This is a genomic window from Subsaximicrobium wynnwilliamsii (genome assembly GCF_007997225.1).
Lineage (GTDB): Bacteria > Bacteroidota > Bacteroidia > Flavobacteriales > Flavobacteriaceae > Psychroserpens > Psychroserpens wynnwilliamsii.
Window position 1 is genome coordinate 57672 of sequence record NZ_VORM01000011.1, and the last position, 57671, is coordinate 115342.

General features: G+C 39.6%; 54 protein-coding genes and 2 pseudogenes (2 of these 56 cut by a window edge). 19 read left to right on the forward strand and 37 right to left on the reverse strand.

The window, feature by feature from the left end:
- Positions 1-2361, reverse strand: the 5' portion of a protein-coding gene (locus tag ESY88_RS10830; RefSeq protein ID WP_147086783.1) for an FAD-binding and (Fe-S)-binding domain-containing protein. The gene continues 567 nt to the left of window position 1, outside the view; the window shows 2361 of its 2928 coding nt (coding positions 1-2361); the start codon lies at positions 2359-2361; the stop codon falls past the left edge of the window.
- Between the two features lie 138 nt (positions 2362-2499).
- Here ESY88_RS10830 and ESY88_RS10835 point away from each other — a divergent pair, with 138 nt between their 5' ends.
- Positions 2500-2985, forward strand: coding sequence for a hypothetical protein (locus ESY88_RS10835; protein ID WP_147086784.1), 486 nt, complete (start codon positions 2500-2502; stop codon positions 2983-2985).
- Positions 2986-3061: 76 nt separating this feature from the next.
- On the opposite strand, the gene ESY88_RS10840 is transcribed toward ESY88_RS10835, so the two are convergent.
- The 3 genes from ESY88_RS10840 to ESY88_RS10850 form a co-directional block, all read right to left on the reverse strand.
- Positions 3062-3577 (reverse strand): DinB family protein, encoded by a 516-nt coding sequence (locus ESY88_RS10840; RefSeq protein ID WP_189702584.1) that lies wholly within the window; start codon positions 3575-3577, stop codon positions 3062-3064.
- A gap of 84 nt (positions 3578-3661) precedes the next feature.
- Positions 3662-4141, reverse strand: a complete 480-nt coding sequence (locus tag ESY88_RS10845) for an Lrp/AsnC family transcriptional regulator (RefSeq protein ID WP_147086786.1) — start codon at positions 4139-4141, stop codon at positions 3662-3664.
- A gap of 64 nt (positions 4142-4205) precedes the next feature.
- Positions 4206-5342: a M14 family zinc carboxypeptidase gene (locus tag ESY88_RS10850; protein WP_147086787.1), complete on the reverse strand. Its 1137-nt coding sequence runs from the start codon at positions 5340-5342 to the stop codon at positions 4206-4208.
- Between the two features lie 313 nt (positions 5343-5655).
- Here ESY88_RS10850 and ESY88_RS10855 point away from each other — a divergent pair, with 313 nt between their 5' ends.
- From ESY88_RS10855 to ESY88_RS10865, 3 genes and pseudogenes are all read left to right on the forward strand, one after another.
- Positions 5656-6051, forward strand: coding sequence for a helix-turn-helix domain-containing protein (locus ESY88_RS10855; RefSeq protein WP_147086788.1), 396 nt, complete (start codon positions 5656-5658; stop codon positions 6049-6051).
- A 128-nt stretch (positions 6052-6179) separates the two neighbouring features.
- Positions 6180-6515 (forward strand): hypothetical protein, encoded by a 336-nt coding sequence (locus tag ESY88_RS10860; RefSeq protein ID WP_317128681.1) that lies wholly within the window; start codon positions 6180-6182, stop codon positions 6513-6515.
- A gap of 60 nt (positions 6516-6575) precedes the next feature.
- Positions 6576-6914, forward strand: a pseudogene (locus tag ESY88_RS10865) (TerC family protein); the annotation flags it as partial.
- A 120-nt stretch (positions 6915-7034) separates the two neighbouring features.
- Here the strand turns inward: ESY88_RS10865 and ESY88_RS10870 are convergent.
- The 4 genes and pseudogenes from ESY88_RS10870 to ESY88_RS10885 all read right to left on the reverse strand — a co-directional run bounded on the left by ESY88_RS10870 (position 7035) and on the right by ESY88_RS10885 (position 9481).
- Complete coding sequence (locus ESY88_RS10870; protein ID WP_147086791.1) at positions 7035-7358, reverse strand: type II toxin-antitoxin system PemK/MazF family toxin; 324 nt, start codon at positions 7356-7358, stop codon at positions 7035-7037.
- Complete coding sequence (locus tag ESY88_RS10875; protein WP_147086792.1) at positions 7349-7594, reverse strand: AbrB/MazE/SpoVT family DNA-binding domain-containing protein; 246 nt, start codon at positions 7592-7594, stop codon at positions 7349-7351. Before ESY88_RS10875 ends, ESY88_RS10870 begins: the two co-directional genes overlap by 10 nt.
- 312 nt (positions 7595-7906) lie before the next feature.
- A pseudogene (locus ESY88_RS10880) lies at positions 7907-8554 on the reverse strand (MvaI/BcnI family restriction endonuclease); the annotation flags it as partial.
- A gap of 120 nt (positions 8555-8674) precedes the next feature.
- A complete protein-coding gene (locus ESY88_RS10885; RefSeq protein ID WP_147086793.1) occupies positions 8675-9481 on the reverse strand; it encodes a restriction endonuclease in 807 nt (268 codons plus the stop codon).
- Positions 9482-9508: 27 nt separating this feature from the next.
- On the opposite strand from ESY88_RS10885, the gene ESY88_RS10890 reads away from it, so the two are divergent.
- Positions 9509-9763, forward strand: a complete 255-nt coding sequence (locus tag ESY88_RS10890) for a hypothetical protein (protein ID WP_147086794.1) — start codon at positions 9509-9511, stop codon at positions 9761-9763.
- Here the strand turns inward: ESY88_RS10890 and ESY88_RS10895 are convergent.
- The 10 genes from ESY88_RS10895 to ESY88_RS10935 all read right to left on the reverse strand — a co-directional run bounded on the left by ESY88_RS10895 (position 9758) and on the right by ESY88_RS10935 (position 21748).
- On the reverse strand, positions 9758-10270 hold the full coding sequence (locus tag ESY88_RS10895; RefSeq protein WP_223270801.1) for a DNA cytosine methyltransferase: 513 nt from the start codon (positions 10268-10270) through the stop codon (positions 9758-9760). The two genes, ESY88_RS10890 and ESY88_RS10895, sit on opposite strands and share 6 nt — an antisense overlap.
- A 159-nt stretch (positions 10271-10429) precedes the next feature.
- Entirely contained in the window at positions 10430-10951 is a 522-nt protein-coding gene (locus tag ESY88_RS10900; RefSeq protein WP_147086795.1) for a hypothetical protein, read from the reverse strand.
- A gap of 6 nt (positions 10952-10957) precedes the next feature.
- Positions 10958-11392, reverse strand: coding sequence for a hypothetical protein (locus ESY88_RS10905; RefSeq protein WP_147086796.1), 435 nt, complete (start codon positions 11390-11392; stop codon positions 10958-10960).
- A gap of 212 nt (positions 11393-11604) precedes the next feature.
- A complete protein-coding gene (locus ESY88_RS10910; protein ID WP_147086797.1) occupies positions 11605-14292 on the reverse strand; it encodes a DNA gyrase/topoisomerase IV subunit A in 2688 nt (895 codons plus the stop codon).
- A gap of 3 nt (positions 14293-14295) precedes the next feature.
- The gene (locus tag ESY88_RS10915) at positions 14296-14775 is read right to left on the reverse strand and encodes a hypothetical protein (RefSeq protein WP_147086798.1); all 480 of its coding nucleotides are present in this window, start codon (positions 14773-14775) and stop codon (positions 14296-14298) included.
- A 2-nt stretch (positions 14776-14777) separates the two neighbouring features.
- Entirely contained in the window at positions 14778-16631 is a 1854-nt protein-coding gene (locus tag ESY88_RS10920; protein ID WP_147086799.1) for a DNA topoisomerase IV subunit B, read from the reverse strand.
- A 125-nt stretch (positions 16632-16756) separates the two neighbouring features.
- Positions 16757-16921, reverse strand: a complete 165-nt coding sequence (locus ESY88_RS21020) for a hypothetical protein (protein ID WP_189702585.1) — start codon at positions 16919-16921, stop codon at positions 16757-16759.
- 538 nt (positions 16922-17459) lie between these two features.
- Positions 17460-18554 (reverse strand): redox-regulated ATPase YchF, encoded by a 1095-nt coding sequence (gene ychF / locus ESY88_RS10925; RefSeq protein ID WP_147086800.1) that lies wholly within the window; start codon positions 18552-18554, stop codon positions 17460-17462.
- A 328-nt stretch (positions 18555-18882) separates the two neighbouring features.
- Positions 18883-21333: a YfhO family protein gene (locus ESY88_RS10930; protein WP_147086801.1), complete on the reverse strand. Its 2451-nt coding sequence runs from the start codon at positions 21331-21333 to the stop codon at positions 18883-18885.
- Positions 21334-21463: 130 nt separating this feature from the next.
- Complete coding sequence (locus tag ESY88_RS10935) at positions 21464-21748, reverse strand: DUF4834 family protein (protein WP_147086802.1); 285 nt, start codon at positions 21746-21748, stop codon at positions 21464-21466.
- Between the two features lie 106 nt (positions 21749-21854).
- Between ESY88_RS10935 and ESY88_RS10940 the strand changes: the two genes are divergently transcribed.
- Positions 21855-22772, forward strand: coding sequence for a transporter (locus ESY88_RS10940; RefSeq protein ID WP_147086803.1), 918 nt, complete (start codon positions 21855-21857; stop codon positions 22770-22772).
- 60 nt (positions 22773-22832) lie between these two features.
- Complete coding sequence (locus tag ESY88_RS10945) at positions 22833-23957, forward strand: GTP cyclohydrolase (protein ID WP_147086804.1); 1125 nt, start codon at positions 22833-22835, stop codon at positions 23955-23957.
- Positions 23958-24206: 249 nt separating this feature from the next.
- Here ESY88_RS10945 and ESY88_RS10950 read toward each other — a convergent pair whose 3' ends face one another.
- The 3 genes from ESY88_RS10950 to ESY88_RS10960 all read right to left on the reverse strand — a co-directional run bounded on the left by ESY88_RS10950 (position 24207) and on the right by ESY88_RS10960 (position 28801).
- Positions 24207-25466 (reverse strand): aminotransferase class I/II-fold pyridoxal phosphate-dependent enzyme, encoded by a 1260-nt coding sequence (locus ESY88_RS10950; protein ID WP_147086805.1) that lies wholly within the window; start codon positions 25464-25466, stop codon positions 24207-24209.
- A 160-nt stretch (positions 25467-25626) separates the two neighbouring features.
- Positions 25627-26664, reverse strand: coding sequence for a PLP-dependent cysteine synthase family protein (locus ESY88_RS10955; protein WP_147086806.1), 1038 nt, complete (start codon positions 26662-26664; stop codon positions 25627-25629).
- Positions 26665-26740: 76 nt separating this feature from the next.
- Complete coding sequence (locus ESY88_RS10960) at positions 26741-28801, reverse strand: S9 family peptidase (RefSeq protein ID WP_147086807.1); 2061 nt, start codon at positions 28799-28801, stop codon at positions 26741-26743.
- A gap of 107 nt (positions 28802-28908) precedes the next feature.
- On the opposite strand from ESY88_RS10960, the gene ESY88_RS10965 reads away from it, so the two are divergent.
- On the forward strand, positions 28909-29232 hold the full coding sequence (locus ESY88_RS10965; RefSeq protein ID WP_147086808.1) for a YbaB/EbfC family nucleoid-associated protein: 324 nt from the start codon (positions 28909-28911) through the stop codon (positions 29230-29232).
- A gap of 371 nt (positions 29233-29603) precedes the next feature.
- On the opposite strand, the gene ESY88_RS10970 is transcribed toward ESY88_RS10965, so the two are convergent.
- Positions 29604-30629: a threonine aldolase family protein gene (locus ESY88_RS10970; RefSeq protein WP_147086809.1), complete on the reverse strand. Its 1026-nt coding sequence runs from the start codon at positions 30627-30629 to the stop codon at positions 29604-29606.
- A gap of 100 nt (positions 30630-30729) precedes the next feature.
- Here ESY88_RS10970 and prfB point away from each other — a divergent pair.
- The 5 genes from prfB to ESY88_RS11000 all read left to right on the forward strand — a co-directional run bounded on the left by prfB (position 30730) and on the right by ESY88_RS11000 (position 36266).
- Positions 30730-31840 (forward strand): peptide chain release factor 2 gene (prfB, locus tag ESY88_RS10975; protein ID WP_147086810.1). Its coding sequence is split into 2 segments (ribosomal slippage): positions 30730-30792 and positions 30794-31840, totalling 1110 coding nucleotides; the frame shifts between segments, so codons are not numbered across the junction.
- 453 nt (positions 31841-32293) lie between these two features.
- Positions 32294-32914, forward strand: a complete 621-nt coding sequence (locus ESY88_RS10985) for an HAD family hydrolase (RefSeq protein WP_147086811.1) — start codon at positions 32294-32296, stop codon at positions 32912-32914.
- Complete coding sequence (gene arsC, locus ESY88_RS10990) at positions 32911-33252, forward strand: arsenate reductase (glutaredoxin) (RefSeq protein ID WP_147086812.1); 342 nt, start codon at positions 32911-32913, stop codon at positions 33250-33252. Before ESY88_RS10985 ends, arsC begins: the two co-directional genes overlap by 4 nt.
- A gap of 73 nt (positions 33253-33325) precedes the next feature.
- Positions 33326-33736, forward strand: a complete 411-nt coding sequence (locus ESY88_RS10995) for a hypothetical protein (protein ID WP_147086813.1) — start codon at positions 33326-33328, stop codon at positions 33734-33736.
- A gap of 13 nt (positions 33737-33749) precedes the next feature.
- Positions 33750-36266, forward strand: a complete 2517-nt coding sequence (locus tag ESY88_RS11000) for an outer membrane beta-barrel family protein (RefSeq protein ID WP_147086814.1) — start codon at positions 33750-33752, stop codon at positions 36264-36266.
- Between the two features lie 173 nt (positions 36267-36439).
- Here ESY88_RS11000 and ESY88_RS11005 read toward each other — a convergent pair whose 3' ends face one another.
- Complete coding sequence (locus ESY88_RS11005) at positions 36440-36631, reverse strand: hypothetical protein (RefSeq protein ID WP_147086815.1); 192 nt, start codon at positions 36629-36631, stop codon at positions 36440-36442.
- 687 nt (positions 36632-37318) lie between these two features.
- On the opposite strand from ESY88_RS11005, the gene fumC reads away from it, so the two are divergent.
- Together fumC and hutI are read left to right on the forward strand one after the other, a co-directional pair.
- The gene (fumC, locus tag ESY88_RS11010; protein ID WP_147086816.1) at positions 37319-38716 is read left to right on the forward strand and encodes a class II fumarate hydratase; all 1398 of its coding nucleotides are present in this window, start codon (positions 37319-37321) and stop codon (positions 38714-38716) included.
- Positions 38717-38948: 232 nt separating this feature from the next.
- Positions 38949-40184: an imidazolonepropionase gene (hutI, locus tag ESY88_RS11015; RefSeq protein ID WP_147086817.1), complete on the forward strand. Its 1236-nt coding sequence runs from the start codon at positions 38949-38951 to the stop codon at positions 40182-40184.
- 126 nt (positions 40185-40310) lie between these two features.
- Here hutI and ESY88_RS11020 read toward each other — a convergent pair whose 3' ends face one another.
- Positions 40311-41204, reverse strand: coding sequence for a chromosome partitioning protein ParA (locus ESY88_RS11020; protein ID WP_147086818.1), 894 nt, complete (start codon positions 41202-41204; stop codon positions 40311-40313).
- Between the two features lie 109 nt (positions 41205-41313).
- On the opposite strand from ESY88_RS11020, the gene ESY88_RS11025 reads away from it, so the two are divergent.
- Entirely contained in the window at positions 41314-42336 is a 1023-nt protein-coding gene (locus tag ESY88_RS11025) for a formimidoylglutamase (protein ID WP_147086819.1), read from the forward strand.
- Positions 42323-42790 carry a GNAT family N-acetyltransferase gene (locus ESY88_RS11030; RefSeq protein WP_147086820.1) on the forward strand — a complete coding sequence of 156 codons (468 nt, stop codon included), beginning with the start codon at positions 42323-42325 and terminating at the stop codon, positions 42788-42790. The genes ESY88_RS11025 and ESY88_RS11030 overlap by 14 nt, the downstream gene beginning before the upstream one ends.
- Here the strand turns inward: ESY88_RS11030 and ESY88_RS11035 are convergent.
- The 9 genes from ESY88_RS11035 to ESY88_RS11075 form a co-directional block, all read right to left on the reverse strand.
- Positions 42785-43276: a hypothetical protein gene (locus ESY88_RS11035; RefSeq protein ID WP_147086821.1), complete on the reverse strand. Its 492-nt coding sequence runs from the start codon at positions 43274-43276 to the stop codon at positions 42785-42787. The genes ESY88_RS11030 and ESY88_RS11035 overlap by 6 nt on opposite strands.
- A gap of 455 nt (positions 43277-43731) precedes the next feature.
- A complete protein-coding gene (locus ESY88_RS11040) occupies positions 43732-45435 on the reverse strand; it encodes an exosortase/archaeosortase family protein (protein WP_147086822.1) in 1704 nt (567 codons plus the stop codon).
- An 87-nt stretch (positions 45436-45522) separates the two neighbouring features.
- A complete protein-coding gene (locus ESY88_RS11045) occupies positions 45523-45816 on the reverse strand; it encodes a hypothetical protein (protein WP_147086823.1) in 294 nt (97 codons plus the stop codon).
- A gap of 10 nt (positions 45817-45826) precedes the next feature.
- The gene (locus ESY88_RS11050; RefSeq protein ID WP_147086824.1) at positions 45827-46363 is read right to left on the reverse strand and encodes a hypothetical protein; all 537 of its coding nucleotides are present in this window, start codon (positions 46361-46363) and stop codon (positions 45827-45829) included.
- A 260-nt stretch (positions 46364-46623) separates the two neighbouring features.
- A complete protein-coding gene (locus ESY88_RS11055; RefSeq protein WP_147086825.1) occupies positions 46624-47859 on the reverse strand; it encodes a DUF6638 family protein in 1236 nt (411 codons plus the stop codon).
- Between the two features lie 118 nt (positions 47860-47977).
- Positions 47978-48562 carry an NUDIX domain-containing protein gene (locus ESY88_RS11060; RefSeq protein WP_147086826.1) on the reverse strand — a complete coding sequence of 195 codons (585 nt, stop codon included), beginning with the start codon at positions 48560-48562 and terminating at the stop codon, positions 47978-47980.
- Between the two features lie 36 nt (positions 48563-48598).
- Entirely contained in the window at positions 48599-50551 is a 1953-nt protein-coding gene (locus ESY88_RS11065; RefSeq protein WP_147086827.1) for an AAA family ATPase, read from the reverse strand.
- 148 nt (positions 50552-50699) lie between these two features.
- The gene (locus ESY88_RS11070; protein WP_147086828.1) at positions 50700-51737 is read right to left on the reverse strand and encodes a hypothetical protein; all 1038 of its coding nucleotides are present in this window, start codon (positions 51735-51737) and stop codon (positions 50700-50702) included.
- Between the two features lie 203 nt (positions 51738-51940).
- Positions 51941-53284, reverse strand: coding sequence for a coiled-coil domain-containing protein (locus tag ESY88_RS11075; RefSeq protein WP_147086829.1), 1344 nt, complete (start codon positions 53282-53284; stop codon positions 51941-51943).
- Between the two features lie 171 nt (positions 53285-53455).
- On the opposite strand from ESY88_RS11075, the gene ESY88_RS11080 reads away from it, so the two are divergent.
- Positions 53456-54253, forward strand: a complete 798-nt coding sequence (locus tag ESY88_RS11080) for an MBL fold metallo-hydrolase (protein ID WP_147086830.1) — start codon at positions 53456-53458, stop codon at positions 54251-54253.
- Between the two features lie 106 nt (positions 54254-54359).
- Complete coding sequence (locus tag ESY88_RS11085) at positions 54360-54593, forward strand: hypothetical protein (RefSeq protein ID WP_147086831.1); 234 nt, start codon at positions 54360-54362, stop codon at positions 54591-54593.
- A gap of 70 nt (positions 54594-54663) precedes the next feature.
- Here ESY88_RS11085 and ettA read toward each other — a convergent pair whose 3' ends face one another.
- The 4 genes from ettA to ESY88_RS11105 all read right to left on the reverse strand — a co-directional run.
- Entirely contained in the window at positions 54664-56355 is a 1692-nt protein-coding gene (gene ettA, locus ESY88_RS11090) for an energy-dependent translational throttle protein EttA (RefSeq protein WP_147086832.1), read from the reverse strand.
- A 92-nt stretch (positions 56356-56447) separates the two neighbouring features.
- Entirely contained in the window at positions 56448-56630 is a 183-nt protein-coding gene (locus tag ESY88_RS11095; protein ID WP_147086833.1) for a CAL67264 family membrane protein, read from the reverse strand.
- 96 nt (positions 56631-56726) lie between these two features.
- Positions 56727-57446, reverse strand: coding sequence for a pirin family protein (locus ESY88_RS11100; protein WP_147086834.1), 720 nt, complete (start codon positions 57444-57446; stop codon positions 56727-56729).
- A 110-nt stretch (positions 57447-57556) separates the two neighbouring features.
- Positions 57557-57671: the 3' portion of a MarR family winged helix-turn-helix transcriptional regulator gene (locus ESY88_RS11105; protein ID WP_147086835.1), read on the reverse strand. It continues 323 nt past the right edge of the window; only the last 115 of its 438 coding nucleotides appear in the window; the start codon falls outside the window, past its right edge — the gene reads right to left on this strand; the stop codon is at positions 57557-57559.

Below are 57671 nucleotides of genomic sequence, written 5' to 3' on the forward strand. Positions count from 1 at the left end.
CTCCAATAAACCTTTGGATATAAAGGCGCGGCCGGATTCTTCATTATCAATAACTTTAACCTCATAATCCAAAGCAGTCAATAATTCAATGGCATCCTTACCTATGTTTGCATCCAAATGATTTGTAAACTCATCCACAAAAAAGTAAATCGTTTTTTTGTAATTTTCTCTATAATTTTGGTTTTCAATACAATGAAACCATTTATATAAACTTTGAGTTGAAAGTAATGGCAAACTCCGTTCTGAAGCTATCCCAAAGGATTTTTTAAGGATAGCACTGGTCAAAACGTTTGAAAATAAAAAGTTGGTCAGTCTTGGAACATAACTTCCGAAGCCATTTAAGCTATTGTTATAGGCAAATAATTTGGTGCGCAAACTTATGCCATTCGCTTTTTGATACTGGTATTGGAATTCTGCTTTCAAGCTAGCCACATCAACACTGCTGGGGCACTCAGTAGCACAGGCCTTACAGCTCAAGCACAAATCAAACACGTCTTTGAGCTCTTCATGGTCAAATTTATTCTTCTTATCAGACTGTGTCAAGATTTCCCGAAGCGCGTTGGCTCTGGCCCTGGTGCTATCTTTCTCATCCCTGGTTGCCCTAAAACTCGGGCACATGGTGCCGCCAAATTGAGGCAGCTTCCTGCAATCTCCTGAGCCGTTGCACTTTTCGGCTTCACGTAAAATACCCAAAGACGATGAAAAATCCATGAGCGTTTCCACTTCTGGCTCTATACGATCTGGGACGTAACGCAGGTTCTCGTCCATGGGTAGCGCATCGGTAATTTTGCCAGGATTGAAAATATTATGTGGGTCAAAGGCAGATTTGATTTGTTTTAATAGTTGATAATTCGCCTGACCTATCATGAGCGGTATAAACTCTGCCCTAACGATGCCATCACCATGCTCACCGCTCATGGAGCCTTTGTAGCTTTTGACCAAATGCGCCACTTCGGTTGTGATTTTTCTAAAAAAGACCACATCGCTCTTTTTCTTAAGATTCAAAATAGGCCGCAAATGCAACTCGCCAGCTCCGGCATGCGCATAATAGACCGGTTTTTGCTTATAGCTTTCCATGAGTTTTGAAAAATCTGCAACATAGTTGGCTAAATCGGGAAGGGCGACGGCCGTATCTTCAATGCAGGCAGCGGTTTTTTGATCCCCTATGAGATTGCCCAACAAGCCTAAGCCTGCTTTTCTCAGCTCAATGGCCTTATCTATGTCATCGCCAGACAGCACGGGATTGGCGTAGCTCAATTGGGATTGTTGCAAAGAGGCTAATAAGGCACCCGCTTTTTTTGCCGCTTCAGTCTTAGAACTAGCTCTAATCTCGCACATCAAAATAGCCTCAGGATCACCCTCCACAAATTGCCTGTTTTCTTCTTGTTTTTTATTGTGTTTGGTAAGGTCCAGTATGGTTTTATCCATCATCTCACAGGTGTAGAGATCATGTTCCATTACCAACGAGACGGCGTTTAGGCAATCGGCAATGCTCCTAAAATGGGCAGCAACCAAAAGCGGTTCCTTTGGTGGTAATTGGTCAAGTTTTAAGGTAATTTGTGTGGTAAATGCCAAGGTGCCTTCGCTGCCAGTCAATAGTTTGCACATGTTAAACGGTAGGCCTTCTTGGGAAAATATTTCGGTTTTAATAAGCTCATCAATGGCGTAACCTGTATTTCTTCGGTGTATTTCTGGTTTTGGAAATTCTGCAATGATTTCGTTCTGGACTGCTTCCGGCGATAATTCCGCATAAAGCGTTCTGTAGATATGGCCTTCCAAAGTGTTCAGCTTTGTTTTGTTTTCAAAGCCTTCCGAAGCCATTTCAGAAAAGACCACTTCGCTGCCATCACTCAAAAAGGTCTTCAACTCCAAAACTTTGTCCCTGGTGACTCCATATTGAATGGACGTGGTGCCAGACGAATTATTGCCTACCATCCCACCTATCATGCATCGGTTGGAAGTGCTTGTGTTGGGCCCAAAAAACAGGCCAAATGGCGCTAAAGCCTGATTCAGTTCATCCCTAACCACACCAGGTTGCACGGTAGCCGTTTTTTCCCTTTCGTTGATATCTATGATTTTATTGAAATGTTTTGACACATCCACCACGATACCCTTCCCTACACATTGCCCTGCCAAGGAAGTGCCAGCAGTTCTAGGAATCAAGGAGGTTTGATGGGTTTTGGCAAAATCGATAAGCAATTTGAGATCGGCCTTATTCTTGGGGAACGCAACTGCCAAAGGTAACATGCGGTATACCGAAGCATCGGTGGCATACAAGGCCTTCATCAAATGGTCACTATGCAACTCGCCTGATAATTGCAATCTCAAATCATCCAAAGCCTGTTTTGGCAATTTTGTCATTTCGGTTACTATTTTAATCAATCTTGTTATAATATTCTCTTAAAACAGAAGTAAGAGATTAAATTTCAATTAAGTTTGCTACTGCAAAAACACGACCCTTAGGCAGGGTCAATTTAAGTTAAATTAAAACTCTAAAATATGAAAAAAGTATTTTTATTAGCAGTAACATGCATTGGATTTACATTGGCAGCTACTGCACAAGACATCTCAGACAACGCCATAGGACTACGGTTGGGCGATAGCGGTGGTTTTGGAGCAGAAGTGTCTTACCAAAGAGCTTTGGGCGGCAACAATCGTCTTGAGATTGATTTGGGTTTGAGATCTGGCAACGATTATGATGGCTTCAAGCTCGCCGGTATCTACCAATGGGTATGGAATATTGAGGGCGGATTCAACTGGTATGCTGGTGCTGGTGGTGGTTTAGGCTCTTACAGTTATGACGACAGGGGTCCCGGTAATGATGATAATGAAACTTTTGTCTTTGTGGCCGGAGATATTGGTATTGAGTATAATTTTGATTTCCCTTTACAATTATCGCTTGACGCAAGACCAGAGTTAGGTTTTGGCGATTATCGTGATGATTTGGACTTCGATATTGCATTGGGCGTAAGATATAGATTCTAAGCAAACCGACACTTACATATAAGCAAAAGCCACCCAAAATTGGGTGGCTTTTTTTATACTTAATTTGATCTTGAATTTATAAATAGCGTTGCTTTATGATGTCGCAATGATGTGTTTCATGGCCAACAATGATAAATCCCACTGCCCTAGCCGAGAGATTTTTATCGCTTACCGTGCCGATTTCCATGAGCATGCCGGGATCAAAACTCTTAAACAACAAGATGGTTGTTTGCCGTAGCGCCTGGTATTCCATAATGAGATCTTCAAAAGTACGCCTGTTGGCCAACGAGTGCACTGCAAAACTTTCGTGATCATAACCAGGCAGTGCCGTTTGATCCTTCCGCGCTACCCTAAGCGCTCTGTTCGCAAATATGCGCTCAGTGTCAATAAGATGCTGAATGATTTCTTTTATGGTCCATTTACCCGCTTCATATCGATATTCCAATAGATCCCTTGGGATGGCTTCTAAGAACTGTGTTGTGATTTTACCGCTATTTACAAGACCATCAATCAAGTCAAGCGAACCTGACTTTTGGATATAGGCTTGAAAAAAGGTATTGTATTCGGTACTGTTTAAATCGTCTTTTGTCATGATTTGCTGCTTTAAGTATGTTCATAAAAAAACCCTTGCGCCAATGACAGCAAAAGGGTTTTTGAAATTTATGCAAAGTATAAATTACATTTCGTTAAAAATGGTGTGCATCAATCGTTTTTTGTCATTGAGGCTTTCTTCCATGGAAATCATGGTTTCTGTTCTGTAAATACCTTCAATATCATCCAACTTGAAAATAATGTCTTTGGCGTGCGAGGTGTCTTTCGCCCTAACCTTACAGAATACATTAAACTTACCAGTGGTAATGTGAGCTACGGTCACATTGGGAATCTCAGCAATGCGTTCTAACACAAATTTAGTCTGGGAGGTATTATTAAGGAAAATACCCACATAAGCAATAAAGGAATAGCCAAGTTTCTTATAATCCAAAGTTAGCGTTGAACCCTGAATGATTCCCGCTTCCTCCATTTTTTTCACTCTTACATGAACCGTACCTGCAGAAATGACTAATTTTTTAGCGATATCTGTAAACGGAATACGCGTATTATCAATCAACATATCTAAAATTTGATGATCTACTTCATCTAATTTGAACTTTGCCATTTTGAATTATTTTTAAATTATTTACAAAATTAAGCGATTTAAAGTAATAAATATGCATTATTAATCAGATAAATTTCGGTTTTAATGCTATTTTCTCATTATTCATCATTACGCAAACGATTTCGGAACCCACTTTGAGTACTTCCTTTTTTTCTGAAAGCACTTGTTGATTATTGGCCTGCAATTCAAGGTGTGCAAATTCTGAATTCAATGGTCCGATTTTTACGACTTTAGGCACAAAATCCACGCTTTGACCCACCAAGCGCTCCTCATATTGAATGGCAATATCCTGTTGCTTGGTATTTCGAATAATGACATCATAAAAACACTTCTCATTTCTAGGGATATCCAAATACGACGAAAAGTCGTTCGTTGAAACCTCGGGAGTTGCTATGTGCTCCATGGCCACGAGCAAGGACTGGAAGATGAATTGCCTAGTGATTTCGCGCTGGTAATCTTGCTTAAACTGCCCAGCCTCAAACAAAATGGTTGGCGCTAAAGCTTGAAAGGTGTCTCCAACACAATTGGCGTTATAGGCATCATCATACACACCCACTTGCCCTGGGATTTGCTGTTGAAGATTCGCATTCATTTGCGCAATGAGCGTCATGGCCTTTTTCCGGTTTGGAGTTAGGGAAATTTCGGCATCTTCCGCGGGAGACAAAAAAGACACTGTTGCCGATGCATTGCAAGCTCCTGCCCCAAAAATGCTGCGTTGATCATGCAGGTTAAAGCAATAATCGGGCTTAAACCGATCAAAAACATCTCTTAGAATCCTGCTTTCTGGCTGTGATAAGGCTTGCGCATCCCTATTTAAATCGATAGTGTTCGCATTGACTCTTGCATAGGCTTCGGCGCCATCGGGGTTTAAAATGGGAATGACCTTTATGGTGCAGCGACTTAAAATCTTGGCTGCAAATTCGTTCTCAGCACTCAAAACATTCAGCAAATCAATTACGGACTTTGTAGTCGTGCTTTCATTACCGTGCATTTGGGACCACAAAAAAATCTTTGTGGAGCCAGAACCAATAGTGAGTGATATAATAACCCTGTGCTCAACCGAGACCCCTAAATGGTTCAATCTAATTTTTGGCGACAGTTTATCGCGCCAAGTTTTTAAGGAGCTATTGTTAAGGTATCGCCCGAAAATCGAGGGCTCTTTATAACGCTCGAATAGGCTTTTTTGTTCGCTGATGTTCATCTATTATAATTAGTGTTGACAAAGGTAAACAAACAGATTGTTACATTTGTAAACAATGAAAATCGCGATATTTTGCTGAATGGTTTACATTATTCAACAGTGTGGCATTTGAAATAGGCGCTATTATAACAAATAAGTTTCTCAGAATAAATATAAGCACTATAAAATTAATAATCAATTTATTAAGTCAAAGCACATAAAGCTTAGGTTTTATCTTAATTTGATATTTTAAAGCTTTATGTTGGGCTTAATATTTAATTGTTTACATTTGTAAATGAATAAAAGCGCTTAGTCTTGTTTACAATGTTATACAATGATAAATACCGAAGAATTTGTAATTAGACTTCAAAAAGTGATCGATCACTACGGTGAATCGGCCTCTTCCTTTGCAGAAAAAATCGGAGTGCAGCGCTCTAGCATTTCCCATATTCTTTCCGGAAGAAACAAGCCCAGTTTGGATTTTGTGCTGAAGGTGCTCGCCTCCTTTCCTGATGTTGAGTTGTATTGGTTATTGAATGGAAAAGGTCATTTCCCTTCCGAAGAAAAACATCCTGAAGTGGCAACGGTTTCAAAAGTCAGAACAACTACTGAAAACGAAACAGGAGCCAAAACAGCGGTCAAAACTAATTTAGGCATACAGGATAAAAGCATTGAGCGCATCGTTATTTTCTACACAGACGGTAGTTTTAAAAATTTCGAGGATTCTTGAATTTTATGATTTATTTGATTTTGCGTGATGGCATTAATCAGTAGGCATTTCGTAATTTTGCAAAAACCTTTTACATGCACAAGTTTCTTATTTTCCTGCTTCCCCTTCTGTTTCTGAATTGTTATCAAGTGGAACGCAATTGCGCCGACTTCAAAACAGGCACCTTTGAGTTTAAATACATGCTCGATGGCGTAGAGAAAACAGGCACATTCACAAGAACCGAAGACCTCAATATTGATTTTTATGAGAACAGGATTGATTCTGCGTCAGTCCGGTGGATCAATGACTGCGAGTTTATTCAGAAGAAATTAAATCCGAAAAACCAAGCAGAGGAAAGAGCCATTCACATGAAAATCATTAGCACTTCTGAAGATCACTATACATTTGAATACCAATTGGCCGTAAAAATGCCTTATAAGAAGCAACGCGTTGAAAAAGGTACCGCAACCAAACTAAACGATTGACATGTGGGATTTCTTTTTGAGTAGTGAGGCCATTATGGCGCTACTTACCTTGACTTTTTTGGGATGACCAATGGTTTGCACCCAAATCACAATTACACTTTGGTGCTCATGATCATTGCGGTTGTGATTTCCATCGTCATAATGATTGCTTTTGCAAACCCGATAAGACGTTTTATAGATAAAAACCCAAGCATTCAAATGTTGGGCTTGGCCTTTTTGATTTTGATCGGCTTTATGCTCATTACCGAAGCGGCTCACCTCTCCAACACTCAGTTTTTTGGCAATACCGTAGGCGCCATACCAAAAGGTTATCTGTATTTCGCGATTGCATTCTCACTTTTTGTGGAATTCCTGAACTTCAAGATGTCCGAGAAAAAGAGCAGCAAAAAAAAAGCATAGGTGTATTGGCTATGATTAGTTGAGTGTGCAGCTTTGATAAGGCAATTGCTTTGCTTAGGGAGAAGTCCTCTATGTTTGTTGACTTCCAATTTATAATGGCTGTTTTGTAAGGACTACGCCTTAATCAACGAAGGTTTCTCGGATAATAGCCTTGCATTTTTGTATTTCTGATTTCGATAACCGGTCAAAACTTTTTAGTATGCGTGACTTGTCAATCGTACGAATTTGATCGATCGCAATCATGCCCTTTTTGTCCTTATGCTTAACCGCAATTCGTGTGGGGTACTTTTTCAAATTGGTCGTCATGGGTGCAACGACAATGGTGTTTAGAAACCTGTTTATTTCATTGGGTGATATGATTACATAAGGACGCGTTTTCTTGATTTCACTACCTATCGTAGGGTTGAGATTTACAAGGATGATGGAGTATTGTTTTAATTCCATTCCTCAAAATCTTCATCTTCGAATACGTCATTGAATAATAACTGGTCGTCGTTATTTTTTCGCATTTTTTCGAAGGCTTTCTCCCAATTTTTTCTTGGGCTGTCGATTGGCTTTAGTATAATCCGATCTTTTTCCAATATCATTTCGACTTTGTCCGTAATATTATACGTTTCCAAAATGGTTTTGCTTAAGCGCAAGCCTTTTGAAGTTCCTATTTTGATAATTGCTGTTTCCATAACTATTTTTTGTGGTCAAAAAGTGCTTGCAATTTACTGAATCTGCAAGTTTTTTTTATCAATGGCAACGGATTTGCATAAAATTAGTTGTGTGATTCAGCATGTAATTTGGCAAATAAGATGGTTCGAATAGAGAATCTGCGATGATTTTCGCAAGTAATTAAGAAGCAATTAATTATATACATTTATATAAGCTGCCTTTTCTTTGACGTTAACTTGCTACCTTTGGCAAAGACATACTCTTTTACAGTTTTGGTTTAGCGTAGATGGTGCGACTGGAAATGTGTATTTCTTTCAGCGTTGGGAATTCCGTTATGCCATTAAATTGTAATTCTCACTCGGTGGAAACAATAAATCTAGACAATTTGCATTGAGTTTAAAATTACAACCTTTGTCTATGACCTTACCACTTGGCATTCTCTTAATTGGATAATCCATTGTTATAGCTCCAGTTTCTACTAGAATTTCAAATTTATCAACCATTGGATTTCTTGTGTGTTCTACCTCGATGAAATGGAAATATTCGTTGTTATCTTCAATCTTACTTTCTGCTTTAATCCAAAAAGTCTCTTTATGTTTTTTTAATAAGGCCTTGCGCAGCGTTTCTAGTTCCCAAACTAGAAAATCGCCAATTTCTGGTTTATCGGAATTCTCAACAAGCCAGTCTTTTTTATCCTCAATTCTTAATATTAAACCTTGTACATTTCTCCCAGTTCCTCGCATTGTGTTATATAAACGGAAAATACCTTTTTCCCAATATCCGAAAGTATCTAAAATTTCGACTCTTGATTTGAATTTGCTTAAATTCCAATTCGGTGTTTTACCAAACAATCCTTTTCTGTTATTCCTAGCATCTCTAAAAGATTTAAGTTCGATTCCTTTATAATCTGGTGCTTTAGAAGAATTCATTTCAATTCCAAGTAAGGATTCTATAGTTCTTCCGATTCCCGTATCTGAATTGAACTCAGATTTAGTTAATAATAATTTGGGCGTTACCTAAGGGTCGGGCTATCCGCTACAAGTCCTCGCTCGTGCCTCGCTGTGGGCTTTCCACTTCTATCCCTAACGCAAAAGAACTCGTTAGAAATTCTTAAACCAGTCTTCGTCAATTGTAACCTCTTCTTTAAACTCAACAGAAACTCCAAGTCCAAGTTCTTTGAGCTTTTCAACTAATAAATCTCCATCAATCAAATCTATTACAGGCGCCCCATCTCTTGACGCTTCAGCTATTGCATCTCTTGTAAACATACCAGTAGTGATAAATAATCCTTTATCAGTTCTTCCTACCATTGCACCACGAAAATCTCGCATATCTTTTGCGCCAACTTTTCCCTTATATCTTTTACATTGGAAAATAATATGAAAGCTTAAAATGCCATTTATTTTTGCTATACCAACTCCATCAATACCACCATCTCCTGTTCTTCCTTTAACTTCAACTTGCGAAAATCCTTTCTCTCTTAATATTCTTTGCACCAAACGCTCAAATGCATTTGGGGAAAGATTATCTGAAATCACATTTAATAATTTCTGTCTCCACTCTTCATCATCAGTAATTTCTTCATCTATTTTTTTTGCTAAACTTTTATCAAAAGCTATTTTATATTTTGGTAAATTTATTTCTTGGTTCGCTTTAATAGCCCAAACACCCCGTTTTGAGTTTTCAATTGATCCTTGGTTTTTAAGCATTGTTCTAACCCAAGCCATTTGATATTCAAATTCGGTTTGGTTAGTATTTTTATGCATTTTATTTAATAGCTCTTCTGGTAATTGAAGAATATCTATTACTTTATTGTTAATTTCATCATTCGATCCAGAGCCACCTAATTCGGTTAAGGCTTGTATCGTATAATTAAAAAAATATTCTCTTTTTGGAAATGATTTCATACTTTGCAATATACAATTTTAACGAAAATGTTAGTAAAAAATTTAGAACATCTGAAAGAGCTTGCAAATAATGAGAAGGGAGATTTGGAAGATTTTTACGTTTCATTGGCTGGCGGTATAGTCAAAAGCGGTAAAAGAATCTTTTATGATAAAGAGTTTGATTCATTTTCACTTGTTAATGAAGTGGATGATTCATTTCAGTCATTTGATTCGTCAGAAATTGGGGAAGTAACTAATTTGCTTGAAGCTATAAGTAAAAACGCATTATTTAAAGATTTATAAGTTTATAAGAATTTCTAACCCAATAGCTCTTGCCATTAAAGGCGGAAAACTATTTACAACTAAATCCGAACAAGTTAGATTTTGATGTTTCAATCCACCTTTATTATTACCTTGAAACACGAAAGAGTCGTCAAAATATTGCAAACGTGACATCTCTCTTACTGTCAAAGCTCTTGGCGAATTATAATGAATGTAATCGTCTGCAATAGTCATTATGGTAGAGCTTTGTTCGTCTGGTTTTAAAACATTGTAGTTTCGTTTGTTTGTTGAAAGACCTAAAACTGTTGCAAGTGATGAAAAAAAGTAATTATAAAATTTTAATTCTGACTCTTCTAATATTAGTAAGGCAGCGGATAGAGCTGTGAAGAAGCGAAATAATTCTCGAAAGTAATTAAAAGTTAGCGAAATCATAATTGCAGAAAATAAACCTGAAACTATGCCAATCCAAAATCTTTGTCTTCCAATATTTTGAACCGATATTTTTTCTTTGGTAAATTTTCTTGTCACTTACGTATTCTTATTTTAATGTGTTACAATGCTCTTGTGTATGGTTAGTTACGTTTTCTCAAGGCACTAATTTATTAAACAAAACATACTTTCGTGAACGGGATATATTCTCAAAGAACAAGTAGCAGCAATTAATTATACGCGTATTGTGCGTTCGTTTTATTTCATTAAATAATCCAATATTTCAAATTTCTTAAGTCCAAATAGAATAGCTAACAGCCAATAAATAACTAGAAATATTCTTACTGCTACTTTTTCAGGTAAAACTCCAAAAAATTCCATTAAATATTGAGGAAACTTTACAATAAAGTCAATCCAAAAAATTGGATTAAAAGATTCTTTAAACCGCTTTCTAAAAACACCGATTGCTTCATTGAATCGCATTCTAATACTTCCGACAATATCAACTCTTCTGTTTGTTAAATTATCAAATCCAGAAACTTGCATATTTGCAAAATTTCCGTATCCTAAAGACTCTTGGTGTATTATGGAGAAATCTTTCAGTCCAGCGTCTTTTAAAAGAGATATAATTTCTTGTTTGTATTGAGCAAACTCTAATGCATTTGTTTGAAGATATTCTTGATACTTTTTAAATAACTTCTGAATTCTCTTGTACTTATAAAAATTGGTTATAAATCTAATAAGCATTACCGTAGCTAAAAATCCAATGATATAGTACAAATTCATTTATTTTAATTTACTCAATTCATTTAATTTAATTAGTTCCAAATCTTCATTATTGAAAGCTGTCCATTTGCCAGAATTATAGTCTTTAGAGTAAAGTCCGTTTTCGATTAAATATTTATATTTGTTTTCAACTTTTTCAATCAATTCTTTAATTGTTTTTGCTTTTGCTAGTTCATTATCGTTCAAAATTAAGGAGTCAAATCTTTTTAAGGTATTTATATATGCATACTCGGGTTTATGAGTACCAACGACATATTCATCTAAATCTCCACAATTGCTAATTATAAAATCAGAATCCGATTCATTGATTTCATTGAGCAGAGATTTAATTGTCGTTCTTCTCGTTAATCTTTCTGCTCCAACTAAAAATGGAACTGTTAAACCATATCTTCCTTTTTCGTTACACCAAAAATCAATTAAGTTTTTCCAAATCATATTAAATAATTCGTATTTTTTTATTGACGTACAACTAGTTATATCCATACAAATATTTACCTCGAACTAAAAGCTATTCCCAATGCATCCTCAATCAAAACCTTTTGCAGTCAACCAACTACAATAAGCCAATCCAAAATTTTTTTTACTACCACCAGGCCACTGGATCACAAGCAAAATTGTTACCCTTAACAGCAAAACAACCGGCCAGCTTAAAACAAGGTCGTTTGCCCTTCGCCATCTAAATCGGAATCTTCTGAATCCTCCGCATCATCAGGCTTCATTGTTGCTGTGGTGTCTTTTGCTGAATTGCCTTCCGAAGCATCATCGCTATTGGAATCTACTTCAGTTTCATCAACCACTTCCAAATCTTCGGCATGGGTTTCCTCTGGTGCTTCGTAAGGTAAAGGATCCAACAAACTGATCTGGTTGACCTTTTCCTTGGTCAATTGGTTGCCAAGTGCGCTGATGCCTTTGATGGCGATGAATTCCTCGATATTGACGCTCTCATTGTCCTTGCGCTCCTTACCACGTTCTTTTTTGAATTCAATGTCAACCACGGGTTTCCAGTCGGTTGAAACGATTTCCAACTGGGAATTGGCATGTTCTGAAATAAACAATTCTTCCTTGCCTTCGGTCTCGATCAAGAAACGTTTCACATAATAAAGTTCTTTTTCGCCATTGTAATAGATCGCAGATATGGGTTTTTTGGGATTCCATTTTTCCAAAACAATCATATCATCCTCAAAATGTGCGGTCAACTCTGGAAGAATGGTTTTTAAAACGCCCTTTTGGGAAATGACCAACAAGCGGTCTTCTCCTCTAAATTCGCCAATGAGCCAGCCGCGATCATCAACATTGAGACGCTGTACGGTATCGTCAAACCAAATCTTTCTTGGTTTTAAGGTGGAAACGCCACGTTCTTTGAGCTCAATTTTCTTGATGGCATGTTTAGTGACCATGTTGCCTTTGGAGTTGCGCCCTTTGATGAGCACTTCCGCAAAATCCAAATCCCATTTTAGTTTTTTGATACTGCCTACTTGGCGTAGATACACGGTCACAACTTCGGCCTCGCCATTGGGGTTTGCCGAGAAATACCACATCTTGGAGCCTTTGGCATCTTTGGTCAAGTCATATTCCTTATCACGGGTTATCGCCGTGATGGAAAAACGCTTGACGTAGGTTGCGCCTTTGCTCCCGTGCCGATAAATCATGTTATATATGGTGCGCTTGTCTTTCTTTTTAAATACGGCAACATGCACGATGTCTTTGCCAATAAAGGTTTTGCTATCCACCTTGGTGACCATCATCTTACCCTCGCCTGTAAAAACAATGATATCATCAATGTCACTGCAATCGCCCACATATTCGTCGCGTTTCAGGGAGGTTCCGATAAAGCCTTCCGCGCGATTGACGTAGAGCTTGGTGTTTCTTATAATCACTTTGCTGGCATCAACATCTTCAAAGATCCTGATCTCGGTTTTGCGCTCACGGCCTTTGCCGTATTCTTTTTTGAGACGCTCAAAATAAGCAATGGCATAATCAATGAGGTGTGCCAAATGGTGTTTGACCTGGGCGATTTGATCCTCAAGGGCGTCTATTTTTTGCTGAGCCTTGTCAATATCGAATTTGGAAATACGCTTGATTCTAATTTCGGTCAATCGCTCGATATCCTCCTGGGTAATGGCACGTTTCAAATGTGCGATGTGTGGCTTTAAGCCTTTATCAATGGCGTTTATGACACCTTCCCAAGTTTCTTCCTCCTCAATATCCCGATAGATGCGCTTTTCAATGAAAATACGCTCTAAGGAAGCAAAATGCCATTGTTCTTCAAACTCGCCGAGTCTAATTTCCAATTCACTCTTGAGCAATTGCACGGTATTATCGGTTGAGCGACGCAACATTTCGGTAACCCCCACAAACAGTGGTTTGTTATCTTCAATCACACAACCCAACGGCGAAATGGAATTTTCACAACTGGTAAACGCGTAAAGGGCATCAATGGTTTTTTCAGGTGAAATACCTGCAGGCAGATGCACTAAGATTTCAACTTCGGCAGCGGTATTGTCGTCAATTTTCTTGATCTTGATCTTGCCTTTTTCGTTGGCTTTTAAAATGGAATCAATCAGCGAGGTGGTATTCGTTCCGAAAGGGATTTCAGTAATGACCAAGGTGTTCCTGTCCAATTGCGAGATTTTTGCCCGCACGCGAATCTTTCCGCCTCTCAACCCGTCTTTATAATCGGTCACATCGGCAATTCCGGCAGTAGGGAAATCGGGAACAATTGTAAATCGTTTTCCATTTAAATGCTTGACGGAAGCATCTATCAATTCAATAAAGTTATGTGGTAGTATTTTTGTTGAAAGCCCCACTGCAATGCCCTCACCCCCTTGCGCCAGAAGCAGCGGAAACATGACCGGAAGGTTTATAGGCTCTTTACGCCTGCCGTCATAGCTGGACTGCCAACCGGTAATTTTTGGATTATAAACCACCTCTAAGGCAAATTTAGACAAACGTGCCTCAATATAACGTGAAGCCGCAGCTCTGTCACCGGTTAAGATATTGCCCCAATTCCCTTGGGTATCGATCAAAAGATCCTTTTGCCCAATCTGCACCATCGCATCTGCGATACTGGCATCGCCATGTGGATGGTATTGCATGGTATGCCCTACAATGTTGGCCACTTTATTATAACGACCATCATCCAGATCTTTCATGGAATGCATGATCCTGCGCTGTACGGGTTTGAACCCATCTTCAATGGCAGGCACCGCACGTTCTAAAATCACATAAGAGGCATAATCCAAAAACCAGTCTTTGTACATCCCGGTGACCCTGGTAATGCTTTCTTGTGGTTGTTCGTTTTGCTCGTTCGCCAAATCATCAATTTCTTCACTCATCAATTATAGCTCCTTATGTTTTAGTTTAATTATTTTTGTTAGGGATTGCCTAATGTAACGCCGTTTCTTTTTTGTAAGCAAGGTGACATTAAAAGTATCTTTGCTTTTTTTACCTCTAGAATTTGAGGTGTAAATGACCAAGGTTCTATAAAATAAGAAATTATTGAACTTAAAGGCCAACAAATTGTCTTTTGCAAATTCGATGCGCTTTTCCCGATAGTTGAAATTATCGCTCAACATCAAGCCTTTGTTAAGTATGATCACATTTAACCCGTCACTATCGTACTCAAAATATTTGGAAACACGGTGTACCAGAAAAAAGATGAGTGTAAAACCAACCAACACCAGCACCATGGCAATGGCCGAATCGGAAGTGATATCGCTAAACACCCTTGAAAGCGTTGCCATGACTATGGCAAGAACCACAAGGATGAAGTAAACCGATACAATGGTGTTTTTTACGTTGGAATTGTTGGTGCGCATGATTACTCTTCTATAACGTCTAGTTCTACTTTGAGGTTATCGATTATAAATTCTTGGCGAGTTGGTGTATTTTTACCCATGTAAAAGGACAGGAGATCTTCAATAGACATGTCTTTGTCGAGCATGACCGGATCCAGACGAATGTCCTCACCAATAAAATGGACAAACTCATCTGGTGAAATCTCACCCAAGCCCTTAAATCTCGTGATCTCTGGTTTTGGCTTTAATTCTTCCATGGCATTCCTGCGTTCTTCTTCGGAATAACAATAAATGGTCTTTTTCTTATTTCTCACACGGAATAAAGGCGTTTGCAAAATATACAGATGCCCTTCCTTGATGACTTCAGGAAAAAACTGAAGAAAAAAGGTAATCAACAACAAGCGAATATGCATCCCATCCACATCGGCATCGGTAGCGATGACCACGTTGTTGTAACGCAGATCTTCTGTAGATTCCTCTATGTTCAATGCGGCTTGCAACAGATTGAACTCTTCGTTTTCGTAAACAATTTTCTTGCTCAAACCATAACAGTTGAGCGGCTTTCCTTTTAAGCTGAACACCGCTTGGGTATTTACGTCCCTTGATTTTGTGATACTCCCGGAAGCAGAATCGCCCTCGGTAATGAATAATGTGGTTTCTAAATAACGCTCATTTTTGGTATCACCAAAATGCACGCGGCAATCGCGTAATTTTTTATTGTGGAGGTTGGCTTTTTTCGCACGGTCTTTGGCCAGTTTTCGAATGCCCGACAGTTCTTTGCGCTCGCGTTCGGCCTGAAGGATTTTACGTTGCATCTTTTCAGCAACGTCTGGGTTTTTATGAAGAAAATTATCCAAATATTTTTTTAGGAAATCGTTGATGTAGGTCCTTACCGTTGGGAACTCCCCTCCCATATCGGTTGAGCCCAGTTTCGTTTTGGTCTGACTTTCAAAAACGGGTTCCATGACTTTGATGGAAATGGCGGTCACGATGGATTTTCTCACATCTGAGGCCTCGTAATTTTTTCCGTAGAACTCTCTTATGGTTCGCACAATGGCTTCACGGTAAGCTGCCAAATGTGTACCACCCTGAGTGGTGTTTTGTCCGTTTACAAAACTGTGGTACTCTTCACTGTATTGGGTTTTACTATGGGTGATGGCTACTTCAATGTCCTCGCCTTTAAGGTGAATGATGGGATAAAGTCGGTCGCTTTCGGTAATGTTTTCAGACAAAAGGTCTTTGAGACCATTTTCACTGTAATATTTTTCGCCATTAAAAAGAATCGTCAATCCCGGGTTAAGGTACACGTAATTCTTGAGCATTTTCTCAATATACTCATTACGGTATTTGTAGTTTTTGAATATGACTTCATCTGGAATAAAAGAGACCTTGGTTCCCTTTCTACGGGAGGTATCATCCAACAATTCGTGATTGATTAGCTCACCTTGCTCAAATTCTGCAGAAGCCGATTTGGCATCACGTGTGGATTCCACCCTGAAATAACTGGAGAGTGCGTTGACCGCTTTGGTACCCACACCGTTGAGACCCACCGATTTTTTGAAGGCTCTAGAATCGTATTTGCCACCCGTATTCATTTTGGAGACTACATCCACAACCTTACCCAAGGGAATACCACGCCCATAATCACGAACAATGACTTTATTGCCTTGTATGGAAATCTCAATGGTCTTGCCGGCGCCCATGACATATTCGTCTATGGAATTGTCCAACACTTCCTTCATCAAAATATAGATACCATCGTCTGGAGATGAGCCATCTCCCAATTTACCGATGTACATGCCAGGTCGCATCCGGATGTGTTCCTTCCAATCGAGCGAGCGTATGTTATCTTCGGTATATTTAGTTTCTTGGGTCATATTTTAATGGGATCTGGATGCGATGCTAATATAAGGCAACACTATAAAACATGGAATAAGCTTATCACAAAGTAATTAACAATGAAATTTGATAACTCCATTCCTTCTTTGGAATTTGAGCAGGATTAATCCTGGGACTTACCCGCGATATAGGCAAAATATAAAAATGGTGCAATAACGATCACTGCGGCAATGATTAGCGCTGTAATGAGCACGAATTTAAATACATAGACCAAAACAAAGAATGCTGCTATGGCAATTAAGATGAAGATTATAAGTTTTTTTCCCATTTTTTTATTAGATTTTAATGCCTAAAGATACCTAATTTTAGTTGGTTTAGCCCTTGCACACCATCAAAAGCATGAAATTTCATCGCATCCCATTTATAAGAGCTCTTTTGCATTTGCGGTACCTTGGGTCGTTTTTGAAGTAGGTCGAAAACCCTATCTTTTAAACACTTTGAATGTAACTTCTACTCGGTAAAAAAACAATGCATCTTGAGTCTAGAAGCTAGCTCATTAATAGGAATGGTTTTGATTTCTTGATGCAAGATTGCATTTGAACTTACTTACACTGCTTCTTCGGAACAGGAATCCAAAAAATGACTGTACCTAAAAAAATCCCCGCTACTACTTCTAAGCATTCCCTTTTACTGCCTCCCTTCCGCAGAAAAAATTAATAATTTGAGCACCCACAAAAATCTAATATGAAAGCAGCACGATAATAGTAAAAAGTCTATACTCCAAAGCGAAGCAGTCTAGATTCTAGGTTCTAGCTACTAGCATCCAGCTTCTAGCATCCAGCCTCTAGCCTCTAGCCTCTAGAATTCTAAACATTGAACAAGAAGTGCATCACATCGCCATCCTTAACCACGTAATTTTTGCCTTCCACACGCATTTTACCAGCTTCCTTTACTTTAGCTTCGCTGCCAAAAGCCACGTAATCCTCATAGGCGATGACTTCGGCACGGATAAACCCTTTCTCGAAATCGGTGTGGATCACACCAGCCGATTGCGGTGCTGTTGCGCCAACATCAATCGTCCAGGCTCTAACCTCTTTGACACCGGCAGTGAAATAGGTTTGTTGGTTCAATAATTTATAGGCAGATCGGATCAATTTTGCAGATCCAGCCTCTTTCAAACCAATGTCCTGCAAAAACATTTGGCGCTCTTCATAATCGTCCAACTCATTGATATCGGCCTCTGTGCCCACGGCAAGCACCAAAACTTCGGCATTTTCATCCTTGACCGCTTCCCTCACTTTCTCCACATAGGCATTGCCTGTGGTTGCTGAAGCTTCATCCACATTGCAGACGTACATCACTGGCTTATCGGTTATGAACTGCGCTGGTTTTACAAAATCGGCATAATCATCGTCACTAAATTCTAAAGCTCTTACCGAAATGCCTGCTTCCAAACCAGATTTGATTTTCAAGAGCACGGCCTCTTCTTTTTGAGCTTCCTTATTACCGGTTTTAGCAGCGCGCTTAACCTTGTCCAATTTTTTGTCAACCGTTTCCAAATCCTTAAGCTGAAGCTCCATATCAATGGTTTCCTTATCACGAATTGGGTTGATATTGCCATCAACATGTATGATATTATCATCGTCAAAACATCGCAACACATGAAGAATAGCGTCGGTTTCTCTAATATTGGCCAAAAATTGATTGCCCAAACCTTCGCCTTTACTTGCGCCTTTTACCAAGCCCGCAATATCAACAATCTCTACAGTTGCTGGCAATACGCGCTCCGGGTTGACCAAACTTTCCAATTTTTCCAATCTTGAATCTGGCACGTTGACCACACCAATATTAGGTTCGATGGTACAAAACGGAAAGTTCGCACTCTGCGCCTTGGCATTGGATAAACAATTGAATAAGGTTGATTTTCCTACGTTTGGTAATCCTACAATTCCTGCTTTCATGATGCTGTATCTTGCTTTTTCCTAATGCTATATTATGCTTCGGAAAAGGTATTTATGGGTTCTTGTTATATTTTGTAATCCTATAAAAGCTTGAGTGCGATCAAGATTTTTACTAGGGATTTTGCGAGTGCAAATGTAGGCAATTATCTTGTTGTTTGAAACAAAAAAGCCTGTTCAAAAATTACACGAAGCTAGAGGCTTTTTTTTGAAATTCATATCGATAAAAGTGCTGCTAGATTTCAGGAAATCGGCAGCTTTTAAATCTGTCTTAGAATCAAGATTGAGACACCTCTGAACTGCATGGATCTGATCACAATAAATTTAACCGCTAATCTAGCTTTTTACTCGTTTCTGATGTTCTTCGGAAGGCCATATAGGTTCCCCCGAAAATAAGTAAAATCAACAGGATGGAACTCCCCAACGCAATCTGGCTCCCGGTTTGGATGACCTCAGGCTCAAATTTGAAAACTATTTTATGCGTTCCTGCAGGCACATTCATCCCTCTAAGTACATAATTCACGCGGTGATGCGGCACTTTTTTTCCGTCAAGTGTGACCTGCCAGCCGTTACCGTAGTAAATTTCAGAAAAGACTGCAAAACCATTGTGAGCGTTGTTGGTTTCAAACTCCAATAGGTTTGGCTCGTATTTGCTTAGTTTTATAGATGCCAATGAATCAACCGTGAAACGTTGAGTACTCAAATCTGAAGCTGTGGTGACCGCCTTGACCTTGGTATTTAAACTGTCTAAAGCCTTGATTTCAGCATTTGCGGAATTCAATTTCTCTAATTCTGACACAAACCAAGCATTCCCGTTGGGTTGGGTATAAGTGGTAGTGGCCTGGATTTGATTGGCCTCATCATCCACAATAATATACTTGGTGTTGAGCATGTTGAGCACCTCCATATTGTTTTTGGCGATATGAAAATCATAAAGCTCATCAAAACGTTTGAGTTTTGCAGCATGGTACCCACTCAAGCTATTGTGAAAATAGGCAGCACGCGCGGGCATGGCACTTGCTTGTGAAACATCCAAAACCCGAAAATGTGTCTTGTCTTTCAGGACTTCCAAATCGGCAGCATTCGCTTGGTAAGGCTTGTTGACCTGTAAAGCTGAAACAAAATTATCATTATTGACATAACGCCGATTCACACCTACCAAATCAAATAAAATCAAGATTGCGAAAATACCAATGACTACGTTTTCTGAGATTTTTTTCTTCAGAAACATAAAAATGCTACCTGCGGAAAGCAAGACCAAAATCAAGGTTCTAAGTGTATCTTGGGTAAAGAAGCTTTTTCGATCTTCCTTCAAAGCATCCACAAAGGCCTGGCCATATTCACCATACATTTGTCGAAATTGGCCATCTCTAGCGCCAACAAAATCGAAAAAGGTGGATTTGAACAGCAAGAATACCAATGCCAATCCGCCCACAATTAAGGTGCTGTATTTAAGTGCCTTTAACTTATCTTCGTCTTTATCAAAATCATTGAAGAGTTTTACCAAACCAAAAATCGCCAGAACAGGCAAGCACAATTCAATGATGACTTGAATGGAGCTAACCGCCCGAAACTTGTTGTATAAGGGCACGTAATCAATAAAGAAATCGGTCAAAAACCCAAAATTCTTTCCGTAGGATAACAATAGCGATAAGATACTAGCACCAACAAGCCACCATTTTAGGCGCCCTTTTACCAAAAACAAGGCAAATACGAACAAAAATATCACAACCGCTCCAATATAAGCTGGAGCTTCAACAATGGTTTGATCGCCCCAATAGGTTGGTGTTTCCGCCACTGCTTCCAATGCTTGCACAGGGCTTGCACCTATGGTTTTATAAAATTCGTAGGAAGCAGAATCCTTTCCAACATCCTCACCGCTACCACCACCTAAAAATCTCGGGATGAATAGGTTGAAGGTTTCCACCAAGCCGTAACTATATTCCGTAATATAATCCTTGCTCAAACCAGAAGTAATTTCCTTTTGTGAGCCGTCTGCATTAATTGTAAGGTCACTTTTACCACGTGTACTTTCTTTCACGTACTCTTGGGTGGCCATGATGTTTGTAGCATTCAAGCCAACTGCCAGTATCACGCCAATGCTCATGATGCCAACCGATTTGAAGAAATGAGGCAGCATCTTTTTTCTATAAGCATCAACTAGATAGGCGACTCCCAAAACCAAAACCAACAACATCAAATAATAGGTCATTTGAAAATGATTGGCCTGTATCTCAAGACCAAGCGCAATGGTAGTGAGCAAAAAGCCAAAAATGTAGCGTTTCCTAAACGTTAATATAATACCACTCAACACCAAAGGCATATAGGCAATGGCGTGCGCTTTACTATTATGCCCAACGCCCAAAATGATAATGAGATAGGTGGAAAAGCCAAAAGCCAAAGCTCCCAATGCAGACAAACGATAATCAACCTTTAATGCAAGTAACAATACGTAAAAACCTAAAAAATAAATAAATAGGTAGTCTGCAGGTCTTGGCAAAAAGCGCAATGCAGTATCTAATTTCTTGATGTAATTATGTGGATAGGCAGCGCCCAATTGATAGGTTGGCATGCCGCCAAATGCACTATCGGTCCAGTAGGTTTCCTCGCCTGTTTCAGCCTTAAACTCCTTTTGCTGCTTAGACATGCCAATATAATGCATGATGTCGCTTTGCTCTATCTGTTTGCCTTGCAAAACAGGACTAAAATAAATGAGTGAAACCACCACAAAACCTATCAATACAAGTAAGTGAGGCAGTATTTTTTTAAACGAAAATTGCATGGAATGGTTTTAAAAGGAAACGAAGGCGAAAAGTAGTTATTTTTTTTGGAATACCATTAAAACCATCATGACGATTGTAAGCGTTTGAAGATGCGCGATCCCAATGAATTAATTGTTACCGATTTGAGAATCAATCAATTTCTTCATAGTCAATATATTCACCAACTTCCTTATCAGAGTTCTTGTCAGAATTTGGCACTTTATCAATAACCGTTTCTCCCGCTCTCTCATTTTGAGCTTGCTGCTGGCGTTGTTGCTGCTGAAATTGACCACCAAAACGCTCCTGCATTTTTTTAGACATATAACGCACAAAATAAGGCGCAAAAAATCTAATGAGAATTTTTATCCCGTAGTAAATCAATACTATGACTAAAATCGTGCGTAAAAAACCAATTAAAGAGGCAGCTTGAAGCATTTAAAATTTTTTTCAAAAATACAATTATATGAATTTAAAATGACTTTTAAATACTTAAAAAATATATAAAATCTCTATATTTGGCTGAAATCCTAAGCGGAAACCAATGTTCAAAAAAATCCTACTGCCATCACTATTGTTAGCATCCTCTCTAGTATTTGCCCAATACACAGAGGTTATCAACTCTAATAGACCAGGTGTTTCAAAGAGTGCATTTTCTGTTGGCACCAATGTGGCTCAATTTGAAGTGGGACCATACATGATCAAGGAGGAGCACACACCATTAAATTATGAGGTTTCAGGTTTTGGCGCTGACTTCTCTGCACGATACGGTTTGCTTTTTGAACAATTGGAACTCAATATAGAAGGCATTTATCAAAATGACACCTTTAAGGATAACCGATCTGCAATTACTTCCGAACGAAGTCGTGCCAACTTTAAAAGTTTTGCCGTTGGCGCCAAATATTTAGTTTATGACCCTTATAAAAATGAAGGTCAAGAGAAACCGAATCTTTACAGTTACCATGCTAATTTTGGCTTTAAATGGAAAGACTTGATTCCTGCAATAGCGGTTTATGCGGGTGCTAATTTTGATACCAAAGACAACCCGTACACCGCCCCAGGGATAGAAGGTTTTAGCCCAAAAGTAATGATCGCCACGCAAAATAATTTTTCTGGCGGATGGGTATTGGTGCTCAATCTAATAAAAGACCGTATTGGAACCGAGCAATCAGACTTTCAGTACGTCGTTACTTTGACCCATAGTTTCAATCCGCAATGGGTGGTTTTTGGGGAAACCCAAGGCATCCAGAGTGACTTTTATGCCGACAATCTGTTTCGATTTGGTGGCGCCTACCTGTGGAGCAAGGATTTTCAAATCGATACCGCAGTCACGTTCAATACAAAAGATACGCCTTCCGTTTTTGGTGTCAATCTCGGACTTTCCTACCGTTTGGATTTTCATCAGGATAAGGAAATTGACAATAAAAATTCTGTTGAAGATGTTGACAAACGACGTAATTAACCAACCAGATAATCGGTCTATAATTTTCAAATTCGCGGAAATCATTTAGACAAAACGCCTATGATTAGCATAAAAGAAATTCAGTCGAAAAGCGACTTGAGCAAATTCGTGAAATTTCCGTTCAAACTCTATAAAGACTCCAAATATTGGGTGCCTCCTATCATCAAGCAAGAACTTGAAACCTTCAATAAGGAGAAAAACCCTATTTTCAAAGATGCGGAAGCCCGTTTTTTTCTAGCTTACAAGAATGATGAGATTGTTGGCCGCATTGCAGCCATTATCAATTGGTTGGAAGTCAATAACCAGAAACAGAAAAAAATGCGTTTTGGATGGTTCGATTTTATCGATGATCCAGAGGTTTCGAAAGCTCTTTTAACTGAAGTTGAGCGCATTGGCAAGGAAAACAATCTTGATTACACCGAAGGTCCCGTTGGTTTTTCAAATTTGGATAAGGTTGGCGTGATGACGGAAGGATTTGATTCCATCGCCCCCATGATCACTTGGTACAATCACCCCTACTATGCCAAACATTACGAAGATTTTGGCTACGTGGTAGAAAAACATTATTCCGAAAGTCGCTTCCCCTTTGAAAACGTTAAACCAGAATTTTTCAAAAAAGCGCAGGAGCTCATCAAGCGGCGTTATGATTTGAAACCGTTGCACTTAACCAAGACTGAAGACGTCATGCCCTATGCAGACAAGATGTTCGATTTGTTCAACAAGAGCTACTCGTCCCTTTCGTCCTTTGTTGCGATAACCGATATTCAAAAGGAATATTTCAAACAGAAATTCATAAGTTTTGTCAATCCAGAATACATCAAGTTTGTTGTTGATAAACATGACGAACTCGTTGGCTTTGCCATCGTAATGCCCGCATTTTCAAAAGCGCTACAAAAAGCCAAAGGTAAATTATTTCCCTTCGGGTTTGGGCATATCCTAAACGCCAAGAAGAACAGCAAGGACGTTATTTTCTATTTGATAGGCATCCATCCCGATTATCAAAACAAGGGCGTACACGCAGTTATTTTCAATGAATACTACGAAACTTTCAGGAAAAAAGGCATCCAAACCTGTTTTAGAACACCAGAGCTGGAAGACAATGACGCGATACATAAAATATGGAAACATTTTGATCCTGTGGTTTACAAGCGACGGAAAACGTTTAGGAAAAGTTTGAATGCTTAGGAAAGGAAGGAGCTGGGGTTTAAGCTTTGAGAATTAAGTAGAAAGTACAAAGAATCAAGACTCTAGACTCTTGACAAGTCTTTTTACCAAGGATATGTTATAAAACAAAAAATCCGGCACTTGATGTGCTGGATTTTTTGTTTGAAAGAAACCTTAGTGTGGAAGATTGTCCACATCTAAATAGTTGCGCTAAAAATTAGCTGCAATCAAGTTTTGGTTCTTACATCTAATAATCTTGATTCTATAAGCTTACTCGCCCATTGCAGCCATAACGGCAGCAGAAAGACGCCTGTAAGTGCCATTTTCCAATCGGGTTCTAATGGCTTCAAAAGCATCCAGTGTTACGGTTACATCTTCTAAAGTATGGGTCGCTGTTGGAATCATGCGCAGTAAAATCAATCCCTTAGGTATTACAGGATATACTACTATCGAACAGAATACACCATAATTTTCACGAAGATCGCGCACCAAAGCCATCGCTTCTGGGATGCTTCCTTTCAAATATACTGGGGTGACACAACTTTGTGTGGTACCAATATCAAAGCCGCGTGCTTTCAAACCAGATTGCAGGGCATCGGTATTTTCCCAAAGCTTATCCTTCAATTCTGGCATGGTACGCAACATATCCAAACGTTTCAAGGCGCCAACCACCAATTGCATTTGCAAGGATTTGGCAAACATTTGAGACCGAAGGTTGTATTTCAAATAATCGATTATTTCTTGATCGGCAGCAATAAACGCACCGGTACTGGCCAGAGATTTTGCGAAAGTGGCAAAATACACGTCAATATCGTCTTGCACACCTTGCTCCTCGCCTGCTCCTGCGCCTGTGGCACCTAAAGTTCCAAAACCGTGGGCATCATCAACAAACAATCTAAAATTGTATTTTTTCTTGAGAGCGACAATTTCCCTCAATCGACCTTGCTCACCGCGCATTCCAAAAACGCCTTCAGAAATCACTAAAATACCTCCTCCAGTTTGCTCGGCCATTTTTGTGGCACGGTCTAGGTTTTTCTCCAAACTTTCAACATCGTTGTGCTTGTAGGTAAAACGTTTGCCCATGTGAAGGCGCACCCCGTCAATAATACAGGCGTGGGCATCAACATCATAGACAATAATATCGTCTTTAGACACTAAGGCATCGATGGTGGACACCATCCCCTGATATCCAAAATTCAACAAATATGCAGCCTCTTTGCTTACAAATTCTGCCAATTCATTCTGTAATTTTTCGTGTAGATCGGTATGGCCAGACATCATTCTCGCTCCCATTGGGTATGCTGAACCGTACTCTGCAGCAGCTTCCGCATCTATTTTCCGAACTTCTGGATGGTTGGCCAATCCAAGGTAATCGTTTATGCTCCAGGTAATTACTTCTTTACCTTGAAACTTCATTCTATTTGAGATTTTTCCCTCTAATTTTGGAAACACAAAATAGCCTTCCGCTTGAGATGCCCATTTACCCAAAGGGCCTTTATCTCTATAAATCTTTTCAAATAAATCCTTCATTTAAAGCTAGTATTTAGTCAAATTAGTGGTTGCAAAATTAGTTAATTATATTATGACTGCATAATATTTTTATGAACCATACCCATGTGGGGTCTGTGAAAAAACGCAAATCCCATTACGCAAAAAAGCACAATAGGATTTCAAGTGTTTTCAAATAATATTATTTTATGTATTGAATTTTTTCTGCGGAAATTTTCTCATTGTCAAAGAAACCTTGGTCTTCCATCCATTTATCACTGTAGACCTTACTCATATAACGTGAACCATGATCTGGAAATATAACCACAACCCTGTCCCCCGCTTTGAATTCGCCTTCTTCCTCGAGTTGTTTAAGCGCTTGCATCGCAGCACCACTGGTGTAACCTACGAATAAGCCTTCAGTTTTTGAGATCTTTCGAGCCATGTGCGCGCTTTCCTCATCGCTTACCTTGACAAACTTATCGATCAAATCAAAATTGGTAGCCGTTGGAATTAGATTTTTACCAAGCCCTTCAATACGGTAAGGATAAATTTCCTTTTCGTCAAACTCACGGGTCTCGTGGTATTTCTTCAGGACAGATCCGTAAGCATCAACGCCAATCACTTTCACTTCCTGATTTTGTTCTTTCAAATATTTGGCAATACCAGAAATGGTACCCCCTGTGCCACTGCAGGCTATCAAATGGGTGATTTTACCTTCCGTCTGTTCCCAAATTTCTGGACCCGTGCTTTGATAATGCGCATCCAAATTTAAATCGTTGAAATATTGATTGATGTAGATAGAGCCTTCCGTCTCTTTATGCAAACGCTTGGCCACTTCATAATAAGATCTAGAATCGTCGGCCTTCACATTAGCAGGACAAACATACACCTGCGCTCCCATGGATCTCAACATGTCAATCTTATCTGGTGAGGATTTAGAGCTTACCGCCAAAATACATTTATAGCCTTTGACAATACTTACCATGGCAATGCTAAAACCGGTATTGCCAGAAGTAGTCTCAATAATGGTATCGCCAGGGTTCAATATGCCCTTGCGCTCGGCTTCCTCTATAATGTGCAGTGCAATTCTGTCTTTGGAAGAGTGACCAGGATTGAAAGCCTCAACTTTGGCATAAAATTCGCCTTTGAATCCTTCAGTCATTTTGTTCAATTTGATAAGTGGCGTTTTACCTATTAATTGTAAAACATTATCAAAAACCTGTCTGTCTTTTTTCATAAATGCTATTTATCAATTTCAATTTTAGCAAAAAAGTGAAACCCACACCGTTGCGAAATTACTATTTTTTTTTGATTTATACAGTAATTCCTTCCATATCCAACAGAAAGGCATATTCCTTAGCCACTTCCTTAAGTGCTTCAAATCGCCCAGAAGCACCGCCATGACCAGCTTCCATGTTGGTCAATAGGTAGAGTCTGTTAGTATCCTGTTTATAAGTTCTAAGTTTGGCCACCCATTTTGCAGGCTCCCAATACTGTACCTGCGAATCATGAAGACCCGTGGTAATAAGCATATTTGGGTAGGCTTGTTTTTTTACCTGGTCATAGGGTGAGTAGGCTTTGATATAGTCGTAGTACAACTTATCATTGGGGTTTCCCCATTCATCATATTCTCCAGTAGTAAGCGGTATGGTTTCATCCAACATGGTGGTTACCACATCCACAAAAGGCACTTGGGCAACAACACCATGATATAACTCTGGTGCATCATTAACAATTACACCCATCAACAAACCTCCAGCACTGCCTCCCATTGCGTATAAATGTGCTGCGGAAGTGTACTTATTCTCAATCAAAAATCTGGAACAGTCTATAAAATCGGAAAATGTATTTTTCTTAGTCAGCAGTTTGCCGTCTTCATACCAGGATCTACCTAAATACTCACCGCCTCTAACATGGGCAATGACGAAGATGAAGCCGCGGTTTAAGAGACTCAATCTAATGGTAGAAAAATAAGCATCCATGGTTGAGCCATAACTGCCGTAGGCATATTGCAATAAAGGCGCCTCGCCGTTGATTTTGGTATCCTTTCGGCGCACCAATGACATTGGGATTTTGCTGCCATCGTTCGCAGTGGCCCAAAGTCGTTCTGAAACGTAATTGTCCTTATCGAAATGTGGATCCAGCACCTCCTGCTCTTTTTTGATGTCTTTGAGCTTGGTTTCCATATTGAAATCAATCACAGCAGCAGGTTGCGTCATGCTGTTATAGCTATACCGCAAAATTTGGGTATCAAACTCAACGTTGGACCCTGTGCCAGCGGTGTAGGTTTCACTATCAAAAGGCAAGTAATAATCGGCTTTTAAATCCCAGCGCTTGATGCGTATGTGATTGAGCCCGTTGCTGCGCTCACTTATAACCAAGTAATCCTTAAAAATATCGATATCCTCTAGGAGCACATGGGCTCTGTGTGCCAAAACTTCTGTCCAGTTTTTGATTGAGGTCTTGTTTTCTGGGGTTTTCATCAACTTGAAATTAATGGCATCATCCAGATTGGTAAGAATGTAAAAAGAATCCTCATAGTGCGAAATACTGTATTCCAATCCGCGAACCCGTTCTTGAAAAAGCTTGAATTTGGCATCGGGCTCATCGGCAAGAATGAAGTGGAATTCATTGGTCATTGTGCTATAACAGGCAATGATGATGTACTTTCGGGATTTGGACTTATAAACCGCCACGCCAAACGTATGATCTTCTTCTGTGAAAACCAAGGTATCCTCAGCTTCGGCATGACCTATTTTGTGTTTAAAAATCTGATTGGAACGCAAGGTCTGTTCATCCTTGATGGTATAGAACAAGGTGGAATTATCACTGGCCCAAGTAGATGAGCCTGTCGTGTTCTCAATCGCATCAGAGAATATTTCATCGGTAATCAAACTCTTGATTTGAAGTTTATACTGCCTTCTGCCGGTGGTATCGATCCCAAAGGCCACCATGCTATTATCTGGGCTAATACTCAAACCTACCAATCTAAAATAGGATTGGTCTTTAGCCATGGCATTGCAATCGAAGAGAATTTCCTCGGCGGCTTCGAGTGTTTCCTTTTTTCGGGAGTAGATGGGATAATCCTTTCCTTTTTCATAGCGAACAATATACCAATACCCATTGTATTTATAAGGTACGGAAGAATCATCTTCCTTGATACGGGCTTTCATTTCATCGAAAAGATTTACTTCAAAATCCCTCGTGTGGGCGGTTTCTTGTTCGTAATACTCGTTTTCGGCATGCAAATAGTCTAAAACTTCTTGGTCTTCACGTTGGTTGAGCCAATAATAATTGTCGATTCTGCTATCGTTGTGAATGCTGAGTTCTTTTGGTATTTTTCTGGCAATGGGAGGATTAAGGATGGTCTTCATAATTAAATAGGTGCTTTTCGCTGCGTAATTTTTCCGCAATAAAAAAAATCTTTATTAACGTTCGGCAATTTACTAATTTTGCAAAGATAACTTAAATACGAAGAATTATGTTTGGAGATATGATGGGAATGATGGGTAAACTGAAGGAAACCCAAAAGAAAGTGGAAGAAACCAAAGCGCGAATGGACAACGTGCTATTAGACGAAAACAGCAGCGACAACAAACTCAAAGTCACGATTACCGCCAATAGAACCTTAAAATCGATTAGCATCGATGACGAATTGCTTCAGGATAAGGAAATGCTTGAAGATTATTTGATTTTGACACTTAACAAAGCCATTGAACGCGCCAGCACAGTGAATGAAACAGAGATTGCAGCAGTGGCCAAGGAAGGGATGCCAGATATTCCTGGAATGGATCTATTTAAGTAAGTCGCTCTGATTCTTGCTTTGCAAACTATTGAAGCTTCCTAAAAACAGCACTTTGCTTGCCTCTAGATTAGACCTATGACGAAAAGACTTATGACGTAGGACTGATTATGGAGCAGGATTGGCAGATGTCTAAATCAATAACCTCTGGGCAAGCCCACGACGTATGAATTGAAAGATGTTCTTTGTATTTCGAGGTAAGCCTCGGGGAATAAAACCCTCTGGAGGGATTGAAATCAAATATGTTTTTAGATGCTACTTTTCGGGAATGAACAGATTAAGGTGAATTTGCTTAAAGGCAGGTAGGCTTATGATCCCGAAGCTTCAGGAGGGGAGAACCTTTTTATTGCTATCCTAATCTATAGTGTAGTTCTCTACACATCCAATTGCTTCAAGATCTCCAAAAAGCGCTCGTGCATGGCATCGGTGTAATCCAAATGCGTGACCAATCGCAATTTGCCATTGCCCATCCCGCTAACCCTGATGTGATTTGAGGCCATGGTTTTTAGAAAATGGGTCTCATCTGTGTTTTGATTCAATTCAAAGATAATGATGTTGGTCTCTACTTTTTGCACCTGTTTGACGCATTCCAATTGCGTTAAAACAGCTTCGATTTCTTTGGCTTTGATATGGTCTTCCGCCAATCTGTCCAAATGATGGTCCAGCGCATATAAGCCTGCCGCTGCTAAATACCCAGTTTGGCGCATGCCACCACCTAAAATTTTCCGAATGCGGATGGCGTTTTTCATAATGGTTTCAGTTCCTACCAAAACCGTCCCAGCCGGGCAACCAAGGCCTTTGCTTAGACAGACTGAGATGGTATCGAATACTTTTCCGTAGGCCTTGGCATCTTCTTTTTTTGCCACGAGAGCGTTCCAAAATCGGGCGCCATCTAAGTGCAAGCCCAAATTATGTTGGTCGCAAACTGTTTTTATCTTTTTGATTTCAGCAAAATCCCAACAGGTGCCTCCGCCTCTATTTGCGGTGTTTTCAATTTCTACCAAAGCGGTCAACGGGCTGTGATAAAAATCTGGTGGATTGATGGCTTCAACAACTTGTTGCGCAGTAAAAGTGCCTCCTTGGCCCTGAAGTAGCTTGCAGGAAATCCCGCTGTTAAAGGAAGCGCCACCGCCTTCATAATGATAGATATGCGCATTGCTGTCACATATCACTTGGTCGCCAGGATTGGTATGCAATTTCAATGCGGTTTGGTTCGCCATGGTCCCTGTGGGGAAAAATAGCGCAGTGTCCATCCCAAACATATCGGCAATTCGGGCTTCCAAAGCATTTACGGTGGGGTCTTCCTTATAGACATCGTCGCCAGTTTTGGCGCTCATCATCGCCTCCAACATGCCTTTGGTGGGCTGGGTTACGGTATCGCTTCTTAAATCTATAATCATGTGCTTAAGCTATTTTTTTAAGATGTAAAGCTAAAAAATAAGCGCTAGTTAATTTCGCCTAACAGCGTTTAAATTATAAATTTGCCCAAAATTCACACTCATGATAACATCAGATCAGATTAAAGATCTCCAAACCCGCCTCGACAAACTTAGGCACTATCTTTGACATAGATGCCAAACTTATAGAAATCTCAAACGAGGAAGAACAAACCTTCGACCCTAATTTTTGGAACGATTCCAAAAAAGCCGAAGTGATTATGAAATCCATCCGCGAGAAGAAAAATTGGGTCAAAGACTACAATCTAGCCCAGACATTTGTTGAGGATCTTGAGGTCATCTACGAATTTTATAAAGAAGATGAAGCTTCGGCTGAAGATGTGCAGAATCGTTTTGAAAAAGCGCTTAACAGTATCGAAAAGTTGGAATTCAAAAATATGCTTTCCGAAGAAGGCGATTCTCTTAGCGCCGTATTGCAGATTACCGCTGGCGCTGGTGGAACAGAATCCTGTGATTGGGCAAGCATACTCATGCGCATGTACTTGATGTATGCCGAGAAGAGCGGATTCAAAGTCAAAGAACTCAACTTCCAAACTGGCGATGTGGCTGGCATCAAGACCGTGACTTTAGAAATTGAAGGCGATTTTGCCTTCGGCTGGCTCAAAGGTGAAAATGGCGTTCACCGTTTGGTGCGCATCTCACCATTTGATAGCAATGCAAAAAGACATACAAGTTTTGCGTCGGTTTACGTGTATCCATTGGTGGATGACACCATTGAGATTGAAATCAATCCCGCCGACATTGAAATCACAACGGCACGCTCCTCTGGGGCTGGGGGTCAAAATGTGAACAAGGTAGAAACCAAAGTACAGTTAACACATAAACCAACTGGAATCCAAATTTCCTGTTCAGAAACCCGCTCGCAACATGATAACCGTTCACGGGCCATGCAAATGCTGAAATCACAGTTGTATGAAATTGAGCTGCAAAAGCAACTGGCGCAACGTGAAGACATTGAAGCTGGCAAGATGAAGATTGAATGGGGCAGCCAAATTCGAAATTATGTACTGCATCCCTACAAATTGATCAAAGATGTGCGCTCTTCTCATGAAACCGGTAATGTAGACGCCGTATTGGATGGCGATATCGAGCCATTTCTAAAAGCCTATTTGATGATGATGGGACAGAAGGAAGAGGATAGTAATCAGTTGTAAAGGAAGTGAAATAGACGGGAGACGGGAGAAGATGAAGATGAAGATGAAGATGAAATAGAAGTTGAAATTGAAATTGAACTTGATCCCGATAACTATCGGGAGAAGATGATGGCGATAGAATTAGCTTTGAAGGAATTAAAATAGACGGGAGAAGATGAAGATGAAGATGAAGATGAAATAGAACTTGAAATTGAACTTGAAGATGATGGCGATAGAATTAGCTTTGAAGGAATTAAAATAGACGAGAGAAGATGAAGATGAAGATGAAGATGAAGATGAAGATGAAATAGAAGTTGAATTTGAACTTGAACTTGAAATTGAAATTGAAATTGAAATTGAAATTGAAGTTGAATTTGAATTTGAACTTGAAATATAAGATGATGCCGATAGCTATCCGAACTTGAAACTTTGAACTTTGAACCTTGTAACCTTAAACCTTAAATTTTTAAAATCATGAAGACATCCATAAACACCATCATATTTGATTTAGGAGGCGTACTCATTGACTGGAATCCCGAGTATGTTTACTTAGATGTTTTCAATGGCGACCGGAAGAAGATGGAATGGTTTTTTGAGACCGTCTGCACCCACGATTGGAATGAAAATCAAGATGCTGGCTACCCCTTAAAACAGGCCACTGAAGATCGCATCGCGATGTTTCCGGAGCATGAGGAATTGATTCGCATGTTCTATGGGTGTTGGGAGGACATGTTGGGCGGCGCTATTGAAGGTACTGTTTCCATCCTTAAAAAACTCATTGATCATCCCAATTATAAAGTCGTGGCATTGACCAATTGGAGTGCCGAGACTTTCCCAATTGCTTTGGAGCGATTTGAGTTCTTGCATTGGTTTGAAGGCATTTTGGTGTCTGGCGCTGAGCAAACCAGAAAACCATTTCCAGAAATTTATGAGCTTACACTGGATCGTTTTAATATCACTGCGGAAAATGCCCTGTTTATCGATGACAATCTGCGCAATATCAAGGCTGCGGAAGCCATGGGAATTAACGGAATCCATTTTGAATCGCCAGAGCAATTGGAAACCGAACTTTTGAAAAACGATGTCCTCTTATGATCACTATTTATCACAATCCGCGTTGCAGCAAATCCAGACAAGGGCTTGAGATTTTGAAAAATTCAGGGCAGGAATTTGAAATCATCAACTATCTCAAGGATCCGCTTTCCGAAGAAAAATTAAGACAGATCCTTGCGCTATTAAACATTGCCCCTATCGCTTTAGTGCGACAAAACGAAACCATCTGGAAAAGCGATTACAAGGGAAAAACCTTGACTGAGGATGAGATCATTTCTGCTATGGCAAAGCATCCCAAATTGATTGAGCGACCAATTGTAATTAATCAAGATAAAGCCATAATTGGCAGGCCTCCTGCTTTGATCGCCTCCCTTCTTTAGACCACCTTTAACTAATATTTAACGGGGTAACCCTACTCTAACCTTTATTTTTACAAACCTAATCACAGCTATTATGTCAAGAATTTTATTAGTCCTTTGTCTTACCCTTGCACTTCAAACCACAGTCTTTTCGCAAACTAACAACGAAGCGCGTCAAAAGGAAAAATACGAGGAAAAGGTCGAAGAAAACAAACAAAAATACATTCAGGATTTTTTGAAATCCCTGGATGTGGATGCGTTTCAAAAGGAAATCATCTATCAAAGCATAGACACCTATTTTGATGAGGTAACGAAAATCCAAACCTTCGGTCTTAAAAGTTATGAAATGAAAGATGAAATAGACAAGATGCGAAGACGCCATTTTGCCGATGTTCGAACCATTGTTTCAGAAGAGGTCATGCAAAGAATCGAGGATGCGGTAACTGGTAAATGGGATCCGAAAAAGGATAAGAAGAAACAAAAAAAATCCAGACGCGATAAATAGAGAACAGCAACACATGAATCAAATTTTATCTGCACTTAGCCTAATGTTCTTATGTAGTTTGAGTTCGCTCTCTGCACAAAATAAAATCAACATCTCAGGCACTGTTGTAGATTCACAAGAAAAATACCCTTTAGAATATGCGACGATCTCTTTTTTCAATCCCAATGGGAGTGAAGCGATTGAAGGCGGCATCACTGATCTTGAGGGAAAATTCAATATTGAGGTGGTTCCTGGCAATTACGACCTAAAGATTGAATACCTCTCCTACAAATCAAAGACCTATAAAAATAAATCTCTCACAAAAGCTATGGATTTGGGTACCGTTGGTCTCGAAGTGGATATGGCAGCTTTAGATCAAGTAACAATTGTGGCTGAACGTACCACGGTCGAAATCAAGCTCGATAAGAAAATATATAATATTGGCTCAGATCTTACCACGGCAGGCGGTACCGTGAGTGATGCCCTTAACAATGTCCCATCAGTAGCGGTAGATGTTGAAGGGGGGATTAGTTTACGCGGTAATGAGAACGTCACGATATTGATCAATGGAAAACCTTCAGCCATGGCAGGATTTGGCGACACCAACGTATTGAGCCAATTGCCTGCAGAAGCCATTGAACGCGTTGAGGTAATAACCTCTCCTTCCGCGAGATATGACGCCGAAGGCACTGCGGGGATTTTAAACATTATACTCAGACAAAAGGAAACGCTTGGTTTCAACGGCTCCATAACACTCAATTTAGGTAATCCCGATCTTGCGGGAATTGCTGCCAACTTGAATTACAGGACTGAAAAATTCAACCTGTTCTCCAATATAGGTTTTAGATATGACGATGCGCCGCGAAACAGTTTTAGTGATGCCAATTACTTTGACCGATTGATAGACGGCGCATTGCGTTCACCGGAATACGAGCGTATTGTAGAAGACCAACAGGTAGAACGAAACAACCGTGGTTACAACGCCAATGTGGGTATGGAGTATTTTTTATCTGATAAAACGTCGCTCACCGGAAGTATCTTTTACCGCTATAAGGAAGATGCCGACATTTCAAATAATGATAGTGAGCGCTTCAATAACAATGCAATTGTAGAGCGCACCTTAAGGATAGAGCGGGAAAATCAAGATGAGAACAGTTATCAATTGGCACTCAATTACATGACCAAGTTTAATGATGAAGGGCATGAATTAACTGCAGATTTTCAGTTTGAAGAGGATCGCGAAAATCAAAACACCTTTATCAACGAGGATTATCTCCTCACACAAGATGCAGCAACAGTTCCTTTTCAAAAAGAACAAATTTTTGCTACAGAAGATCAAAAAGAGTTTCTTTTTCAAGCCGATTATGTCTTGCCCATTGGTGAGGATGCTCGATTTGAAGCGGGTTACCGAGGCAATTTTGAAAACGAAATCACTGATTATAGGCTAGAACAGGAAGATTTGAGCGACGCTTCGTTTTTTGTAAACGACACCATTACCAACCTATTTGATTACGAGGAAAACGTCAATGCGGTCTATTCGCAATACGGCAACAAATTTGGCAAATTCTCATTTCTTTTGGGTCTGCGTTTGGAAAACACCCAGCTTAAAGGCACTATTGATTCCAGATTATCTGATGAAGAATTAGTGGAAGCCTTTGGTTTCCCTATCGATACCGACTTCAATAATAATTATTTAGGGCTTTTCCCTACGGTTAACTTGATTTATAACCTAGGCAAGGACGAGGATCAGGAAGAAAGCCTTACTTTGGGTTATAATAGACGTATTAATAGACCTAGAAGTTGGTATATCAATCCGTTCCCTACGCGTTCTAGCCGTACCAGGGTTTTTCAGGGTAATCCCAATTTAAATCCGGCCTTCTCCAGTGCCTTCGATTTAGGCTATTTGAAACGTTGGGATAAATTCACATGGACCACTTCCGTTTATTACCAATACGAAAGCGATTCTTTTGAGCGCGTTGAGGAAAATACGGGGCAACGAACTACAGATGGCATTGACATCATACGAACCATTCCGGTAAATTTATCCAACAATATAAGAACTGGAGCAGAATTAGGCATTCTCTACAATCCAAAAAAATGGTTGCGATTGAATAGCAGTATCAATTTCTTTCAGTTTAAAACTGAAGGCGAATTCAACGGCATCGACTACGGCGCAAAAAATACAAGTTGGTTCGCACGTTTCAGCGGAAAAGTGACGCTACCTGGCAATATTGACTGGCAAACCAATGCATTCTATCGAGGTGCTGAGGAAGGTGCGCAGACCAGGACCGAGGGTCTCTTTTCTATGGATTTAGCCATCAGCAAGGAAGTCTTAAAGAATAAAGCAACGGTTTCATTGAATGTTCGGGATGTATTCAACTCCAGAATAAGAAATCAATTTACCACTACTGAATTTTTCCAGCGTTATTCAGAGTCCCAATGGAGACAACGCCAAGTGACCTTATCACTGCTGTATCGCTTTAATATGAAGAAAGAAAAATCACGTAACGGAAGCCGCGAAAATGGAAATGAATTTGAGTTTGAAGGATAGTTTTTAAGTTTGAAATAGCAAGTAGTTAGTGGGTAGTGGGTAGTTGTTAGTTGTTAGTTGTTAGTTGTTAGTTGGATAGACAAAAAGTAAAAGAATTAGCTTTACAAAAAGATGCAAACGAAAAAAGGAAGTCAAATTGACTTCCTTTTTTTATGATAAAAACCGAGTATTTTTTAGTGACTCAATTGTTCTTCTTTTTCTCTTTTCGCTTTCTTTTCAGCCTTATATTCTTGGAAACGCTCCAATAAAGAACCACCGATCCAGTAAGGCACAACGAAAGTAATTAAAAATATCATCAACCAAAAACCTAAGGTTAAAATGGCTAAAAACGCTAAAAATCCTAAATATTGGTCAAATTCAAACATCTGTACTTTTTTTGTTGTCACAAAGATATAATAAAGAGTTTTATTTTACAATAGTTTGTTTGGGTTTTATTAACAGGGTTATTAAGAAGCAGGCCTATCTCAAAGCCAATGTTGGTGTTTTTGAGCTTCAAATGACCAAATTGTAAAACCCAATTTTAAAATCTTCCGAACAAAATAAAAATTTTCGAAATACCATTGCTGTTTTTTAGAAAAAGACCTTCCACTGAATATTAATAGAAGCTTCCTATCCCAGATGACATGTAAATTGGTACTTCAGCCTTCAGCAAAACCAAAAGTAAACGCTTCGTTACTTGGGCTCGTTTTAAGTGAACCAATTACGCTTCAAAAAAGAGGACCAGCACATAAATTTTGTCAATTGAACATTCCCTAATGCCTGACCTATCAAAATATAAAATTACGCGTTAATCCATCAGCATTTCAATTATTTTTGCCGCATTATAACGAAAATCAATACCCTCGGGGCTAGCCCACAAGGTATGAATTAGAAAATGTCCTTTGTATTTCGAGGCAAGCCTCGGGGAATAGAACCCTCTGGAGGGATTTAAACAATGCCAGAAGCTAATCTAAGTATCGATTTCTTCGGAATTGCCTTCAAACCGCAAAATTTACTTACAAAAAACATCGAAAACCCCTAACTTTGTAAGACACCAAAAATCAGTGATAATTATGGATTATAGAATAGAAAAAGACACCATGGGCGAAGTCCAGGTACCTGCCGATAAACTTTGGGGCGCACAAACCGAACGTTCCCGAAATAACTTTAAAATTGGGCCTTCTGCCTCAATGCCATTGGAGATCATTTATGGTTTTGCCTATCTCAAGAAAGCAGCAGCATATACCAATAATGAGCTTGAAGTACTTTCCGAAGAGAAAAGAGACATGATTGCAGAAGTTTGCGACGAGATTTTGGAAGGAAAGCATGACGATCAATTTCCTCTGGTAATCTGGCAAACCGGTTCTGGCACGCAAAGCAATATGAATGTGAATGAAGTCATTGCCAACCGTGCTCACCAAATTGCAGGCAAAACCATAGGCGAAGGCGAAAAGACCATCCAACCCAATGACGATGTGAACAAATCACAGTCTTCAAATGACACCTTCCCTACCGGAATGCACATCGCGATTTACAAAAAAATCGTTGAGAACACCATTCACGGCGTCATCACCTTAAGAAATACGCTACACAATAAATCACAGGAATTTAAGGAAATAGTCAAAATTGGGCGCACTCACTTGATGGATGCGACACCAATCACACTCGGCCAAGAATTTTCTGGTTATGTTTCCCAGCTGGACCACGGCATTAAAGCATTGGAAAACACACTACCGCACTTGGCGGAATTAGCCTTGGGTGGCACCGCAGTTGGCACAGGACTTAACACACCTAAAGGCTATAGCGAATTGGTAGCCAGCTATATTGCGAAATTTACCGGTTTACCTTTTGTTACCGCAGAAAATAAATTTGAAGCACTTGCAGCACATGATGCCTTGGTAGAAACCCATGGTGCACTCAAACAATTGGCAGTGGCATTGAATAAGATTGCCAATGACATTAGAATGTTGGCGTCTGGACCTCGAAGCGGTATTGGCGAGATTACCATCCCTGCCAATGAGCCAGGAAGTTCCATAATGCCAGGAAAAGTGAACCCTACCCAATGTGAGGCCTTGACCATGGTTTGCGCCCAAGTGATTGGAAACGATGTTGCGGTCACAGTTGGTGGCACACAGGGGCACTATGAGCTCAACGTATTCAAGCCGGTCATGGCAGCCAATGTGTTACAATCGGCTCAATTGATTGGTGATGCTTGCCTTAGTTTTGAAGCACATTGTGCTAATGGCATCGCCCCAAATAAAGAAGTGATCAAGCAATTACTGAATAATTCCTTGATGCTGGTTACTGCATTAAATACCAAGATTGGCTATTATAAAGCTGCAGAAATCGCTAATACTGCCCATAAAAACGGAACCACCTTGAAAGAAGAAGCCATCAATTTGGGTTATGTTTCGGCCGAGGATTATGACAAATGGGTAAATCCCAAGGACATGGTTGGCGAAATCAAGTAAGAAGGAAAGCTCGGCTTAAAAAGTAAAGTTGCGAATACTGAACGTATTGATGTATCTGGCTTCGCCCATGGATTTTACAGCATTCAATTTGTGAATGGGCAAGGTACTGTCAAGTGAATTAAAAAATAAGTGAATTTTAATTGAGTTGTAAAAGCGCTGGCCAATTGGTTGGCGCTTTTTGATTTATGCATGTCTTATTTTTTGACTAATTTTAGCATCTAAATGTAATTTCATGACCATACTCATCCTCAATATCAAAGAACTCATTCAAACTAGGGAAACCAATGTCACCATTGTAAAAGGTGCTGATATGAAATCACTTCCCATCCTAAAAAACGCTTATTTATTGATTGATCACGACACGATTGTGGAGTTTGGTAAAATGGAAGATTACATAAACATCGAAGCAGACGAAACCATTGATGCAACCGGTAAAATTGTAATGCCCGCTTGGTGTGATTCTCACTCCCATATTGTTTATGCTGGTGATAGAACCCAAGAATTTGTAGATAGAATCAATGGGCTAACTTACGAAGACATCGCCAACCGTGGCGGAGGTATCTTAAACTCTGCTGAAAAACTGCAGCATGCAACCGAAGACGAATTATATGAACAAGCTTCAAACCGCCTGAATACACTTATAAAGATGGGCACCGGAGCCTTGGAGATAAAATCGGGTTACGGGTTAACAGTCGATGCTGAACTTAAAATGCTTCGCGTCATCAAAAAATTAAAACGGGAGTTTCCCATTAAGATCAAAGCCACCTTATTGGCAGCACACGCCTTACCCAAAGCTTACAAAAACAATAAAGTAGCCTATGTGGATTTGATTATCAATGAAATGATTCCGAAGGTTTGCGCAGAAGACTTAGCGGAATACATTGATGTTTTTTGTGAAACGGGCTATTTTGATTTAGAGGACACCCAAAAAATTTTGGAAGCTGGTAAAACTCACGGATTGATCCCAAAAATACACGTCAATCAATTCAACGCTTTTGGTGGTGTAGCGCTGGGTGTTGCATACGATGCGCTTTCGGTAGATCATTTGGAAGTAATGACCTCTGAAGATATCACTGCTTTAAAGGGTTCCAATACCATGCCAGTGGCGCTTCCCTCCTGCTCTTATTTTTTAAGTATTCCTTACACTCCGGCCAGAGCCATAATAGACGCTGGACTACCATTAGCTTTGGCTACCGACTATAATCCTGGCTCCTCACCTAGTGGCAACATGAATTTTGTGCTGAGTACAGCGTGCATCAAAATGAGCATGACGCCAGAAGAAGCCATCAATGCCGCCACCATCAATGGCGCTTATGCCATGGGCATTTCCAGTCAATACGGAAGCATTTGCAGAGGCAAAAAAGCCAATCTCATCATTACCAAACCCATCCCCAGTTATCAGTATTTACCGTATTCCTTCGGTGAGAATTGTATAGAGCGTGTGATCATCAATGGGCGTATCATTTAAGATATTCAACGTATCCAGGATCAAAAATCCCCAGCCGAACCTATCACATCAGCCTTCAGCAAATAAAAAAATCCGAACGCCAGTTGACTTTCGGATTTTTCTGAAAATTATATTGATTGATGTATTTTATTCCAAAGTAAATTCAGTGGAAGAAATGAGTTCCTTCTTATTGAAAACATTTACGATGTAACGTCCTTCTTCAAACTCATCATTGGGTGCGATAAATTCACAGATGTTTAAATTTCGGTTTTCATAATTGAATTTACTTACCAAACTGTAGTTAAGTATTTTTTCCCCGAACTGGATTTGTTCGTTGGCACCTAAAACATTGCTTCTAGGATCCAAAACCTGTATGTACAATTCCTTATCTCCTGCACCAACCAATGCATTTTTGGCAATGGTAAAGCATACGCGAATTTTATCACTTCTTCTCGCTCTTTCCGTAGGGATTAGTTTCCCCGAATTTCGCTCAATCACACCAAAGCCCTTCAAATCCACCGTTTGTAAAACCGCAGCATTTTCAACTACCTCAGCCAATTGCGTATTTTGAACGAGTAATGAATCGGAGAACATATTGCGTTCTGCCAAGCGTACATTTGTACTATCCAATGAGGTTGACAATAAGGAATTCTGGCTTTTCAATTGACTGTTCTCTGCCATCAACACATCCATTTCCTTTTGTAAGGCATTGAATTTAGTTCTATAACCCCATAGACTGTTGACACTGTTTTGAGACACCTTCAGCGAGTCGATTAAGCCTTGAATCCGTTCTCGCGCACCCAATAAATCCTCATTCGCCACTTGATTTTCAGCTATGGCCACGTCATATTGTTTGGCCATGACGTTTAGGTCTGTCATCACTTGATTTTTCTCTTTTATAAGAGCAGTTTCATTTTCCTTGTTGTTCTTATAAAGATTAAAGGTGTAAATGCCTGTGCCAACAAAAAGTACCAATAAAATGACGACCGCAATTTTTAATCCCGAACCTCCATTACTGGTGTTAGCATTTGAATTTTCCATAAGTTTTTCTTTTAGTTCTTGTTAATGTTTTTAAATTACATTTAATTAGATGTCTTGGGACATCAAAAATTTAGTTTGGTCTTCTAAAATAGCAATTTTATCTGTCAACATGAAATATTTAAAGCGTCTTACACATTCAGAGTTAAGCAAAATCCTGAATCCACGTCCTAAGGAGATCAAGTTTGGTGAGCAAATAGTCCTGTTATCCAATTCCACACCTATATACGACCAACTTTTAAATTTAGACGTTGGCTATGTTATTTTCGGGATTAAGGAAGCGGTTGGGGTTTTTGCGAATTGTGGTAACCATGGAACCGAGAATGCTTGGGATGCCGCCATCAAAGTGTTGGTAAATACGCAGGCAAACCCGCACACACATGCTAATAAAGTGCTCATTTTAGGCTGTTTGGAATTTGAAGCATTCCAAGAGAAAATTAATACCCTAGACCAATCCAATAAAAAAGACCTCAAGAAAGCGCGGAAAATAGTTCAAAAAATAGATGCCGAGGTCACTTTTTTGATGCATCAAATCGTAAGTGCTGGCAAGATTCCAATTGTGATTGGTGGTGGTCACAACAATGCTTATGGCAACATAAAGGGAACCTCATTGGCGCTGAAAAAACCTATTAACGTCATTAATTTTGATGCACATCACGATTTTAGGGATGAAGAAGGCAGACATAGCGGTAACGGCTTTTCTTACGCTTTCGCGGAAGGCTTCCTTAAACGCTACTTTATTTTCGGAATGCACGAAAATTACGTTTCCGATACCATTTTAAATACACTCAAAAAGTTAAAGAACATACAGTATAATACGTTTGAGGCAATCGCTATAAGGAAAACGCTGGATTTAAAACATGAAATGAATGCTGCACTTGAGCATTTGGGAGATGCCGCTTTTGGTTTAGAAATTGACTGTGATGCCATCAAAAACACGCCAAGTAGCGCCAAGACACCAAGCGGCTTTTCGGCAGAACAAGCCAGACAATTTGTTGATTTTTTTGGATCCTGCGAAAATGCCAGCTATTTACACATCTGCGAAGCTGCCCCAACTAAAGAAACCGAAACCCAAGTAGGAAAACTCATCACCTATCTCATTAGCGATTTTATACGTGCACATGCAAATGATTGAAATTATTCCCTATAAAAAGCAATATCGCAGTGATTTTTACAAACTGAATATCGAGTGGTTGCAAACCTATTTTTATGTAGAACCCTATGATGAAGAAGTGCTGAGCAAACCAGAAACCTACATCCTCAACAAAGGAGGGCATATTTTTTTCATCAAAAATGACGAACGCATTCTAGGCACCTTCGCGCTCATGCCAACTGCTAACCCTGCCTGCTTCGAACTCACAAAAATGGCAGTTTTACCAGCATATCGCGGTCAAAAAATTGGGCAGCAACTCCTACAGTTTGCCATCGATTTTGCCAAAAGGCAGTCTTATGAGTCACTCATGTTATATTCTAACACAAAGCTCGAGAACGCCATTTACCTGTATCGCAAATATGGCTTTAAGGAATTACCTGTAGAACCCAACGCACCCTACAAACGCGGAAACATTAAAATGGAACTTATTTTATAATCCTTTAGACATTGCATTATCCAATTTCCCGCAAAATTGATTTTCATTCTCACATAAACTGCTTAGCGTCTCTAATATCAATTGGTTCAAATGCTCATCTTTAGGTTTGATCTTTTGCGCTAACAGAAATTCGTGGTAGGCTGCAAGCAAATCGTCCCGCATTAATTGTGCTTGGCCAGCCCGCATTAAAAATGAAAACGCCTCTGCATCCAAACGCTGCATACGTTCTTGATTCTGTATGGCAATCGCTCGGGAATGTGCCATGAATTCTGGGATTTTCACAAATAGACCCACGCTAACCAAGACTATAAGCATCCAGGTAAAAATAGAATGTAAACGACTTGATTTTTTGGAAGGCTGTAACTTAAACTGTCTCTTGTAGAGTGGTAAGGTGTTGCTAGTTGGTTTCGTGCTTCGTTTTGCAAACGCCTTTCTTGACCGCTGCTTAAAGACCCAATTGGCCATACCAAATCCCATATAGCCCATAATATCCTTTATGTTATGAGTAGGGGTTTCTTCGGAAATGTTACAGATTTTTTTTTTATAGAGGAAATTTGCGAGTACTGAATCCTCCAGAAAGTTCTAACTTAAGGTCTCTCTATTTTCTTTGTTTTTCCACCAAAAGAGATATACGGCACTCATGTTTATAATCATGATTAAGGGAATATAAATTGACGCATCCAGATGAGCTATTTTAATAAAAACTACAATTCCCATTATAAGAAGTACGAACAATACAGCCACGAATTTCATCACTGTAGTATATTCTTTATTTTTCAGTTTTGACATTTTCATTTTTATTTTTTCGGAAAGATTTTTATTTTAGCTCGTTGCCAACCAATTTTAGAGTTGCTTTATTTTTTAAAAGTTCTAAAACCTCTAAAATTAAAGTACAACATATTTCAATGGTTTATTTTATAGGGCTTATAGATGATCAACTCCTATTCTTTTGGCTCGGCCGATTTCAAGGAATCCAAACGCTTTTGCAAGCGGTCAATTTCCTCAGTATTCCTATTGGTTGAAGGCACTGCCATAATGGAGTCCACCGCATTTTGAATCATCAAGTCCTCGTCGGTTTCAGCATTCTCATAAAAATAGCCAATACCTTCACTGGCCCTCCACGCTTCGTTCAATTGATCATAAATGGCCTGATCCCAAGTGCTTGGGTGTTTAACATCAATCCAAACCACATCACGATATTCACTGTCTATCAAAGCGAGATCTGGCGTTGCCGCTCCATCAAACTGTCCTGCATTACTCTCTCTTATGGCAGAGATGGTACCCAAGAAAAAGAGTCGTCTGCGGCCTGCAATATCCTTGATGTAAGGTCTAAATTCCACCGGTTTATTTACAGACCAGTCAAATTCCTTCCTGGATTCGATAACCTTTAAAGGCATTGCTGAAACGCCTGCATAACCTTGCTTTTTGGCAGCATGATCATAATAATACAATTTATCAGTGCCATCGGCGGGTACAAAAACGCTGAAGCTCAAACTGGTGCGCTCTGCCCCTATGGGTTCTAAACCAAACCAATGATAGAGCCCGCTGTAAGCATCGCTCGCTGAACCGGCAAAATCAAAATCGGTCACGAAAGGTTGTTGATTTTGATCACTTGCCAAATTGGGAATCTTTACAGCAGTTTCCATATTCCAAGGTAATGGATCGCTAAAACCCCCCAAAAATTTAAGTGATTCGGCCTGCAAGCGTGAGACCTTTTGCGCCAAAGTATTTTGTTTGGTTAAATAGGGATAGTTTTTCAATTCGTCTGGTGAAATGTATTTTCCTTTACCAATGGCTATTCTTTCAAGATAATCGTTAAAGTCGTGCTCACCACTTTCAATGACCATCACACCACCAAAACTTGGATACGGAAAGAAAAAGCCTTTCCACTTAATCAAGCTAACCACCTCAACCCATTCACCACTATCATTTTTCATATAAAAGGTGTCGCCTGGCTCGTAATTGATCAACATCCACGGATTGAAACGCTGTACGACTGCATTGTAGGTGTTACGACTGAATTTCAGCGATTCTCCAATTGAAAAAATCACGGGAATTCTATTTTCCGCAGAAAAGCGCGGAAAAGGAGAGGTGCTGGAAACCGAAAAAACTTCCTCAATATCATCCCGTATTTGTTGTAAGCTGTATTTTTCCGAAGGTTGTATGGCCATGGTCCATTTGTTCTCATTATCTACACGCACCAAATGAGGCAAGGACACGTCTTTGGTCTCTCCCACGCTTTCATTGGCCATGGAATAGATGTTGCGCAAGGGCTGAATGCGTTCATTTTGCGTTAAAGGCAGCTCATTTATTTCCACTTTATTGAGATCGTTGAACACATTATAAGTCTTCATATAATCATAAAATTTGAGGTGCCAGCCCACCAAATAGATAAGCGCAAAAAATGTGATCAATAGCGCCAAAATACCCAAACGCCTGCCTGTGCTGGCTGAATTTCGAAAAGCACGTAGGCCAAAAAACAAGACTATCAAGCTGAGCAAAATTACAAATATGTATTTTCTAACAAATAACAAAACGGGCTGATAGTCATCACGCAGCACAAAGAGCGCAATGATCAAGGCTGCAATGACCAAAACACTGATGATTTTTTGTTTTACACCTCTTCTCCAATAATTTGCAAACATGGGCTACTTATTTAATGGTTTTTGATTGATTTTTTGATCTTACAAAATGGTTTTCTGCTGAAGCAAAACAAATTGAGGGTTCACATCTCATTTAAAAGAAGATTCCGCACTTACCTTTGAATTGGACATTTTTTTTATTTTCTTTAGAGCTTTCCGCCGAGATCGCATTCTTTTGTTATAAATGATGTGTCCTAAAAGGGCTAAAACAACAGCAAATATCACTGCAAGCGGTAAAATAGTATCAAAGTTCCAACCGTTTTTAAAATTGATTATGGCTATTTGAACCAGCATCAACAACAGGGCTAGCCCAAGTAGGAAATAGCTGAAATACCTTTGGAATTTTCTTTTTTTGATTTTTTGATTTTCAAATGGTTTGGTCATGGGTATCGTTTTACATTAAGCCTTTATCTTTCAACCGCTCACGAGCTGATTTTTTATTTGGATCTGGTTCCTCTTTAATGTCCTCTTTGGCCTGCTCAACAGCATTATTGTCCTTATGCTTTAAATCGTCAAAAAAGTCCCTACCGCGATCAACCGCAACATCAAATTTATCTTCTAGCGAATCACTTTGGGCCCCAACGGCCTGAGTGGATTTTATGATGAAGCTGGCCAAATAAGTCCCAATCAAAGTGCCAAATATTGCCGAAGAGAATAAGGAGAGCCCTTGATAATTGACCAAAACCTGAAGCGGTGTTAAAAACTCTATGACCACTGCTGCAAAAAGAAATACGGCAACCAGAAAAATAAGGCGCGGCAGAAAAGCCTGTTGGAAAATAAAGCCTTTTTTACTATTGGGCTTCATTTGTAGCTTTTTGCTATTGACCATTCTATTGACAAGACGGTATGCGCCATTTCCATTGGACTCTCTCCAATAGATGAAAATGCCAAAAAGGATGGCTGCGATAAATGTGATGATTTCTAGTCCCATGGTTGAAAAAATTTAATGTTCAAAGTTCAAAGTTCAAGGTTTTCCTAATGCTAACGAAAAGCTGTACCAAGTTTTGCGGTTCTAACTAAATCGAGTCCTTGCTGCCAAATCAACAAACTCTCAAATTTGAGCTTCATTATTTCTGTTTTCTAAAGATAGGAAACTTCCTATTCTTCCGCCTATCTTTTTAGTTGGATAATGCCACTTCAAACTCCATACTTTTTAGTTCTAATGCTGTGTTTCCAAGGATATGCCTTCCGTTAAATATTCTTTTTAATAATCTCGATAATCCAATCTTTCAATGAATCATCCAAAGGCTCATAGATTTTATAAAACAATTGTTTATCATACCAATATAAAAACAGCACATCTTTTGGTGCGACATTGACCAGTAGTTTCCAAATTAAATCCTGGTGTTTAGCTGGTAGACTGGAGTGCGGCTCATGCAAGGCTTCAAATAAATCAACATCTACGATATCTGAAATCTTAAAAGCATTGCTGGTTTCCATCTTTTCAAGATAGCGTTCTACACTCATCACTGTTTTGCGCGGTTCGAGATCTAATTTGTTCAAATAACTTTTAAACAACACCGAATCGTTTAAAATGACCTGTATGGGGTGTGCTGTGTTCTTTAAATACTGAGCCAACATAAATTTTTTGATGCGCTCGTAGCGTTTGGTTTTCACAATGGCTTCCAAATCATAACTTATTATGAGATGATCCTGCAGTTTCGCCATGAGTTCTGGCTGTGAAATGTGAAAAATGATGACCTCATGCACTGTATCCTTAATGGCCTCTTTATACCATTTCAAATCTTGGAAAATCACAATGGGTGCAATAAAATCACGCAATACATAAACGCCTCCAAAAGCTTGCGTGTAGAAAGAACTTGTAGAAAAATCCAAGGCTGGCAGTTCTAAATTTCGATGGCGAAGGTCTCCATAGGCTTGAGCTGACCGAAGAATTTTGCCTTGTAAATCCTCATCAATAAAATTATTGCCTTGTTTAAAGGTATCAATAAGCTGCAGTTGCTCTTGTTGCTGATGGTAAAGATTATCCATCAAATGAAAATTGATGTGAATGATATGGTATTTTAAGACATCCAAAGGTTCATAAAAAGCATCTATTTTTTGGTCAAAATCGATACAGATGGCAGAATCCCGCGTGATGTCACGAATTTGATCGGCATAATTTTTAAATATCAGCTGCATCATGTCCCTATCAAACGTATGATAAGGCATATAAACTGGCTTATTTTGTTGTATTGGGGAAATGATGATCCCATGCGGATTTGATGCGCCATTGCATAAATAGTGGCTTTCCTCCTTTTCCATTGCAATTTCAGGGCTCCAGCCAATGCCGTCAATTGAAAAGTTGGTCAGTTTCGTTTCTGTAAGACCCAACTTTTTTAGGCATTTATTATAACGCTCCACCAGCTTCCCAGAAATCGGGATGAGTTCATCTCTATATAAATGTGCTGCTTTTAACTTTTGCATCTTTAGTCCCTGCCAATGCAGGAATCTTTTTAGTGGTTACTCGTATTTATAATCGTCGTAATTATTGAACATCTATGTTACGCATTTGCGGCATATTTTTTATAAATCATGAGCAATCTCATGAGTGTAACAATGTATTTATTTGAGCATATTGCAATAACATAATTGTTTTTGCGTCAACAATATCGCCGTTTTCAACCATTTCCAAAACTTTGGAAAATGATAACTCCAAAACTTCAATGTCTTCATTTTCACTAGCTAATCCGCCTCCTTCATCCACCTTCAATTCCTGCTTATATTCTGCTACAAATAAAAACATTTTTTCAGTTAACGCTCCAGGCGACGTATACGCTGTTAATACCTGTTTGGCATTTTTTATTTTATAGCCAACTTCTTCTTCTGTTTCTCTTATTATGGTTTCTAGCGGGCTGTCTTTATGGTCTATTGCACCCGCACAAACTTCAATGGACATGCCCTCTTCTCTATGGTTCTCATAAATTGGCATTCTGAATTGCTTAGTTAGAATCACAGTGCTGTTTTCTACATTGTACAACAAAATCGCAGCGCCATCTCCTCTATTGTAACTCTCCCGCGATAAACGTTTCCATGCTCCGTTTTCGAATTGATAATCATAATCGATTCTGTTTAATGTTCCCCATTGTTTTGAGAGCGTTGTATGGGTTATGTTTTTGATTTTATTCATAAGTCTATTCTCTTTCTTCGATAACACTTAATCACTTCAGTTTCCAAATTGTTCCCGAGCTTCCGCATCAATATGCATTTGATTGACGCGTGATTCTACTTTTCGTTTGAAATCGGTGTCGGCAATGGTGGCAACATTGTCTAAATAACGCACGACCTCTTGACGTCGGATTTCAGAAAAGTCCAATCCTTTCATATTGGCGCGCATCAATTCCTGTAGCATACCAAATTTCGTCTCGTAATCCTTTTTGAAATAGGTCTCTGGATTGTCAAACCAAGACTGTTCCAAATCGAAGTCGGTCAATCTCAGGGAAACGGCACTTTGGATGTTTCTTACATCGCGCGATGAAAAGAACGGAAAAATCTTCTGGACTTCCTTGTACAAATTGGCGTAAAACAATTGCTCATTGGTTTTATACTGTTTTTCCATTTTGTCGTAAACCTCGAAAACACGTTCCTCTGTGGGTTTGTTGGTCACATTAAGAATTTCGCCCATATTTTTTGCCAAACCTTGATCTTGAAGATAATCGTAATTTTCAGGATTTTTCATATTCACAAAATCGGGCATGGTGTCATCAAACTTGCGCCACCATAGATGATCTTGATCTAAAAAGTCGTGTTCTGTGCGGGCACCATCAATCTTGAAACGTCCTTGCACACGGGAGATGACCGCTTTATCCAACATTTCTGGAAGATTGGTAAAAAGACCAATGGAACTATTGCCATAATTCACGGCATACGCACCTTCCGTATAACGTAAAAACACACCTATCACTTCCTTGACACCTGCTGAAACACCTTGTGCGGTTCGTTCCTGTAAATTATTTTCGGCATCATCAATGGGTGCGAAAATCAATTTTGAAGGATCTTGCAAAGGTTTCATCCAATCCACCATTTTTTCTGCAGAACCCCCTTGAAAGGTTGAAATAAGCGTGTCTGGCATGGGATGGAACAGAAATGGAATATCCAGGTTATCGCTGTGTTCTTTCAATCGGGTTGCAATGGCGGCAATGAGCATGCTTTTTCCAGTTCCGGGAATACCGTAGCCCATAAAAACGGGCATAAAACCACCCAATTCTTGAAACGGATTCTTTTGTGCGGTAAAATCGTAACTCAGTAAACGCTCGGTCAAACGTCGCGCAAAATGCTTGGCGTCTCTGTTCCCAACAATTTGTTCAAATTGTATTTTATTAAACTCCACACTCTTCGCAGCCCCTTGAAACGCATTGTCCCAACCTGAAATCGCGAAATCTGATTTTTCCAGTTTATAGGTTCTATCGATAATGGTCTCGGTATATTCCAAACTGCTTTTACGCATTTGTATTTCGGCAATCAAGGCCTGAAAAAAGACCACTGTAAAATCCACCACATCCTGATCTGACTTGATCATTTCTGGATGCCCCAAATACTTGTCGTAATAGAACATGGCGCAGGACGTTCCTTTTAAAGGCGTCATCAAGGACACTTCGGGAATGCCGGCAAACTTGTTTTTCATGACACTCAAATCGTCGGAAACGGAAGTCTGTAAATCAAATAAAATCTTATATGCTGCGGAAAACAACATAAACGCCGTGGCGGTTTGCATCTTGCTTTCGTATTCCCGTTTCCCGGAAGTATCCAAAGCCGACTTATTTTCTATCAGGCTGGAAAGTCCGGAAGCATCGTAGTAACTATCCTTAATCCAAATGCCAAGTGTGAGCCCTTCCTGCACCGCATACAGCGTTTGGTTCAAATGCAAGGGGATGGCGATGGAATCTGGCAACAAACGCTTCTTAAGGTCTAAGATGGTCTTTGAGACCGAGGCGCCTTCCGCAGCGTTACCTTTGGCGCGATTGAGATACAATAAAATCGATTCGTCCTTGTTGTCCTTATTCTTATTTTTGGCGCGTTGCCCTTGCTCCCATTGCACACTTTTGATGTAAGACGTTGCTTCATCCCGAAGCATGTCCAGTTCATTTTGTTTTATGGGAAAAGTTGAGTTGTGTTCCATTTTTTTTTAATCTTCAGTATTCAATATTCAGTCTTCCGTCTTCCGTCTTCCGTCTTCCGTCTTCCAAAACGCATAACATCAAAAATCCATTGTTCCACTTTCTTTTTTAATAGGCATCCCAAACTACTTTCTGCCAACTGAGGACTGCCTACTGCAGACTGCTGACTTCAAAAGGAGGTTTTTCAAGCGTCCCCATGATTTCTGGCGTTTTACTATACAGCAATTGGATGATGCGATGGGGTGCAAACACATATTTTTTATGTTGTACCGTTTTCCATTTTTGCAAGGTTTGTTTACTAAAATAGCCGCCTTCTGTAAATTGGCTTCCCGAGATGACCTCGTCAATACTTAAAGCAACTGCATAAGACTCTAAAGGGATATTCTTGTTGGCAATATTTTCTAGAATGACATGGGTCACCTCGTCCCCATCTTTTGCAAACACATTGTGAAATGGCCCCAAATCAATTCTTTTGATATGTTTGGGCTGTATATCTGGCAACTTGCGATCAATACCGTAGGCCATGATGTCGAGATCCATGTCGCGATCGGCAGTGGATTTGAGCACTTCATAAATCTCCTGCTTATAGCTCTCTATACTTTTTCCTTCATAATCAAAGTACATGAAACACACGTAAGGCCGATTGTTAGACACATCATAAAAACTCCAACTGGTCATATATGAAGCCGCAGAGCCCTCTGGCGCATCTATGATTTTTCCTTGTACAAAACGGTTGAAGATGAATTTCTGTTCTACGGAAGTATAATAAACAATGGAAGCCGCTTCAAAAAGTTTGTCTTTTTTGATGGGTTGCTTCTTATGCAACAATTGCGTTAGAAACTCTTCCTGCAACTCACTAACATCTTTAAGCTTATTGAGGTAGTTGCCTTTGAGCGATAGATCATTGAATAAGTATCTAAACTCCAAATAATTGGGAAGTCCAGATTTGGTAAGATCCACCTTCATATTGTCCTCTTGGTCATACATATACTTTACACGCATGGCTTCAATGGAATAGGAGAGTAAATCGCAATATTGATTAAAGAAGATCAACTCCTGTTGGGTGCATAACTCATGCTTCTTCACACTCGAAATGAGCTCCTTTAGCGCGAAATCAAGCATTTTGTGATAAAAGACATACTGTTCCTTCGAGTCTAGGATGGCGGAATCTAAAGGGGTTACAATCATTTTTATGAGGCTTCAATTTTATCGTTTTCTGCTGAAAGACCTTACCACTGCATGAAACAATATTTCGTTTAGTGATTTAGTAGTATTGGAACTAGCATTACAGCAGGTCGTAATCGATTTCAAAATGCATTGGGATAATTAAGTTGGATGTATAATCCTACAAGGTTTTTGAAACCTTGCAGGATAGCAATTCCAAATATACCCTAAGATAATAAATCGTCGGCTCCAGCTTTTGGTTTTGAAGAAGCAGCGGGTTTAGCATCGTCTCCTGTTGGCGCTGCAGCATCGGCTTTGTAGTAATCTTCAAATATTTCTTTCATATCAATGCCATACCGCTCTGAGAAATTCTTCTGTATGTCAAGATCCTTCGCTCTAATTTCCTGCAAAGCTTCCGCATAGCTGCTATAAACACCTTGCATGACTTTTTCATGAACTGGGATATTGTCCATCATTTCTTGACGTGCTTTGGCGCTCGCGGTATGCATCGACGCTAGGGTTTCTCCAATATGTTCATCGGTTTTCACACCCAAATGCTCTAAAATGGCAGCGAATTCCTGATCGGTTCGCGCCTTTAGAGCCACCACATAACCGTCATAGTATTTAAGACGCTCTTCTGTATCACTCTTTAATTTGGCGCGATGTGTTTGCAAGTTGCTTCTCAAGGAAGTCAACACCTTAATGGTCAAATTATGCTTGTGCACGAAACTGTCTTTTGATGCAGCCAAGGTGGTGTAGGCATTCTTGAGACCTTCCAGTTCTTCGACCTCTTGCTCAATAGTGGTCACTTTACCAATGGCTTCAGCATAATTTGCCGATTGCTTGTCCACAATTTCCTCAAGAGCTTGGCGCGCTTGTTTTAGAGCTGCGTATTTTTCCTCGAGTTTAGCTTCAACCTCTTTCTTTTTCTCTAAGGATTTTATGTGATTTTTAGTGGCCTCAACAATTGCAGTTTGAAGTTTATCTTCGACCTCCTTGATCTCCACCTCTCGATTTTTAAGTCGCGTAACCGCTGCCTGTGACTTGTAACTTAATTCGCTAAGTAGCGTTTGAACATCTGCAGACTCTATACGCGTTTGAAACATGGCTTTCGCCTTATTATCGGCAGCATCTCTATCTTTTTGAGCGGTTTGCAGATCCTGCTGTGCTTCCTTGATTTTACTTTTGCGGCCCCAAAGATTATTCCACCAGCTATCTGGCTTGGCTTCAGCATCTTCCAGTTCAACTTTAGAACGCTCCAAGCGTTTTACGGCATCGTCAATGATTTTTTGCTCATTGGCATTTAATGAGGAGAATTTTTCAAAAATGATCCCAACTTCATCTTGATAATCGGTAAGATCCTTAATGGCATCCAATAATGTGCTGCGGTCTTTTTCAGCCATGTGAACCACGTCGTCTAATGTAGCATTAAGGATTTTTTGACGACTTTCTGGATCATCTTCCTGGGCTAGTTTGGATTTCATCGTGTCAATGGCTTTGCCCCAGTTGACATCTACTTTTTCACTTTTTTCGTTGGAGTTGGTCTCCAATAAATCAAAATCATTAGACATAGTATAGGTAGTGTTTAGGTTGAAATTTGTTTTGGAATAGCAATGTCGTTAAAAAATATGGTTTTTGAAACTATTACATTCGTAATTTATTGGTAGAAAAAATCAATAAAATGTTACAGCTGATCTTAAAAATGTAGGTTTGTTATTATCTTTGAACAAAATTCTATAATTATGAAAACCAACACCTTATTACTAATGTTCTTTTTAGCTTTGCTAAGCGCTTGTAAAACAGAAAAAAAAGAAGTCGGCGAAAAAGACATGAACACCAATACTCCTGAAATGCAAAAAAGCGAGAACGCGTCCCAAAAGGAATTGAAAATATCACCAATTGAACATGCCACTATGGTTTTGACTTATGGCGATGATCAAATTTTCGTAGACCCAACGAAGGGCGTGGAAGCCTTTAAGAAATTTTCTGCACCTCAAATTGTGTTGATTACCGATATACATGCCGATCACTTTGACTTGGAAACCCTTAAAGCCCTAAACTTAAAAAACACTACCATAGTTGCTCCAAAAGCGGTAGCCGATCTATTTCCTAAAGATTTTAGATATGGAAAATTAATCATTCTCGATAACGGGGAAACACAAAACATCATGGGTTACGATATAGAAGCCATCCCAATGTACAATTTGAGAGAAGAGGCTTTGAAATTCCACCCCAAGGGACGAGGTAACGGTTATGTGATCAACTTCGGATCTAAGCGCATCTACATTTCAGGGGATACAGAAGACATTTCCGAAATGAGAAATCTCAAAGACATTCAAGTGGCCTTCGTTTGCATGAACCTTCCTTATACCATGACCGTGGAAAGTGCTGTGAGTGCTGTATTGGAATTCAAGCCTGACAAAGTCTATCCCTATCATTATAGAGGTACGGATGGTTTGAGTGACATTGAAAAATTTAAGACAATGGTCAACAAAGGCGATGAAAGTATTGAAGTCGTAGCGTTGGATTGGTACAACTAAAATAATTGAACATCTTAAGGGTCAGACCTCGAACTTTTTTATAATGAAATAGTTGAGATTGTAATTAAAAATGTATATTTGATTTCCCAAGGCTAAAAAACTTAACATGAATTCATTTATCTCCTTACCGAATTTGATACTCGTTAGCGCTACCCAGCTCACAATAGTACTAATCATTACCGCCACGATATTTGCAATTTTCATTGGTGCAGCAGTGATAAAAATGTTCAAGCTAAAGGCAGAGAGCAAACGATTATTAGACAATAGCACCTTTAAAAAGGATGTAGATAAAAGCTACAAAGATTTTACCGATAGTCATTTATACGATAGTAATAACTAAAAATTTATACATTACAACATAAAAAAAACCTGCAAGTTGCAGGTTTTTTTATGTGTGATACTTTCTAAAATCATCTCACTAACTTTTTATATTTTATTCTCTTGGGCATGAGATCACCGCCTAAACGTTTTTTCTTGTTTTCTTCATATTCAGAGAAACTACCTTCAAAGAAATAGACTTGACTATTGCCTTCAAATGCCAAGATATGTGTGCAGATACGGTCTAAAAACCATCTATCGTGAGAGATGACCACTGCACAGCCTGCGAAATTTTCCAGACCTTCCTCCAAGGCTCTCAAGGTATTGACATCAAGATCGTTGGTAGGCTCATCTAGGAGCAGCACGTTACCTTCTTCCTTCAGCGTCATCGCCAGGTGCAAACGGTTACGTTCACCACCAGAAAGCAATTTCACTTTTTTATTCTGTTCACTGCCCGAAAAATTGAATCGGCTCAAATAGGCTCTAGAATTCACTTGTCTTCCGCCCATCATGATCAACTCTTGTTCATCACTAAAATTTTGCCAAATGGATTTTTCAGCATCAATATTGGAGTGTTTTTGATCAACATAAGCCAATTTTGCGGTTTCACCGACCTTGAACTCGCCTTTATCTGGGTTTTCCTCGCCCATAATCATCCTGAAAATCGTTGTTTTACCAGCACCATTGGGCCCAATAACACCAACAATTCCCGCTTGAGGCAATTTAAAATTCAAATCCTCATACAGTAATTTGTCATCATAGGCTTTGCTTACACCATTGGCCTCAATCACATTGGTTCCCAAACGCGGTCCGTTAGGGATGTAGATTTCCAGTTTCTCGTCGAGTTGCTTTTGATCTTGGCTCAACAATTTGTCATAATTGTTTAAACGCGCTTTCTGTTTGGTCTGTCTTCCTTTAGCGCCTTGACGCACCCATTCTAGCTCACGCTCCAAGGTTTTTTGACGTTTGGAAGCTGTTTTGCTCTCTTGCGCCATGCGCTTGGACTTTTGATCCAACCAAGACGAATAATTCCCCTTCCATGGGATGCCCTCACCTCTATCCAATTCCAAAATCCAACCTGCCACATTATCCAAAAAGTATCTATCGTGGGTTACCGCGATAACAGTGCCCTTATACTGTGCCAAATGATGCTCCAACCAATGTACCGATTCGGCATCCAAGTGGTTGGTAGGCTCATCCAATAGCAAAACGTCGGGTTCTTGCAACAACAAGCGACATAAAGCCACACGACGTCGCTCCCCACCAGAAAGTACACCTATTTTTTTATCGCCTTCTGGGGTGCGCAATGCATCCATAGCGATTTCTAATTTGGTATCGAGTTCCCAAGCATCTGCAGCATCAATTTGATCCTGTAGCACCGCTTGGCGATTCATCAATTTCTCCATTTTATCGGGATCACTATACACTTCCTCAAGACCAAATTGGTCGTTGATTTTATTGTATTCGTCAAGGATTGCAACCGTTTCTGCAGCACCTTCACGCACTATTTCCATCACGGTCTTATCATCGTCCAATTGTGGGTCTTGCTCTAAATACCCCACAGTGTAGCCCGGAGAAAACACAACATCGCCCTGATAATTGGTATCCACACCTGCGATGATTTTCAATAAGGTGGATTTACCAGAACCGTTGAGCCCTAAGATTCCAATCTTTGCGCCATAAAAGAAACTCAAATAGATGTTTTTAAGCACAGGCGTATTTGCACTTTGATAGGTCTTTGTGAGACCAGACATTGAAAATATTACTTTTTTATCGTCACTCATTGTTGTTTGTTGTTAGTTGTGGAGTTGTTAAGTCGTTAAAGTAACGACTGCATACTGAAGACCGTGGACTGAAATCTGCGACTGAGAACTAATTAAACCCTCCCCTTAAGCGCATTGAAGACCCAAGCAATAGCGAAAAAGCCAACGCCAACGGCGCCAAATCCCCAGCCAGCAACGTCATCATATCTAAAGGCACCCATGGCCATTAAGCCTAAGCCTACTATTATCATGATTGTGGTAGCCCAAGCCAACACTGTATTTTTGTTCATTGCCATAATTCATTCTGTTTTAAGGGAACTACAAATATCGTATATTTTTGAAGAAAAGAGTAGCCTTTATTAAAATGCTTATTTTAGAGCTTCATTCGTGCTTTAGTGCATAGGCACCTCAATCAACAACAACTCCGAATCTTCTTTAGAATTGATTATGAATGAATCCGTTTCTGAAACACCTATCGCATCCCTTTGCTGTAGCTCATCTGTTCCAATTGAAACAGTACCGTGAATCGTCATTATATAAACACCTTGAGTTTTACCACCGACAGTGTAATCAAAGGTTTTTCCTTTGCTTAAATCCAATCTGGAAATTTTGGCGTTTTGATGAATATGCAGACTTCCATCAACTGGACTATCAATTGAAGACACGACGGTTTGGAGCTTATCTCGACGTGCTGAAGCATCGAATCGCTTCTGTCCATAACGCGGCTCCACGTTGCGTTTATTTGGCATGATCCATATTTGGAATAGATTCAAGTGTTCATCATTGCTTCCGTTCATTTCGGAGTGCGACACCCCAGTGCCGGCAGACATAATCTGAACCTCTCCAGCTTCAATCGCTTGCCAAGCATCTTTCATAGTATCGCGATGCTTCAAACTGCCACTCAATGGGATTGTGATGATTTCCATATTATCGTGCGGGTGGGTTCCAAAACCCATTTTTGCCGCAATAATGTCATCATTTAAAACGCGTAATGCGCCGAAGCTCATTTTGTCTTTATCAAAATAATTCGCGAAACTAAAGGAATGGTTGGCCTGCAACCAGCCGTGATTGGCCTGGCCTCTATCTGCTGCTTTGTGTATCACTGTTTTCATATCCATGTTCCCTAAAGCGGGTATTGTTTGTGCTTGATTTAACTTTTAGGTGTAATATCTTGGTTATCATAATTTTACTCAATATTATGAGACTAAAGTTTTTAAAAGGACTAGCGCATCTTATCTAAAAGTGTGCTGAGTTGTTCGGCTTCTATTTCAGAGAGGTTTTTTAGTAACTCCTGGTTAAGATCGCTGGGAATTGAAGTCAAAAGTTCGTCTCCTTTA

Excerpts from the sequence above, each read along its gene's own strand:
- ESY88_RS10835 (WP_147086784.1), top strand. The coding sequence starts at position 2,500 with ATGAAAAAAGTATTTTTATTAGCAGTAACATGCATTGGATTTACATTG.
- ESY88_RS10840 (WP_189702584.1), bottom strand. The coding sequence starts at position 3,577 with ATGACAAAAGACGATTTAAACAGTACCGAATACAATACCTTTTTTCAA.
- ESY88_RS10845 (WP_147086786.1), bottom strand. The coding sequence starts at position 4,141 with ATGGCAAAGTTCAAATTAGATGAAGTAGATCATCAAATTTTAGATATG.
- ESY88_RS10850 (WP_147086787.1), bottom strand. The coding sequence starts at position 5,342 with ATGAACATCAGCGAACAAAAAAGCCTATTCGAGCGTTATAAAGAGCCC.
- ESY88_RS10855 (WP_147086788.1), top strand. The coding sequence starts at position 5,656 with ATGATAAATACCGAAGAATTTGTAATTAGACTTCAAAAAGTGATCGAT.
- ESY88_RS10870 (WP_147086791.1), bottom strand. The coding sequence starts at position 7,358 with ATGGAATTAAAACAATACTCCATCATCCTTGTAAATCTCAACCCTACG.
- ESY88_RS10875 (WP_147086792.1), bottom strand. The coding sequence starts at position 7,594 with ATGGAAACAGCAATTATCAAAATAGGAACTTCAAAAGGCTTGCGCTTA.
- ESY88_RS10885 (WP_147086793.1), bottom strand. The coding sequence starts at position 9,481 with ATGAAATCATTTCCAAAAAGAGAATATTTTTTTAATTATACGATACAA.
- ESY88_RS10890 (WP_147086794.1), top strand. The coding sequence starts at position 9,509 with ATGTTAGTAAAAAATTTAGAACATCTGAAAGAGCTTGCAAATAATGAG.
- ESY88_RS10905 (WP_147086796.1), bottom strand. The coding sequence starts at position 11,392 with ATGATTTGGAAAAACTTAATTGATTTTTGGTGTAACGAAAAAGGAAGA.
- ESY88_RS10910 (WP_147086797.1), bottom strand. The coding sequence starts at position 14,292 with ATGAGTGAAGAAATTGATGATTTGGCGAACGAGCAAAACGAACAACCA.
- ESY88_RS10915 (WP_147086798.1), bottom strand. The coding sequence starts at position 14,775 with ATGCGCACCAACAATTCCAACGTAAAAAACACCATTGTATCGGTTTAC.
- ESY88_RS10920 (WP_147086799.1), bottom strand. The coding sequence starts at position 16,631 with ATGACCCAAGAAACTAAATATACCGAAGATAACATACGCTCGCTCGAT.
- ESY88_RS21020 (WP_189702585.1), bottom strand. The coding sequence starts at position 16,921 with ATGGGAAAAAAACTTATAATCTTCATCTTAATTGCCATAGCAGCATTC.
- ychF (WP_147086800.1), bottom strand. The coding sequence starts at position 18,554 with ATGAAAGCAGGAATTGTAGGATTACCAAACGTAGGAAAATCAACCTTA.
- ESY88_RS10930 (WP_147086801.1), bottom strand. The coding sequence starts at position 21,333 with ATGCAATTTTCGTTTAAAAAAATACTGCCTCACTTACTTGTATTGATA.
- ESY88_RS10935 (WP_147086802.1), bottom strand. The coding sequence starts at position 21,748 with ATGCTTCAAGCTGCCTCTTTAATTGGTTTTTTACGCACGATTTTAGTC.
- ESY88_RS10940 (WP_147086803.1), top strand. The coding sequence starts at position 21,855 with ATGTTCAAAAAAATCCTACTGCCATCACTATTGTTAGCATCCTCTCTA.
- ESY88_RS10945 (WP_147086804.1), top strand. The coding sequence starts at position 22,833 with ATGATTAGCATAAAAGAAATTCAGTCGAAAAGCGACTTGAGCAAATTC.
- ESY88_RS10950 (WP_147086805.1), bottom strand. The coding sequence starts at position 25,466 with ATGAAGGATTTATTTGAAAAGATTTATAGAGATAAAGGCCCTTTGGGT.
- ESY88_RS10955 (WP_147086806.1), bottom strand. The coding sequence starts at position 26,664 with ATGAAAAAAGACAGACAGGTTTTTGATAATGTTTTACAATTAATAGGT.
- ESY88_RS10960 (WP_147086807.1), bottom strand. The coding sequence starts at position 28,801 with ATGAAGACCATCCTTAATCCTCCCATTGCCAGAAAAATACCAAAAGAA.
- ESY88_RS10965 (WP_147086808.1), top strand. The coding sequence starts at position 28,909 with ATGTTTGGAGATATGATGGGAATGATGGGTAAACTGAAGGAAACCCAA.
- ESY88_RS10970 (WP_147086809.1), bottom strand. The coding sequence starts at position 30,629 with ATGATTATAGATTTAAGAAGCGATACCGTAACCCAGCCCACCAAAGGC.
- ESY88_RS10985 (WP_147086811.1), top strand. The coding sequence starts at position 32,294 with ATGAAGACATCCATAAACACCATCATATTTGATTTAGGAGGCGTACTC.
- arsC (WP_147086812.1), top strand. The coding sequence starts at position 32,911 with ATGATCACTATTTATCACAATCCGCGTTGCAGCAAATCCAGACAAGGG.
- ESY88_RS10995 (WP_147086813.1), top strand. The coding sequence starts at position 33,326 with ATGTCAAGAATTTTATTAGTCCTTTGTCTTACCCTTGCACTTCAAACC.
- ESY88_RS11000 (WP_147086814.1), top strand. The coding sequence starts at position 33,750 with ATGAATCAAATTTTATCTGCACTTAGCCTAATGTTCTTATGTAGTTTG.
- ESY88_RS11005 (WP_147086815.1), bottom strand. The coding sequence starts at position 36,631 with ATGTTTGAATTTGACCAATATTTAGGATTTTTAGCGTTTTTAGCCATT.
- fumC (WP_147086816.1), top strand. The coding sequence starts at position 37,319 with ATGGATTATAGAATAGAAAAAGACACCATGGGCGAAGTCCAGGTACCT.
- hutI (WP_147086817.1), top strand. The coding sequence starts at position 38,949 with ATGACCATACTCATCCTCAATATCAAAGAACTCATTCAAACTAGGGAA.
- ESY88_RS11020 (WP_147086818.1), bottom strand. The coding sequence starts at position 41,204 with ATGGAAAATTCAAATGCTAACACCAGTAATGGAGGTTCGGGATTAAAA.
- ESY88_RS11025 (WP_147086819.1), top strand. The coding sequence starts at position 41,314 with ATGAAATATTTAAAGCGTCTTACACATTCAGAGTTAAGCAAAATCCTG.
- ESY88_RS11030 (WP_147086820.1), top strand. The coding sequence starts at position 42,323 with ATGCAAATGATTGAAATTATTCCCTATAAAAAGCAATATCGCAGTGAT.
- ESY88_RS11035 (WP_147086821.1), bottom strand. The coding sequence starts at position 43,276 with ATGGGCTATATGGGATTTGGTATGGCCAATTGGGTCTTTAAGCAGCGG.
- ESY88_RS11040 (WP_147086822.1), bottom strand. The coding sequence starts at position 45,435 with ATGTTTGCAAATTATTGGAGAAGAGGTGTAAAACAAAAAATCATCAGT.
- ESY88_RS11045 (WP_147086823.1), bottom strand. The coding sequence starts at position 45,816 with ATGACCAAACCATTTGAAAATCAAAAAATCAAAAAAAGAAAATTCCAA.
- ESY88_RS11050 (WP_147086824.1), bottom strand. The coding sequence starts at position 46,363 with ATGGGACTAGAAATCATCACATTTATCGCAGCCATCCTTTTTGGCATT.
- ESY88_RS11055 (WP_147086825.1), bottom strand. The coding sequence starts at position 47,859 with ATGCAAAAGTTAAAAGCAGCACATTTATATAGAGATGAACTCATCCCG.
- ESY88_RS11060 (WP_147086826.1), bottom strand. The coding sequence starts at position 48,562 with ATGAATAAAATCAAAAACATAACCCATACAACGCTCTCAAAACAATGG.
- ESY88_RS11065 (WP_147086827.1), bottom strand. The coding sequence starts at position 50,551 with ATGGAACACAACTCAACTTTTCCCATAAAACAAAATGAACTGGACATG.
- ESY88_RS11070 (WP_147086828.1), bottom strand. The coding sequence starts at position 51,737 with ATGATTGTAACCCCTTTAGATTCCGCCATCCTAGACTCGAAGGAACAG.
- ESY88_RS11075 (WP_147086829.1), bottom strand. The coding sequence starts at position 53,284 with ATGTCTAATGATTTTGATTTATTGGAGACCAACTCCAACGAAAAAAGT.
- ESY88_RS11080 (WP_147086830.1), top strand. The coding sequence starts at position 53,456 with ATGAAAACCAACACCTTATTACTAATGTTCTTTTTAGCTTTGCTAAGC.
- ESY88_RS11085 (WP_147086831.1), top strand. The coding sequence starts at position 54,360 with ATGAATTCATTTATCTCCTTACCGAATTTGATACTCGTTAGCGCTACC.
- ettA (WP_147086832.1), bottom strand. The coding sequence starts at position 56,355 with ATGAGTGACGATAAAAAAGTAATATTTTCAATGTCTGGTCTCACAAAG.
- ESY88_RS11095 (WP_147086833.1), bottom strand. The coding sequence starts at position 56,630 with ATGGCAATGAACAAAAATACAGTGTTGGCTTGGGCTACCACAATCATG.
- ESY88_RS11100 (WP_147086834.1), bottom strand. The coding sequence starts at position 57,446 with ATGAAAACAGTGATACACAAAGCAGCAGATAGAGGCCAGGCCAATCAC.